General features: G+C 39.2%; 41 protein-coding genes, 1 pseudogene and 1 riboswitch. Of the genes and pseudogenes, 26 read left to right on the top strand and 16 right to left on the bottom strand.

The window, feature by feature from the left end; all coding sequences use genetic code 11:
* Positions 1-151: 151 nt before the first annotated feature.
* From hpaB to M3210_RS15235, 3 genes are all read right to left on the bottom strand, one after another.
* On the bottom strand, positions 152-1,600 hold the full coding sequence (gene hpaB, locus M3210_RS15245) for a 4-hydroxyphenylacetate 3-monooxygenase, oxygenase component (protein WP_251516030.1): 1,449 nt from the start codon (positions 1,598-1,600) through the stop codon (positions 152-154).
* A 197-nt stretch (positions 1,601-1,797) separates the two neighbouring features.
* Positions 1,798-2,328: a tubby C-terminal domain-like protein gene (locus tag M3210_RS15240; RefSeq protein ID WP_251516027.1), complete on the bottom strand. Its 531-nt coding sequence runs from the start codon at positions 2,326-2,328 to the stop codon at positions 1,798-1,800.
* Positions 2,329-2,345: 17 nt separating this feature from the next.
* Positions 2,346-2,600, bottom strand: coding sequence for a hypothetical protein (locus tag M3210_RS15235; RefSeq protein ID WP_251516024.1), 255 nt, complete (start codon positions 2,598-2,600; stop codon positions 2,346-2,348).
* A gap of 190 nt (positions 2,601-2,790) precedes the next feature.
* Here M3210_RS15235 and M3210_RS15230 point away from each other — a divergent pair, with 190 nt between their 5' ends.
* From M3210_RS15230 to M3210_RS15205, 6 genes are all read left to right on the top strand, one after another.
* Positions 2,791-3,969, top strand: coding sequence for a DUF6612 family protein (locus tag M3210_RS15230; RefSeq protein WP_251516021.1), 1,179 nt, complete (start codon positions 2,791-2,793; stop codon positions 3,967-3,969).
* Positions 3,970-4,143: 174 nt separating this feature from the next.
* Entirely contained in the window at positions 4,144-5,712 is a 1,569-nt protein-coding gene (locus M3210_RS15225; protein ID WP_251516018.1) for a spore germination protein, read from the top strand.
* A gap of 43 nt (positions 5,713-5,755) precedes the next feature.
* Positions 5,756-6,865, top strand: coding sequence for a GerAB/ArcD/ProY family transporter (locus M3210_RS15220; RefSeq protein WP_251516016.1), 1,110 nt, complete (start codon positions 5,756-5,758; stop codon positions 6,863-6,865).
* Entirely contained in the window at positions 6,855-8,030 is a 1,176-nt protein-coding gene (locus tag M3210_RS15215) for a Ger(x)C family spore germination protein (protein ID WP_251516014.1), read from the top strand. Before M3210_RS15220 ends, M3210_RS15215 begins: the two co-directional genes overlap by 11 nt.
* A 5-nt stretch (positions 8,031-8,035) precedes the next feature.
* Positions 8,036-8,218 (top strand): hypothetical protein, encoded by a 183-nt coding sequence (locus M3210_RS15210; protein ID WP_251516012.1) that lies wholly within the window; start codon positions 8,036-8,038, stop codon positions 8,216-8,218.
* 392 nt (positions 8,219-8,610) lie between these two features.
* Positions 8,611-11,967 carry a S8 family serine peptidase gene (locus tag M3210_RS15205; protein ID WP_349774370.1) on the top strand — a complete coding sequence of 1,119 codons (3,357 nt, stop codon included), beginning with the start codon at positions 8,611-8,613 and terminating at the stop codon, positions 11,965-11,967.
* Between the two features lie 60 nt (positions 11,968-12,027).
* Here the strand turns inward: M3210_RS15205 and M3210_RS15200 are convergent, their stop codons facing one another.
* The gene (locus M3210_RS15200; protein ID WP_251516010.1) at positions 12,028-12,447 is read right to left on the bottom strand and encodes a universal stress protein; all 420 of its coding nucleotides are present in this window, start codon (positions 12,445-12,447) and stop codon (positions 12,028-12,030) included.
* Between the two features lie 16 nt (positions 12,448-12,463).
* The gene (locus tag M3210_RS15195; RefSeq protein ID WP_285853827.1) at positions 12,464-13,897 is read right to left on the bottom strand and encodes a SulP family inorganic anion transporter; all 1,434 of its coding nucleotides are present in this window, start codon (positions 13,895-13,897) and stop codon (positions 12,464-12,466) included.
* 95 nt (positions 13,898-13,992) lie between these two features.
* On the opposite strand from M3210_RS15195, the gene M3210_RS15190 reads away from it, so the two are divergent.
* The gene (locus M3210_RS15190) at positions 13,993-14,541 is read left to right on the top strand and encodes a recombinase family protein (protein WP_251516008.1); all 549 of its coding nucleotides are present in this window, start codon (positions 13,993-13,995) and stop codon (positions 14,539-14,541) included.
* A gap of 125 nt (positions 14,542-14,666) precedes the next feature.
* Here the strand turns inward: M3210_RS15190 and M3210_RS15185 are convergent, their stop codons facing one another.
* Together M3210_RS15185 and M3210_RS15180 are read right to left on the bottom strand one after the other, a co-directional pair.
* Complete coding sequence (locus tag M3210_RS15185) at positions 14,667-15,263, bottom strand: class I SAM-dependent methyltransferase (protein ID WP_251516006.1); 597 nt, start codon at positions 15,261-15,263, stop codon at positions 14,667-14,669.
* Positions 15,264-15,847: 584 nt separating this feature from the next.
* A pseudogene (locus tag M3210_RS15180) lies at positions 15,848-16,938 on the bottom strand (IS3 family transposase).
* 465 nt (positions 16,939-17,403) lie between these two features.
* Between M3210_RS15180 and M3210_RS15175 the strand changes: the two are divergent.
* The 4 genes from M3210_RS15175 (at position 17,404) to M3210_RS15160 (ending at position 20,627) form a co-directional block, all read left to right on the top strand.
* Positions 17,404-17,817, top strand: a complete 414-nt coding sequence (locus tag M3210_RS15175) for a hypothetical protein (RefSeq protein WP_251516004.1) — start codon at positions 17,404-17,406, stop codon at positions 17,815-17,817.
* A 137-nt stretch (positions 17,818-17,954) separates the two neighbouring features.
* On the top strand, positions 17,955-18,887 hold the full coding sequence (locus M3210_RS15170) for a hypothetical protein (protein ID WP_251516003.1): 933 nt from the start codon (positions 17,955-17,957) through the stop codon (positions 18,885-18,887).
* Between the two features lies 1 nt (position 18,888).
* Positions 18,889-19,932, top strand: a complete 1,044-nt coding sequence (locus tag M3210_RS15165) for a hypothetical protein (RefSeq protein ID WP_251516002.1) — start codon at positions 18,889-18,891, stop codon at positions 19,930-19,932.
* A gap of 2 nt (positions 19,933-19,934) precedes the next feature.
* Positions 19,935-20,627, top strand: coding sequence for an ABC transporter ATP-binding protein (locus M3210_RS15160; protein WP_251516001.1), 693 nt, complete (start codon positions 19,935-19,937; stop codon positions 20,625-20,627).
* A 495-nt stretch (positions 20,628-21,122) separates the two neighbouring features.
* Here the strand turns inward: M3210_RS15160 and M3210_RS15155 are convergent, their stop codons facing one another.
* Together M3210_RS15155 and M3210_RS15150 are read right to left on the bottom strand one after the other, a co-directional pair.
* Positions 21,123-22,451 carry a sensor histidine kinase gene (locus tag M3210_RS15155; protein ID WP_251516000.1) on the bottom strand — a complete coding sequence of 443 codons (1,329 nt, stop codon included), beginning with the start codon at positions 22,449-22,451 and terminating at the stop codon, positions 21,123-21,125.
* Between the two features lies 1 nt (position 22,452).
* Complete coding sequence (locus M3210_RS15150) at positions 22,453-23,139, bottom strand: response regulator transcription factor (protein ID WP_251515999.1); 687 nt, start codon at positions 23,137-23,139, stop codon at positions 22,453-22,455.
* 187 nt (positions 23,140-23,326) lie between these two features.
* Between M3210_RS15150 and M3210_RS15145 the strand changes: the two genes are divergently transcribed.
* The 6 genes from M3210_RS15145 to M3210_RS15120 all read left to right on the top strand — a co-directional run bounded on the left by M3210_RS15145 (position 23,327) and on the right by M3210_RS15120 (position 29,002).
* Complete coding sequence (locus M3210_RS15145) at positions 23,327-23,761, top strand: hypothetical protein (protein WP_251515998.1); 435 nt, start codon at positions 23,327-23,329, stop codon at positions 23,759-23,761.
* 13 nt (positions 23,762-23,774) lie between these two features.
* The gene (locus M3210_RS15140) at positions 23,775-24,389 is read left to right on the top strand and encodes a DUF2306 domain-containing protein (protein WP_251515997.1); all 615 of its coding nucleotides are present in this window, start codon (positions 23,775-23,777) and stop codon (positions 24,387-24,389) included.
* Between the two features lie 99 nt (positions 24,390-24,488).
* A riboswitch (cobalamin riboswitch) is annotated at positions 24,489-24,682 on the top strand.
* A 134-nt stretch (positions 24,683-24,816) separates the two neighbouring features.
* On the top strand, positions 24,817-27,051 hold the full coding sequence (locus M3210_RS15135; protein WP_251515996.1) for a ribonucleoside-diphosphate reductase subunit alpha: 2,235 nt from the start codon (positions 24,817-24,819) through the stop codon (positions 27,049-27,051).
* Positions 27,036-27,482 carry a flavodoxin gene (locus tag M3210_RS15130; RefSeq protein ID WP_251515995.1) on the top strand — a complete coding sequence of 149 codons (447 nt, stop codon included), beginning with the start codon at positions 27,036-27,038 and terminating at the stop codon, positions 27,480-27,482. Before M3210_RS15135 ends, M3210_RS15130 begins: the two co-directional genes overlap by 16 nt.
* Positions 27,463-28,506: a ribonucleotide-diphosphate reductase subunit beta gene (locus tag M3210_RS15125; RefSeq protein ID WP_251515994.1), complete on the top strand. Its 1,044-nt coding sequence runs from the start codon at positions 27,463-27,465 to the stop codon at positions 28,504-28,506. Before M3210_RS15130 ends, M3210_RS15125 begins: the two co-directional genes overlap by 20 nt.
* Positions 28,507-28,537: 31 nt before the next feature.
* On the top strand, positions 28,538-29,002 hold the full coding sequence (locus M3210_RS15120) for an acyl-CoA thioesterase (RefSeq protein WP_251515993.1): 465 nt from the start codon (positions 28,538-28,540) through the stop codon (positions 29,000-29,002).
* Positions 29,003-29,068: 66 nt separating this feature from the next.
* Here the strand turns inward: M3210_RS15120 and crcB (M3210_RS15115) are convergent, their stop codons facing one another.
* The 4 genes from crcB (M3210_RS15115) to M3210_RS15100 all read right to left on the bottom strand — a co-directional run bounded on the left by crcB (M3210_RS15115) (position 29,069) and on the right by M3210_RS15100 (position 32,754).
* Complete coding sequence (crcB, locus tag M3210_RS15115; protein ID WP_251515992.1) at positions 29,069-29,428, bottom strand: fluoride efflux transporter CrcB; 360 nt, start codon at positions 29,426-29,428, stop codon at positions 29,069-29,071.
* 1 nt (position 29,429) lies between these two features.
* Positions 29,430-29,810, bottom strand: coding sequence for a fluoride efflux transporter CrcB (crcB, locus tag M3210_RS15110; protein ID WP_251515991.1), 381 nt, complete (start codon positions 29,808-29,810; stop codon positions 29,430-29,432).
* A 147-nt stretch (positions 29,811-29,957) separates the two neighbouring features.
* The gene (locus M3210_RS15105; RefSeq protein WP_251515989.1) at positions 29,958-31,361 is read right to left on the bottom strand and encodes a M28 family peptidase; all 1,404 of its coding nucleotides are present in this window, start codon (positions 31,359-31,361) and stop codon (positions 29,958-29,960) included.
* A 349-nt stretch (positions 31,362-31,710) separates the two neighbouring features.
* Positions 31,711-32,754 carry a M14 family zinc carboxypeptidase gene (locus tag M3210_RS15100; RefSeq protein WP_251515988.1) on the bottom strand — a complete coding sequence of 348 codons (1,044 nt, stop codon included), beginning with the start codon at positions 32,752-32,754 and terminating at the stop codon, positions 31,711-31,713.
* A gap of 391 nt (positions 32,755-33,145) precedes the next feature.
* Between M3210_RS15100 and M3210_RS15095 the strand changes: the two genes are divergently transcribed.
* Genes M3210_RS15095 through M3210_RS15085 form a run of 3 tightly spaced genes read left to right on the top strand, consistent with a single transcriptional unit; the run spans position 33,146 to position 34,825 of the window.
* Positions 33,146-33,586, top strand: coding sequence for a MarR family winged helix-turn-helix transcriptional regulator (locus M3210_RS15095; protein ID WP_251515987.1), 441 nt, complete (start codon positions 33,146-33,148; stop codon positions 33,584-33,586).
* A gap of 55 nt (positions 33,587-33,641) precedes the next feature.
* Positions 33,642-34,583: a ring-cleaving dioxygenase gene (locus M3210_RS15090; RefSeq protein ID WP_251515986.1), complete on the top strand. Its 942-nt coding sequence runs from the start codon at positions 33,642-33,644 to the stop codon at positions 34,581-34,583.
* A gap of 20 nt (positions 34,584-34,603) precedes the next feature.
* Entirely contained in the window at positions 34,604-34,825 is a 222-nt protein-coding gene (locus tag M3210_RS15085; protein WP_251515985.1) for a DUF896 domain-containing protein, read from the top strand.
* Positions 34,826-34,878: 53 nt separating this feature from the next.
* Here the strand turns inward: M3210_RS15085 and M3210_RS15080 are convergent, their stop codons facing one another.
* Both M3210_RS15080 and M3210_RS15075 read right to left on the bottom strand, forming a co-directional pair.
* Positions 34,879-35,337: a DUF1648 domain-containing protein gene (locus tag M3210_RS15080; RefSeq protein WP_251515984.1), complete on the bottom strand. Its 459-nt coding sequence runs from the start codon at positions 35,335-35,337 to the stop codon at positions 34,879-34,881.
* 274 nt (positions 35,338-35,611) lie between these two features.
* A complete protein-coding gene (locus M3210_RS15075) occupies positions 35,612-36,076 on the bottom strand; it encodes a VOC family protein (RefSeq protein WP_251515983.1) in 465 nt (154 codons plus the stop codon).
* 535 nt (positions 36,077-36,611) lie between these two features.
* Between M3210_RS15075 and M3210_RS15070 the strand changes: the two genes are divergently transcribed.
* Positions 36,612-37,706 (top strand): glycerol dehydrogenase, encoded by a 1,095-nt coding sequence (locus M3210_RS15070; RefSeq protein WP_251515982.1) that lies wholly within the window; start codon positions 36,612-36,614, stop codon positions 37,704-37,706.
* A 10-nt stretch (positions 37,707-37,716) separates the two neighbouring features.
* Here the strand turns inward: M3210_RS15070 and M3210_RS15065 are convergent, their stop codons facing one another.
* Complete coding sequence (locus M3210_RS15065; RefSeq protein ID WP_251515981.1) at positions 37,717-39,564, bottom strand: heavy metal translocating P-type ATPase; 1,848 nt, start codon at positions 39,562-39,564, stop codon at positions 37,717-37,719.
* A 291-nt stretch (positions 39,565-39,855) separates the two neighbouring features.
* Between M3210_RS15065 and M3210_RS15060 the strand changes: the two genes are divergently transcribed.
* The 5 genes from M3210_RS15060 (at position 39,856) to M3210_RS15040 (ending at position 42,861) form a co-directional block, all read left to right on the top strand.
* Positions 39,856-40,638 (top strand): MerR family transcriptional regulator, encoded by a 783-nt coding sequence (locus tag M3210_RS15060; RefSeq protein ID WP_251515979.1) that lies wholly within the window; start codon positions 39,856-39,858, stop codon positions 40,636-40,638.
* Positions 40,622-41,287, top strand: a complete 666-nt coding sequence (locus M3210_RS15055; protein ID WP_349774369.1) for a DMT family transporter — start codon at positions 40,622-40,624, stop codon at positions 41,285-41,287. The genes M3210_RS15060 and M3210_RS15055 overlap by 17 nt, the downstream gene beginning before the upstream one ends.
* Positions 41,284-41,598, top strand: a complete 315-nt coding sequence (locus tag M3210_RS15050) for a DMT family transporter (RefSeq protein WP_251515978.1) — start codon at positions 41,284-41,286, stop codon at positions 41,596-41,598. The genes M3210_RS15055 and M3210_RS15050 overlap by 4 nt, the downstream gene beginning before the upstream one ends.
* Before the next feature lie 89 nt (positions 41,599-41,687).
* Complete coding sequence (locus M3210_RS15045) at positions 41,688-42,197, top strand: type 1 glutamine amidotransferase domain-containing protein (RefSeq protein WP_251515977.1); 510 nt, start codon at positions 41,688-41,690, stop codon at positions 42,195-42,197.
* 163 nt (positions 42,198-42,360) lie between these two features.
* Positions 42,361-42,861: a hypothetical protein gene (locus M3210_RS15040; RefSeq protein ID WP_251515976.1), complete on the top strand. Its 501-nt coding sequence runs from the start codon at positions 42,361-42,363 to the stop codon at positions 42,859-42,861.
* Positions 42,862-42,984 lie beyond the last annotated feature (123 nt).

Here is a 42,984-nt window from a genome sequence, read left to right as displayed (position 1 = left end):
AGGGCTCAGAGGTCTACACGACCGTTATAAATTCTTGCGTTATCAATCTTGATTGAACCGCCGTATACGGAACCGTACGTACGGTGGTGTGAGAGGACGGAGGTTAATCGCCTCCTCCTACTCGATTATCACAACATAAGTAGATATTAACCTAGTGATCTAATTCTAGAAACTCACTAACCTCTTTAACATAATCACTACGTGGATAGTTTTTGTACAGGCGTCCTGACAAGCGAACAGGGTCACCGAAAAAATACCTTTCATATTGTGTTTGCCTCGTTCCAAATGAGCTCATCGTCATATCCCAGGCTAACCTGAATATTTTCACTCGATCTTCTGCGTTCTTCGTTGCCGCTTGAAGGTACTGGTCAAGATCTGCACGGATAGGAGAATGGAATGCAGCTTCCGTAGGCAAACCAACCAATCCGCTAGCCCCAATCAATTGAATGATTTCTGTAAAGCGTGGGTAAATTTTAGGGAAAATGTTGGTGGCAACCTGAAGTGGCACAATATGTGGCCGCAAAATCCCGCATTGGTCCAATGTCGCATCGTTTTCCGATTTCTCCAATAGAGCTTTCATTGTTTCCAGTCCTATAATGATTTCTGACAGTTTATCTTGGATATGCTGATATTCACTCACGTTAATCGTTTCTACCAAAAGTTCGGCCATACCTAATAGGAATTCTAATTTCACGATTTGTCTTGTCAAAACTTGATGGGTTGTGAAGTTGTGAAAGGAACTTTTGAAAGAGAATTCAGCCGCTGCGAGTGGGTTATCATAATAGAAAACCCGATTCCATGGTACGAGCACATTGTCGAATACAAGGATCGTATCCATTTCTTCCAGTCGAGAGCTTAATGGATGATTAAACGTAGAGTCTCCACCAACAAATGATTCTCTGCAGATGAATTTCAATCCTTTTGCATCGGAAGGAATGGAAAAGCCAAATGCTTCATCTACATCAAGGAGAAATTTAGGGATACTAAAAACTAATACCTCGTCTGTCAATCCGCCTTGAGTCGCTAATAGGCGTGCCCCTTTAATGACAATTCCGTCTTCATTTCTATCTACTACGCGAGCACCAATTGGTTCTTCTTTCGCTGATTCTAAGTAGGACTCGGAACGGTTTACTTGGGGTGGTACAAATGTATGGGTAAATGAAAGATCTTTTTTCATAGCTAATTCATATAAGGATTGAATATTCTCAGGAAAACAGTTTTCTTGGTCTTTTAATATGGAGGAAGAAGTTGCAAAACTCATCATCGCCGTGTTAAGGTAATCCGGACTTCTTCCCATAAATCCGCCCGTTTTTCTAGCCCAGTGCTCACTTGCTTTTCGCCGCCTGATTAGGTCTTCTTTCGTTTTGGGCTGTAAAAAGGAGAGCCCGACCTCGTCTCCTGTTTCTTTTGAGGTAAAAGTCATCTCATCTTTGAATTTAGGATCATGCTGCATATCATACAGGGCGGCTTTTGACTGAATAATTCCTTTGAATGCAGGGTGTTCAGAGATTTTTCCTTCCACCTTTTCTCCATCCAACCAAATCTCGGTATCCAATTTGTTTAACCGATTAATAAAATCCGTCCCATTCATTGCTCCCATAATTACACTCCTATATCGGTTTACTTTTATACCGAATAATCTTGACTGTACTATTTTATTAGTCTCGTTGTTCGCCCGTTCCAATATTTTTGAAAAAATTATTTTAGTGCAACATGAAAAGGAGAGCAGAATAGTAGGTAGGCAGAATAAAAAAAGAATAGCGAATGCTATTCTTTATTTTATGTTATCTTCCAATCTTAATAAACAAGATGTATGACATAATACATGCCCAATACTTCAATTGCCTTTAAATCATGGGTGTTTAAAGTGATTTTAATCTGGTTGGGAACTTGTTTCAGCACCTTAATCTCCGCGCAAATGAATGGACTGTCTTCTATTGATATTAGCCAATTTCCGCTTAAACCATCTTTTTTTAAAAGGTAGCGATGTTCTTTTTTATGGTAAGCTAGCTCGGAATCTGTAGATATTTTCGTTAAATCCTCCATTAAAAAGCTTTCCTTATTTCCATCTCTTTCTAAATAGACATCCCATTTTAATTTCAATAAGTTTGCTTTAAAAGATTGTTCCTGTATTTCTAAGGTATAACCGTCCTGTTCACCGATGATATTTGTATTTTCCAAGATGGAAATAGGCAGGTGATTGGCTACTCGATTTAATCTGCTTGTATAGTTTCGTTGGACATAACCAATTTCTTCATGATTCGAGTCATAAATATAAATTGCTTTATCTGATGGTTTATAAAAGGGTAAAGCAGCAAATAGTTCCATAGTCTTTCTCCTTAGATTTAATTACTTTTTTTGGCAAATTTCCTTGAAATAATATAAGCAATCGATGCTGAAAGAAAAGCAATGATAAAGGTAGGCAGGATGGCACTGTCGTAACTAAAGATCGTTGTCTCTTCTTGAGCCTGCCCAGCTGTGGTGAGCCAAGCATTCGTTACATCCGGAGTATAAAAAAATGTGAGAGCCATTCCCCACAGAATTTGAAATAAGCCGAATAAAACAATAAAACTAGCAGAAAACAGGAGATAATTCTTCATATTCTTCCCCCCACGTTCAATTTCGTTTCATATTATATCTACGAATTAGCTGTTTAAAAGTTTCATTGTGAAGTTTATACATTTAAAGATTGTTGGTTTTCATAAAAATTATATGCCCAATTCTTTCCTCTTAGGCTATAATACTCTTATGCCTTATAAAATAACAGAATAATTAGAGGGAGAAACAGGGATGAAAAAATCAATTGCACTACTTATGATGGCAGTTCTTTTGCTGCTGGCTGCATGTGGGGGAGAAGCAAAAACTGCAGGGGAAGTTATGGAAGAGTCGATTAAAGCGACAGAGGAATTAGAAAGCTATTCCGCTGATATGAAAGTCGATACAGAAGTCATGGGAATGGATATGAATATCGAAGCTGTAAGCGATATTACCCATAATCCAGACACGCTTTATATGGATATGTCGATGGGGATGACAGGTTTCACGATGGATGTGGAAGTTTATGTCGTTGGTGAAGAGGCATATATGAAAATGTTTGGTGAATGGGTCATGATGGATGCAGAAGAAATCGTCGGTTTGGAAGGCTTTGATCAATTGAATCAAACAGAGCTGGAAAAGCTCAATGATTTCATCGACCATTTTGAAATGACGGAAGAAGATGGCATGTATGTCTTGACGTTAACCGGTGAGGGAGAAGAGTTCCAAACGTTGATTGACACTTATCTAGAGGCATCTATGGGTGACTTAGCTATGGATCCAAGCATTGAAGAAGATTTATATACAGATCTAGTCGTCAACAGTCTAAAAATGGAATTGAAAATCGATAAAAAGTCGATGATCATCCAAGAACAAAGTGTAGATGCAGATCTTAGTTTAGATGGGGAATCGTACGCCATCAAAGCAGATACAATCATCTCAAACGTGAATGAAGTGGAGCCAGTAGCAATACCAGATGAAGTAAAGGATAATGCAGTCACTGAAGATTCATTATTGGACTTCGGTTTTACAGAGGAATCCTTGCCACTGGAAGAAATTCGTGAGATTGTTGATTACACGGTTCCTGAAGCAACATTCGTACCTGAAGGATTTGAATTGACAGATTCCTCCTATTACGAGGATGAAATGATAGAAATGGTTTATCTTTCGTATGATAAAGACGGGGATAATTATTTTGGGTTGACTGTTTATCCTTCAAAGGAAGCATATGTTGAAGCTTTTGGGGAAGTTTATGAAGACGAATCGACTGAGACAATCTCTATCAACGGAAGTGAAGGTGTTCTGGAAGTGCTCGACGAGAGTTTCTTGTTTCTGACTTGGGAGCATGAAGATGGAGCATTTTTGGAATTGATTAGTGAAGGTACAGATATCACGAGAGAAATACTTATGGAGATCGCGGAAGGCATTCAATAAATCATGACATGAAAGCAATAGCTCGTAATGAGCTGTTGCTTTTTTATTTATTCTGGAAGCAGGCCGCGATTCCATGAGTTCGAAACATGGGAATAACGTGGAGAAGTTTGTATAAAAAGGAAGGTTTGGGGCAAAAGAAGGATAGAATTTAATTTACCTAAATGAGGGAATAAAATGGCGAGACGTTCCATCTTTAACCGGCTGATGAAGAGTACTAGTAATAGGAATGAAAAAAACGAACAACAAGGGGCATCCCATCCTGTTATAACGAAAAGTTTGGATGACAATATTCAAACAATCAAGCATACGCTTGGAAATCCAACTGATTTAGTTGTCCGTGAACTGATGATTGGCGGAATCGAAAAGCGTGCAGCAATCATTTATATTAGCGGAATTACGGACGAGAAAATGATAAATAGTAATATCTTACAGGCGATTCAGCTTAATCTAAAGAAGTTTGAGACAAATATTTTAGAGCATATACATAATGAAGTTGTGGCGATTACAGATATCGAGAGAGCAGAAACGTTTGACGATGTATCGGTCGGTATCTTAAACGGGAGTTCAGCTTTTTATTTAGATGGGCATAAAGAGGTATTGCTGATGGGGACGAGCGGTGGAGAAGACCGCAGTATAGGAGAACCGGAGTCTGAAACATTGATTCGTGGTCCGAGGGATGGTTTTGTAGAGAATATCCATACGAATATGGCACTGGTACGCCGCGATATTAAAGATACTAATTTGCGCTTTAAACAACATGTGGTAGGAAAAAGATCTAAACAAAAAGTGGTCGTCTGTTATGTTGAAGGTATCGTCAACCCTGAACTGGTGGATGAAATCAATCGGAGAATAGAATCCATTAATATCGGATATATTTCCGATTCGTCGTTTGTGGAGCAGTGGATAGAAGACAACATTTATTCCCCATTTCCCCAATTTATTGATACAGAAAGACCAGATATGGTTTCGGCAGCGGTGACGCAAGGAAAAATAGGGATTATTGTCGATGGGTCGCCCTTTGCACTAATTGCACCGATGACGTTCAGTGATGGTTTAGCTTCACCCGAAGATTATACCCAGCGCTGGATGTCTGCGACTCTTATTCGCATACTCCGTTACTTGGCCGCTCTCATTGCGGTGTTTTTGCCGGGGCTTTATGTGGCATTGGCATCCTTTCATCCAGGGATGATACCGAGTACACTGGCCTATTCCATTGCAGCTTCAAGAGAAGGGGTTCCTTTTCCGAGTGCCATCGAAGCGATCCTGATGGCGGTCACATTTGAACTGTTGCATGAGGCTGGAATCCGGCTTCCTAATGTAATTGGACAAACAATTGGTATAGTTGGTGGCTTAGTCATTGGTGAAGCAGCGGTCAGTGCGGGGATTGTCAGCCCGGTTATGGTAATTGTAACCGCACTAACTGCCATCGCTTCTTTCAGTATACCTTCCTATAGCATGAGCATTGCTTTTCGTTCCTTACGATTTGCTGTGTTGCTGGCAGGCGGATTTTTAGGGTTATACGGTATTATTCTCGTATTTATGATGATTACGATACATCTTGTCAACTTGAAAAGTATTGGTATGCCTTATTCCACTCCATTAGGACCGACGTTTTTAAAGGATTTGAGAGATGTTCTTATCCGGGCTCCTATTACAAGACTGAAGAATCGGCCAGCTTACATGAAAACACTTGATAAAGTTTCCAAGGATACATCGGTGAAACAGAAAAAAGCGGATAAATGAACCCATTTAGACATGCCCCCTCCAAGGAAGGAGAAAGTGAATCATGTCCACCTTTAAATATGCAGATGAAAAGATCAAATCACAAGATATTATGATTGCTGTACCCTCTATGGTGATCGCGGTCGGTATTTTTAATTTTCCAGCCACTTTAGCAGAGTCGACGAGATATGCTGATGGATGGGTTGGCGTTCTCATAGGTGGCATCATTGTGATTTTATTTACATGGGTCGTCGCAAAACTCGCTTCTTTGTTTCCTAATCAGTCATTTCTATCTTACTCATCTTCCCTTGTCTCCAAACCTGTCGCTTCTGTATTGACCATACTGTTTGTCCTGCAAGGGATATTAATTGCTGCTTTTGAAGTTTCGACCATCAGTATTGTGTCTCATCTCTATTTATATGAGCGGACTCCTTATGAGGTTGTGGCAATCACCTTTTTACTGGTGGTTGTATATGCTGTTTCTGGCTCCCGGGCAGGAATCTTCCGCATTAATGTATTGTTCTTACCGCTCATTTTTCTCATATCGGGATTGTTGATGTTGTTCTCTATAAACTTTATGGAAATCAAAAATGTCTTACCAGTATTCACCACAGATATAAGAGGTTATGTTAGAGGGACGTTTGATAGTGCTTTAGCGTATTCGGGAGTTGGAATATTATTTTTCTATGTCTCTTTAGTAAGGGACGTTGAAAAAGTACCAAGTCGGGCAGTATTTGGAATGTCCTGGGTAGTTGTTTTATATCTCTTTGTCTATTTAACCTGCATCGCAGTTTTTGGTCAGGAAACGACAGAGGTGATTCACTTTCCATTCATTGAATTGGCGCAATCGGTGGAAATCCCTGGAGGATTCTTTGAAAGAATGGAATCCATCTTCTTTGTCATTTGGATCACTGCGATCTTCACCACGGCGATGATGTCGTTTGATGTATCGATTATGGCATTGCAATCGCTTTTTCCGAAGTTAAATAAACACACCGCCGTCTTTATTCTGTCACCTATCATCTACTTCATTGCCATGGTCCCCAATAATTACCTCGATCAAATAAAATTCGGGAAGTTGTTGTCTTATGCTACTTGGATTTTACCGGGGTTTGTAGCTATCCTGTTATGGGTCATGTACGCAGTAAAAGGAGGGAATAGGCTTGAAAAATAAGTGTCTGCCACTCGTTGTTATTCTCTCCATCTCATTGTTTATTTTACCTGGCTGTTGGGATGAGGTAGAAATTGAGGATAGAGCATTTATAGCAGCTGTTGCAATTGACTTGGCTGAGGATACGGGAGATGAAACGATTATCGAAATGACGGAACAAATTGTAGTGCCTGCTGGTCTTGGTACATCTACCCATCCTGGAACCGGTAAAGCATATCGGAATATAACGAGATCGGGTAAAAGTATCTATGAAATAAATCGGGATATATCCAGGCAAGAAAGCAGGATATCGAATGTCGAGCATTTAGGATTGATTATCTTGTCTAAAGAATTTGCAGAGCAGGAAGGAATGCTTGCAAATATCCTTGATGTGTTTATTCGTCAGCAATATATGCGCAGAGGCGTTATGGTGGCAGTGACAGATACGAAAGCAAAAGACCTTTTAAGTGTTGAAGTGGAACATATGAAGCTGCCTTCGATAAATATTATCGACATGTTGGAGAAAGACCAGACTGCTGTAACGAAAGAGCCGGCACGGTCTGGGGACGTTCAGGAAAAGCTGTTGTCAAAAAGAAGCTATGCGTTACCCCTGCTTACCATCTTACCCGATCATACCGTAGAATATGAAGGAATTGGCGTCATGGCGGAGGAGCCAAGTAAATTAGTAGGAACATTAACAGATGGTGATGCGAAAGGGCGCCATTTTATTATTGGGAAAAGTCAGCGAGGTAGCGTAATTGCTGAAGTCGATGGAGAGCTCGTCACTTTTGATATTATACTGGGTAATAGTAAATATACGCTCACCAATTCCGATAAAAATTCACTGGCCTTTACCGTGGATATTGAGCTGACTGTTTCCATCAGGGAATATTTTGGCACGAAGAATTTATACAAGGAAGAAGTCAAGAAGGAATTCCAGAATGAATTGGAAAAAGAAGTGAAAAAGGTGACTCATCGGGCTCTCGTTAAAATAAAAGATGAATTCCAAGTGGATGTGTTGGAGTTCGATCGCTATCTCCAAATCCATCACAATAAACTATGGACAGAAATAAAAGATAACTGGGACTATGGGGAAAATTACTTTTCACAAAGCGAGGTAACCATTAACGTAAAAACGAACGTTAGGGAACCGGGAGCCTCTGTAAAAATAAAAGCGAAAGGAGAATGATGGTGATGTGGGGTACATTTGCGGAATGGTTGCCGTCAGGGTTGGGATTGTTCTGTACCTTTTTAGCATTTTTCATTCCATTTATCATCCACAAGATCTACCGTAAATTATATCAAAACTCCAACCCTCCATGGAAAAAGGAAGAACAACAGAAAGCATCTCCTTCGTATCCGGGAAAAAGTGAGTGATAAAGATAATGAGATATACGTTGAGTCAGTACGATACAATTCAATAGTAAAGAAGCCCTTGTTTTTCTTCGTTGGAGAAAAACAAGGGCTTCTTTATTTTTTTCTGTAGGTCTAATGGTTTATTTTAAAGATTTATTCCGTTTGTTTAACTAAATGAAATATCCATGTACATATTGACAAGAAGGATTTCTACATAAGAGAATGTGTTTTCATAGGTTTTTAACCTATGAAGGAACATAGGAAAAATTCATACAAATCTATCAAAATACATATCTGCAAGTTTATTCGACAATATTCGACATAAATCTACGGTATTGTCTACTATACTATCAAGTACAGCAGATGATATTTTGTAGCTTTAACGTTGAGAAATAAGAAAAGGGGGAGTAGATTTGCGGAAACATATCACAAACTTCTGGAGTCTAATGTTGGCGGTGCTGCTTGTTTTTTCACTGATCACACCAGGATTAGCACAAGGGACAGAAGAACAGAATGTGTTGCATGAAAAGAGCATCAACCCCATGACCAAGATGAGCAATCGACTCGTCGAACAATGGGATGATGAGGAGGAAAAAGTGACTTTCCTCGTTAAGTTTAAAGAAAAAGCGGATACGGAGAAAGCTGTTAAAAAGGCATTAAATAATGCCCAGACTAATCTGTTGTCAGCTCAAAAAGCGGAACTTCAACAACGTTCAGCTGTTGTTCATGCATTAAAAGAAACAGCAACAACAGAGCAGAAACATATGCTTGCTTTATTGGATAAAGAAGAAGCTAACGGGAACGTGGAAGTTGTCCGTTCTTACTTTATTGTAAATACGATGGCAGTAACTGCAACAAAGGAAGTGGCTGAGAAGATTGCCAGCTTCCCAGAAGTAGAGAAGCTGCTTCCGAATGAAACGAGGTATTTGATTACACCTGCAACCAATACGGAGGAACGAACAACTTCTGAAAATGCCCCAAGCTATGTATTGGAAGATATCGAGTGGAATGTGGACAGGGTGAATGCACCGGATGTATGGGAAAGGGGCTATGATGGTTCAGGAACCGTGGTAGCAAGCATCGATACGGGAGTCGAGTGGGACCACCCTGCTTTAAAAGCAAAGTATCGTGGGTACAATGAAACAACGGGTGAGGTGGATCATGATTTCAACTGGTTTGATGCAACCGAAGGAATTGCGGAGCCATTTGATGACCAAGGACATGGCACGCATGTGACAGGAACGATGGTAGGAAGTGAAAGCGATGGAACCAACCAGATCGGTGTGGCCCCGGGAGCGAAATGGATTGGAGTAAAAGCATTTGCACCTGATGGTACAGCAACAGATGCTGATTTGCTGGCTGCTGCGGAATGGATTTTAGCTCCGCAAGATCAAGAAGGAAATATTCGTGTCGATCTGACCCCGGATATTGTAAATAACTCCTGGGGAGGAGGACCTGGACTAAACGAATGGTATCGGGATGTCGTCACCGAATGGCGTCATGCGAATATTTTTCCGGTATTTGCCGCGGGTAATATAGATAATGATAATCGCGGTGGTCCTGGATCGATTGCGACTCCAGCCAATTACCCAGAGTCATTCGCAGTCGGAGCGTTGGACGTTGGCGATGACTTGGCTAACTTTTCGTTACGAGGTCCGTCCCCATATGAGGAAATCAAGCCGGATATATCTGCACCAGGCCAAGGAATTCGTTCTTCCATACCAGATGGCGGTTATGTAGGAAATAGCGGTACGTCCATGGCAGCACCTGTAGTGGCTGGTGCAATTGCTTTATTGCTGCAAGCAAACAGTAATCTTACTGTGAATGAGATTGAAGAAATTTTAACAAGTACAGCGAAGCCTTTGACAGATCACGCGTATCCAGACAGCCCGAACAATGGGTATGGATACGGATTGATTGATGCGGAAAATGCAGTACTGGCTATAGAGCAAGGTGTCGCAACGGTTGAAGGCAACGTTGTCGAGGAAGGGACAGAGACTCCCCTCCAAGCGGAAATAAGTGTTCTCGGAACAAAGCGTTCGGTAAAAACAGACCCGGAGTATGGAAGCTATTTTCTTAGGTATGCTGCAGGTGAACATGTGCTGCGAGCGGAGTCCTATGGCTACTATCCAGTTGAGAAAAAAGTGGAACTTGATGAGGATGATATAACGGAAATAGACTTTTCCATGGAAAAAATTCCACAGACGCTCATTACCGGTGAGGTGGTCGATGCAAGGAATGGGAATCCGATAGAAGGGGCATACGTTTTATTGGCAGAGGATGCGAATATTGCTCCAGTTCAAACGAATGGGGACGGTTCATATGAACTTACAGCCCATGAAGGAGAATATACGCTGCGAATCTCTGCATCAGGCTTTAAAACGAAAGAATTAGCAGTAACTGTGTCCGAAGATAATCATACATTTCATGTCGATATGGAACCGTTTTTCAGCTATCCTGGCGGTGAGCTGGCTTATGATGATGGCGATGGTGAAGGGGGAAGCTGGTTCCTCGAAGCAGGAAATGGCTGGGGAGTAAGAATGTCTCTTGAAGACAGAAAGGAAAAGGCACTCGTAACGGAAGGGAAATTCCTTTTTGCTGCTGGTGGGGGTGACCAATTCCAAGTCGCGGTAATGGATGCAAACGGTCCAAACGGTGGACCAGGAAACTTGATAGCCGGGCCGTATGATGCCACCGCCGTAAAAGACGGTGGTTGGACAACCGTTGATTTGAGAGACTATGGGATTTTTGTCGAAGAGGAATTTTATATGGTATACATTCAGTCGGAAGGCAGGGAGACAGCGCCAAGACTGCAAAATGATAAAGATGAATTCACGTATCGAAGCTGGGAGTTGTATAAAGATTTCTGGTACCCGCTGGAGCCAAACTTTCTGACAGGAAATAAAATGATTCGTGCGGTAGTCGAGTATGAGATAGAAGAAGCGATCATCACCTCACCGGAAGATGGGTCACTTACAAATAAAGCCGAAGTAACCGTAAATGGGACGGCTGCACCTGGTACGACTATTAAATTACTGCAAAATGGAGAAGAAGTCGGCTCTGCTGATATTGATGATGATGGAAATTTTGCAATCGAAGCGGAACTGGCTGAAGGGAAAAATGAATTTGTCGCAGTAACGTATGTAAGTGGGGAGGAGGCAAGTGAATCTAATAAGGTAACGGTAAATCTGGATACCGAGGCCCCGGAATTAGAGATTATCAGTCCGAAAGATGGTGAACGGACAAACCGGGAAACAGCGACAATTAAAGGAACGGTGCAAGATGAGCATCTTGATACAGTTACTGTAAACGGGAAAAAGACTGCTCTTGAAGATGGTGCGTTTTCACAACGAGTTCTGCTCCAAGAAGGTGAAAACATAATGGAAATTGTAGCTACGGATCTTACTGGAAATGAGACAACAGAAACCATCACGATTTATGCAGATTATACCGCACCGGAAATTTTGAATGTAACACCGATGGAAGATCGATATGTGAAAACCGGACAGTCCGTGAAAATTGAGTTTCATAGTGAGCCGGGACTGCGTGCTAGTTATGTCGTGCATCTGCCTTTAACAAATTTGGGAGTGCAGACAACGAATGTAACGGAACTGCCTCTGATGGAGATCACACGAGGCAAATATGTAGGCTATTACACTGTAACGGACAATGTATATGCCGAAGGAGCAATAATTGAAGTGAAGGCTGTTGATGGATTCGGAAATGAAACCCGCAAGCAGGCGGAAGGACGGCTGTTTATCAATAATTGATGAAAGAAAAAAGTAAGGCTTTCCACTTTCTGGAGGGCCTTACTTTTTGATAAATCCATATTATTTAACAATCAATGCAGGGCAGTTTACTCTTTTCATTACTTTATGGCTTACACTGCCTAAGACCATTTCCTGCAAAGCATTTAATCCTCGGCTGCCAATTACTACAATATCAACACCCTGCTCGTTCGCATATTTTACGATCTCCGGACCGGGCTCCCCTCGTAAAATCGTTGTTTTGTACGTCACATTTGCTTCATTCAAAAATTGAAGTACTTTTGAATTTTTCTTGCGACGGGCAAGATCGGCTGCTTCCTTTGAATTGGAATGGAGCACGTCATATTTGGATTTTTCTATATCAACGACATAAACGACATCAATCACGGCTTCTTGGTTATAGGAAGCTAATTTAACAGCTTCCTTAGCTGCCCGCACCGCGTTTTCAGAGCCATCTGAAGCTAATAAAATATGTTTATACATACATATACATCCTCCTTTAGCTTGATGAATAGAGACTATTCAGCTGTTCAACCAGTTTTTTACTGGATTGATCAATTTCTACAATCTCTACGTCAATTCCTCTTTCTTTCAGGAGATCCATAACCTTGACTAATGCGCCTACACTCGATTCATCCCACACCTTCGCTTGAGATAAATCGATTTGAATATTGTTCTGCTTGATATCCGCTTTTTTAAAGTAGTCTACAAATCCATCAATCGAAGCAAAGAAAAGCTGACCGTGTACGGTATAACAGTTGCCTTCTTGTGTAATTTTAACCGTCGATATTTTTACGACAAAGAAAATCGCACTTAATAATACCCCGATGAGTACACCTTTCGATAGGTCATTTGTGTACACGACAATCGCAACTGTAGCTATCATGACAAATGCATCGGTACGGGGAGCTCTCACGATATACTTGAATGAACTCCAGTCAAACGTACTAACACTTACCGAAATCATAATACCTACAAGAACAGGCATTGGAATTTGAACGACCAAATCTCCAAGGACGATAATAAGGAACATTAAAAAGATACCCGCAATGAGGGTGGATAATCTTCCACGCCCACCTGATTTCACATTAATGACAGACTGGCCGATCATGGCGCATCCCGCCATACCTCCGAAGAACCCTGTAATGACGTTCGCGATTCCTTGACCGCGGGACTCTCTATTTTTATTACTTTCTGTCGCTGTCATATCATCGACAATTTGTGAAGTGAGCAATGACTCTAATAAACCGACAATTGCTAATGACAAGGAATAAGGAAAAATAATTTGCAACGTTTCAAAAGTAAAGGGGACATCGGGAATAAAGAATGATGGCAAAGACTGTGTAATTGCACCTAGATCTCCCACCGTTCTCAATTCCGCTCCGCTGAATATCGCTACTGTTGTTAAAGCAATAATTGCAATTAGGGGTGCTGGAACTACCTTGATGAACCGTGGTAGAGTATATAATAGGATTAAAGTAATGGCAACAAACACATAAGTCAGTGTAGATATACCGATAAAGTGTTCCAGTTGTGCCGCGAAAATGAGGATTGCTAAAGCGTTGACGAAGCCTATCATGACAGCATTAGGAACAAACTTCATGACTTTCGCCACTTTAAATATCCCAAATAAAATCTGAATGATACCTGTTAAAATAGTTGCTGCCAATAAATAGTCGAGTCCATATTCACGAACTAACGGAACCATGAGTAAAGCCATTGCGCCAGTGGCAGCAGAAATCATTCCAGGTCTTCCGCCGGCAAATGCAATGACAACGGCGATGATAAATGAAGCGTATAGACCAACCATCGGATCCACGCCAGCTATAATGGAAAAGGCGATTGCCTCGGGAATTAAAGCAAGAGCTACGACAATTCCTGATAAAATGTCGCCGCGTATGTTGCCAAACCATTGTTGTTTTAATGTTTGCATGATAATCTCCTTTTCTAAATGCTGATAACATGGTAGATTGTAACATGATTCTTCCTAAAATGGAACCATTTCGGGAAGGAAAGGGAGGAATAAATATGATTTATGGCTATGTTAGACCTTTATATAATGATTTGAAATCCGAAGCACAATTGAAGGCATTACCGGATTCGTGTGATGTCATTTTTAAAGAAGAGCACGGCTCGCCTAAGAAGCGTCTACAGTTAGAGAATTTATTAATGGAATTACAACCTGGTGATTCTATTCTTGTTGAAAAAATGGTAGCTCTAGCTGATACGTTTCATCATCTCATGGAGCTACTAAAAGTATGTGAAAAAGATAGGGTAACCATTCATTTTTTGAGTGAGGGAATCCGAAGTGATGAATTACTGCAAATGACGCTGCAAGACATCTTGGTCCATGTTATTCAATTCCAATCGGATGCAATCAGGCAATCAACCTCGATTGGCATGGATCAAGCGAGGAAAAGCGGTAAATCAATCGGTCGTCCGAAAAAGTCCGATGAAAATGTGAAAAAAGCCATCGCAATGTATCATGATGGCTTTAAGCTGATTGATATTAAAAATGAAACGGGCATAAGTAAGTCCACGCTTTATCGATATTTGGAGTCTATGGAGAGCGAATAATTGGCCCAGGCCCAACCGTGGTTCTCTATTAATGAAGTAACCTTCAAAACATAACCTAAACTTAGTAAAGTAAAGGACGGTATTTGCTAAGAATAAGGCCAAAGGTACATTTTTACTTTTTATTATTACTTAATGCTACTGGAAATAAACATAGAGGCATCCTGCTTCATGAAAATTTGTTTCCCATGGTAGAATGTCTTTATTTCAGTTGATTTAAATCCAGCTTCAGTTAATTTATTTTTCAGATCGTCGTGTATAAACCCACTATGTACCTTTGGGTGGCTTGCTTTATCGTTTTTGTCAAAATCTACAATAATGAGCTTTCCACCGACGTTCAATAATTTATATAATTCGTTTAATATTTTTTCCGTATCCGGAATATGCAGAAGAACTAAAGACATAAAAATGATATCTGCCTGTAGTTCAGGAGTCTCTTTCGTAAAATCAGAATACAGTACCTTTGCATTCGTAATTCCTGATTGAGTTATTTTAGCATCTGCCACGTCCAGCATTTGTTTCGCAGCATCCACCAACAAAACAGAATCCACTAAATCCGTTAATTCTAAACTAACTAGTCCTGTCCCACTCCCGTAGTCGAGAAGAGATTTTGATTTACTGTTTTGCAATTCTTTCCGAACTTCTTCGATGATAACCTTAGCCGATTCTTTTCTATCATCTGTATCATATCTTTTCGCCATTTGTTCAAACACGTTCTTTTCCATGTGTCATCTCCTAAAATCTTCTTTTATGCAACAGAATCGTATTCCTTGTTATATCAAATTGAAAATAATATTTCAACGTTGCTGCCTTAGTATAAAGAACATGTACAAACTAAAATACGAGAGTAATATTACAAACTAGAAAAAGGTCTTGTAATTACAAAAAACTTTTTTATTAGATCAGCGAATGAATTAGCGGTTTCTAATGATATTATCTTATGGGATCGAAACTTATTTAAAAGAGAAAATCGAAGAATTGTTTTAAATTTAAGATGAATTTATTCCAAATCCAAAGAGGGTTTTAACCTTTACTGGATATATTTTATTGATTTAAGATAACACGCGTACAAAGAACGTTGATTATGGTATGTCAACACTAAACTGAACAATTTTTTTAAGGAAAACTAACTTGTTTATAGTGTTTAAAGTTTAACTCTTTTTGAAAATAGTGCGTGTTTTTTTAACTTGACTATGAGCCTCTGTCGATATATTCTCCAAGCTACCCTGCCAACTAATCAAAAAACTTGCTGGCATACCGAAAAAGGCAATCACACCCAATTCCCTAAGTAAAGTGAACGCTTTAGATGCTAGTTCGCACTGGCTTCCACCTTGAACTTTCGCTTGTATTCTAACGGTGTTAAATAATTCAATGATCCGTGAATACGGATATTATTACACCAGTTTACGTAATCAAATAATTCCAAATCTAGTTCCTCTTGGCTAGAGAAGACTCTACCATCAACGAACTCTGTTTTAATCGTTTTAAAGGTTGCTTCAGCTACTGCGTTGTCATATGGTATTCCTTTTTCACTCAATGATCTTTCAATACTGAATGCATCTAATCCATCATTGATAAACTGGTTATTAAATTCACCTCCACGATCAGTATGGAGTAATTGTAAACGGTTCAGATTGTATTTTACGGATGCAAAAGCTTGTTGAACTAGCTCCGCATCTTTACGTGGACCAGCACTGTGACCAATAATCTCTCGATTATATAAATCTACCAGGACACAAATATAATGCCATTATGTTGTACTCGTACGTATGTTAAGTCACTCACAATCACCTTTAATTCTTCATCTTGGTTGGATTCACGATTCAATGTGTTTCCTATTGCTGATTCATTTACAGTGGTTTTCTTTGGTTTATATTGTGCTACAGTGTACTTGGAAACAAGTCCCTGCTCTTTCATAATTCGTCCGATCCGACGACGGGAGATTTGCCATCCCAACTTTTCTAGCACTTTTTTTATTTTTCCCTGACCATAAATATTTCTACTTTTTTAAAAACTTTAACGATTAACGAAGTTAATTCATCGTCTTGATTATCTCGTATTTTCGCTTCATAGTAGTAAGTACTTCTAGGGAGGTCAAGGACCTCGCACATTGCTGATATCGAGTATTTGTGTTGGTTATTACGAATCACATCTACTTTCGTCCCATTGTCTTTGATTCTCTTTACGGAGTCTGATTAATTCCTCCTGTTCCGGAGTTCTATTATCTTTTTCTTCAAACGACCCACTTGTTTTATGTTGGTTGATCCATCTATCAAAGGTTGACGGGGTCAGCTCATATTATTTAATAATTTCAGCCCTTGGTTTACCGGATATATGAAGCTGGACGATTTGTTCTTTGATTTCTTTTGTAAACGATCTTCTTGGTTTTCTGGCCGTTATTGAATCTCCTCTGAATTGTATTAGATTCAAGTTTAGATGACCTTAACGAATCTGTCTAATTAAGCGTAACCTATCCAACTCGAGAATTTAAAGACTAGGGCCCAGCTAATAAGGCCAGTGAGAACTTCGCACTAGAATTTATCATCTATGTGAAGGAGCAGCGACTTGATCCTTTTTATTTTAACGCTAAGACTAGGTGGAATATTGTTTTAATGAGTGTGTTTTCCAATAAGCTTAATAATATTTTACAAGATCCTCTCTTGCAGAGGATAGTGTCCATTACTAAGAATGAATACTAGTTTTTTTATGAAGTTAAAAATTATCATTCACATATAACGACATTAATTAACAGAATTTAAATAAAGTTGATAAAGTTACCTATATTATGTTTACATTATTTAATTCACATGGTAATATTAACCATAAAAAAAAGCCACTTTAATTAAAAAAGGGGAGAAGGGGAAAATGAAAGGAAAGCTATTTAGGACAATAGTTCTTTCACTCTGTTTACTTGCGCTGTTTGTAACTAGCGTCAGTGCAAGTACGACCACGCTATGGCGTCACTCTTCAAACACCTATGTAACCAGCTATCATCCAGATAATTACTTCTCAGATTATTATAAGGGGACAGCTTCTGTAATTGGAACTGATAGAATATCACAAGGTAATCACACCTACTCATTTGCATGGACAAGGATTACTTATGACGTGCAAGGAGATGTTTCTTCAAAAACAGCCAATTCAAGAAGTAGTACAGATAATGTTCGCCGTTCAACCATTTTAGAAGTTTACGACAAATGGAATAATGGCTCAAAAACAAAAGCGTACTATAATTATGGTTTGCGGCTATATGGTAGTATGTCAGTCGTCGAGGAATAATGGATAATTAAGAAATTAATGTGGCTTTGTTACTCTTTCATTTACCCTTTATAATGAAAATCTTAAAAAACAATTGGTTGATTATCTTACTATCTCTACTAACTAATATTTGTATCTTGTTTGCGGTAAACTATGCAATGGGAAATATAATAAATGGAGATTTGAAACCATACAATCTTAGTGAAAATTTTGTGGAATTTAACAGAAGTCAACAATCCTCAGCTCAAGCAAATGAAATAATTAATTTTAACGAATATGACAATTTAATTGTCATTGCTGAAGTTGGGGAGTCAGGCACAGTGGGTTTACTAGATCTTCAAATGAAATATTACAAAGAAGCAACTAAAGCTACTGCTCCGACTGTTTATAGATATTTTTCTGAACTAGATTATCTAAACCAAACTAAGGTTGGTATTATAGTCAATAATTGCGATTTTATGAATGTCGAAGAGGTAAAGGCTAGTAATATCGAATACCAGTTAGATGAAGTAATTAACTGTATCGAAACGGAAGTCTGGGAATATGGTTCAATATATAAAGTCCAAAATATCTATTCAGTAGACTTCACTGAAGTCACTAGAGTGTTTGTTGATTCAACCGAACTTCAAGAAATAAGCAGTATAAGCAATAAGCTATTGGAACATGGGTTTATAAATATTGATAAGAACTATAATATCCCTATTCTTAAAACAGTATTAGATGCTTTTTCTGGTAGAAAACATGAGCAATTTCTTGTTTCTGCAAGCGTTTCTGTACTTGCAATTTTTATTTTTATGGCATTTATATTTTTCCAAAAGTATAAAAAGCACGTGAAAGTTAGTAGGATTGTTGGTGGAAATTTTAAAACGATGATGAAGTTTACTTTAATATCAGTAGGAATGATTAGTCTTATGCTTTCCTGTATAGCATATTTGGTCCTTCTTTATTTTGAGGGTATAGGCTCTAATTACTTAAGTCTGATGAATTTTTTTAAGATCCAAGGGGTTATGCTTTTATGTAATTCAATTCTTGCAATAGTCAATCTCTCTATAATTTATAAGAATGCTGAAAATCTAACGAGGAGATCCTGATATGGTAGAATCAATAATATTTGGTTTCCGTGACATGTTAAAATATAAACGGTTATTTATACTATTTTTAATATCTCTTCTTCTCATATGTATGATTGTTATTTCTGCATCAACTTCTTTATGGAGAGAAATAAACAAAAGTACTATTGTCGGAGAATCTTCAGAACGAAATATTGTAGTTCCAATCTCAAATGATATGTCTTCCAATTCTACATTTGTAAATAAAATAAACCAGACTTTAAATAAAGGTGGGAAATCATTCTTCTTTTCAGAACAATTATCTGTTCAAACTGGTCATCCTACAATAGTTGTAATCGACAAGGCATTAAATGAATCGCTAGACAAAGCAAGTCAGGGTAATACGATTTACGTAAGCGCTGATATTAAAGAAGAGATGAATCTTGAAAATATAGATTTTCCGGAACCTGCTACATTTGGAACAGAGAATATTAATGGATTTGATGAGAGGATATTTGAGTTTTTTTACAGGGATGAGCTCGTTATTATTTTACTAAATACGAGCAGTTTGGCTGAATGGATCGATACAGAATATGGTTTAGAAATTACTGAGTTAATAGAGAACATAAATTTCAGCGAATCTGAGGAAAAAGATGGATTAGTTGCTGAGTTTGAAGCAGTTGTTGAAGATAGTTTCTTAAGTTTTCATTCAGACAATTATCAAAGTGAAGAAGTAAAATTCATCTTACAATATGTATACCCAACCGTTGGGTTTCTGATTTTATCATTAATTGTAGCTTTAACTATCATGTATGTCGGTCTATTCAAGAAACTATATCGAGTGTATACCATACACTTAATTTCTGGTGCTACCCTAAAACACATCTATATTCGTAGTTCAGTTTTTCTAATAATGATTGTTTTAATCTGCTCCGTGATTTTATTATTCTTAAATGGATTCCAATTCAATCTTACATTAGGAATCGGTCTGGCTACCTTATCTTTTGTATTAGCTATTTTCGAATTGATACTATATCTGGTCCTTAAAAGAAAAAACGTGTCGATGACCCTGAAAGGAGATTATTGAAAATGACTTTACTTCATTTAGAAAATGTATCAAAGATCTACAATAAAGATACAGTGTTAGAAAATCAAATATTACAAGATTGTTCTTTTATACTAAATGAAGGAGATTTTCTTGCCATTTCAGGGGAATCTGGTTCTGGTAAAACGACTTTCTTGAATATTGCCGGATTGTTGGATAAAGACTATGATGGAAAATATATGCTTAGAGACCAAGATGTTAGAAAACTCAATAGCAACCAGCTTGCATTGTTACGGAATGAAATGTTTGGAATAGTTTTTCAGGACTACATTCTAATTGAAGAAGCATCAGCATATGAAAATATTATCATACCCCTTTATTACTCTAGAAAATATAAGCGGAAAGAAAGAAAGAGCAGAGTAAATGAAGTAGCAAAAATGCTTAAAATTGATAGTATTCTAGACAAAAAAGTAAGCATTTTATCGGGTGGACAAAGACAGCGAGTCGCAATCGCGAGAGCTTTAATTAACGACCCTAGTGTTCTACTAATGGATGAACCTACTTCTTCTTTGAATCAAGATTTAGCACAGGGTATTATGCTTAATATTTTAGAGTTTGCAAATAAATTTAATAAAACTATTGTACTGGTTACTCATGATACCCAAAATATATTATTGAGGAATTTCAACAAGAAGTATAAATTGGTGGATCAAAAAATGAAAATAACAGAGTTCTAAAGCAGAATTGTCAGATTCAGACAGTAAAAAATTTAACCATGCAGCTTCACTTTTTATATCGAACAATCAAAATATAATGGATTTATTCACCGTTGGAGATTTTATAAATATAGGTGAGAAATATTGGGCAGAAAATGTTATAAATGAAAACAAGACCGAGTATTTATTTGAGGGAAAAGCTAAAGTGATATCGATATTTAGTTAGTCGATAGACAGGTGTAATAGGACAAGAAACTCTAAACTGATTTAAAGTCGCTAATCGCTATGAATTAGCCATTTCTCTTGATTTAGTTCGGACTTTCTTGTCCAGATAAAGACAAGAAAGTCCGAACTACTTAAACGTGAGACAAGAAACTCTAAACTACTTTTACAATTACTTGTTTACATCATACAGGTTAAAGGCTCTCTTATAACAATAGGGCAGTCGTTTAGGAATTCTTGTCAAAAACCAATGATCGAGGGCACGCGAGATCATCTAGTTTACATAAAATCGTCTCACATTTTCTTAGCAACCGGTATCCATCCTGATAATAATGCCCCACCTTCCAAATAATTTCCTGCTACTAATTCACCACCGTGTAACCTAATGATCCGTTGAGATATGGTCAACCCTAATCCGGCCCCACCGGTCGAACGGTTTCTTGATTCTTCCCCTCGGAATAATGGTTCAAAGACACGTGGCAGTTTTTCAGAAGTGAAGCCAGGTCCTGTATCTTGTACGGAAAAAGTGACTCTATCATTGTCCTTACTGCAAGATACGAGGACTTTTCCATAAGTTGGGGTATGTCTAATCGCATTTTCTAATAAATTACTCATGGCGCGCTCGAATAGATGAGCATTACCTAAAACAATACAATCCTTTTCATGTTCGGCCAGGATGGAAATATGCTTTTGTTCTGCTTGAGGACGTGAGCTGTCCATTGCTCGCCTAAGAACCTCAGTGAAATCTAGGAGTTCGTTAAGTTCTGTCTGTACGTTTTCCGTTCTCGTAAAGGTGAATAAATCCTCAACTAATCGGTCTAATTGGGCCGACTTTTCTTTGCAGACAGCTATATACTTTGCTCTTTTTTCCGGGGTATCTGCAATTCCTTGCTCTAATCCGTCTAGATAGCCACGTAATGCGAAAAGTGGGGTCCGTAAATCATGGGCTACTGCAGCAATCACAAATCTTCGCTCAGCTTCCAGTTCTCTTTGTTTCTGAAATGCTTCTTTCAGGCCATCTACCATGGTTTGAAATCCGTCACGTACTTCAATTATTTCAGCAATCTGAGATGTGGGCAACTGAACGTCCAGGTCTTCTTCAGCGATTTGCCTCGCACTTTGACCAAGCTTTTCCAGAGGTTTGATAATCATGTAGCGGACTAAATATCCGACAACGATAAAGGCAAGCAGCAGACCTATTGAAGTCGCAACTACACGGGAAATGGCTGGTGACGGTGCTGGATAAATAATAACCCTTCCATAAATCTCACCGTCCTGAATAATCGTGACCTTTTGCTTTTCCGTGAAGGAAGAGGGTGGATCAGAATAGCTTTGATATATCGTCTGATTAGACGGGGATAGAATTTCAATGTCAATATCCATTTCCATTTCCTTAACTTGATTGCTGACACGATTTTGCCAGACGGGATCTGCCCAACTATCGGTGTTCGTTTCAATTGAATGCAAGACGATATCTAATACTTCTTCATCGACGTCGTCTGAAACTATCCGAAAGTTGTTCGTTTCCAAAAAGTGAGCGGCTACATAAAATACCCACGGCATCAGGAGGATGAAAAATAAACTGAGAATCATAAATTTGCGAATACGAATGCCTTTTTTCATGTTATTCTCCCACGAAGCGATATCCTACACCCCAAACATTCACAATAATTTGCGGGTCATTTGGATCAGCTTCAATTTTTTCTCTAAGTCGACTGAGGTGGACACGAACGGTATGTTTATCGCCAACACCATTCCAAAATTTATCAAGTAACTGTTCATATGAAAAAACATGTTTTGGATGCTTTGCAAACAAACATAATAAATCATATTCCTTTGGAGTAAGTGATACTGCAATACCATCAATAAACACTTCTCTCGTAGACAAGTCCAATTGGAGTCGCCCATAACTTAAAACCTTTTGCTTCGGTTCTTGATGCGAATTGGTCCGTCTTAAAACCGCTTTGACCCTAGCGACAACTTCCCCTGGTGAAGCTGTTTTTACGATATAATCATCGCCTCCAAGAGCGAGTCCCCGGATTTTGTTCACATCATCACTCCGCGCGCTCAAAAATAATATAGGAACGTTGCTTATTTCCCGCAGTTGCCGAGCTAATTCAAACCCATCCTGCCCCGGCATCATAATATCAAGAATCAAACAATCGATAGGATGACGTTGAAAAATGTCGAGAGCTTGGATAGCGTCTGAAGCTGTTTCTACTTGAAAGCCATCCATCTCTAAAAAATCTTGTAATAGTTCAACGATCGCTTGATCATCATCGACAACAAGGATTGTCTGTATGTCTTTCATAGGGAATTCCGCCCTTCCGTCAACAACTTACTGTTCATAATAGATATATTTTACCATCATTGCAATGCGGTACAAGGCATGGTGAGGGATTGTGATGGTTTTGTGATTCTTTTATTACTTATTTCGAGATATTTAGCCGGTATAGTTGAGGGAGTTCGAGATGTTATGACAAAGAGGAGGTAACAAAATGTATTGGTTTTTAGTATTTTTACACGTAATCAGTGCGGTTTTTCTCGGCAGTTTTCTTGCACTGCCTTTTACAATTCAATCACTAGCTGCAAGAACGGAAGATAAATTGAAAATGTCAGTAAACACTATCTTGTATTTTACACGGTTTGGCCACTATGCACTCATTCTATTATTTCTCTCAGGAGGAGGCATGGTGATAGGATACGGAAGCTACCCTTCGATGCTATGGGTAACGTTGTCGACGATTATTCTTATTGTTATTGGCGGTCTAATGGGAGTCATCAGTAAGCGGATGAAGCTTATGAAGCATAGGGAAAGCTTAGAGGAGGCCCTACAGGAAAATCTGCCGAAACTAAAAATACTGAGCTGGGTGACGTTTGTCCTGATTATTATTGCAGTTTTCATCATGACAAATCGCCAACTATTTTCTTGATAGGAGAAGTAGAATGAAAAAGTTTTATGCAGTGTCTATCCTATTTATCACAACGATGTGGGTACTCCACACATGGTCAAAGAATTTCATCGTAGACCCGAACTTTACAACTTTTCTTGCTAAAAAAGATCAAATTCTAGCAAATGAATCACTTTGGGTAATTATGATTCAAATTCACATTATCCTCGCTATCATTTCTCTGCTTACTGGTCCTTTAGGCATTATCAAGCCAATACGCAAGAGGTCCAGAAGGTTTCACCGCTGGAACGGTCGTTTGTATGTTTTATCCATCGTGTTGAATTTCATTCCTGGGATCTATGTCTCCTTCTTTGCTTCAGGTGGATGGCCAAGTACGATAGGGTTCCTAGTGTTAAATATATTATGGTTTGGAACTACATTTTTAGGATACCTATCTATCAAGAAGAAAAACGTGATCCTACACAGTCAGTGGATGACCCGAAGTTTCTTTCTCTGCTTTGCTAATATGACGATTTATGTCATTGTTGCAATCACGCATAGTGCAATGAATCTATCCTATGGTATTTCTTACACTATTGCCGTTTGGTTATGTTGGATGTTGAATTTAGGTATTGCTGAGTTCGTGATCAGGAAGAAAGTGTTTCTCTAATAGTTTTCTAGAGTCTTTCGATTTCCCGCTTGTATTTCATTCTAATATATGCTAGTCTGAACACAACATATTGATAGACTAATATATTTTAAAACTATATATAGTATTTTGGATTAAGGTGACAATATTTTGTCTTAAAAGGGAATCCAGTTGAAAGCTGGAACTGCCCCCGCAACTGTAAGTGTGTAGAGTTGGAAGTCCACTGTATCGTTTGCTTCACGGCGACTTTATGGGAAGGATTCCAACAGATGATCAGCACGAGTCAGGAGACCTGCCTTAACTCTGAAGTTTCATTTCTCCGGGGTGAGAGATTATGAAACGATAGAAAAACATAGATTCATGGGATATTTCTGTCGTTTTATAGTCGTTCAGCTCGAATAGGAGGGACGGCTTTTTTTGTTGTACATAAAAAAGGGAGGGATTTTCCATGATTACAGAGCTAACAGAGAATCAGAAATCAATCATGCGATTCATAGATGAAGTGACGACAGGACTTCGAGTGGATACCGAAAACTATAAGGAAAAGTTCTTAAAAACACTTCAACCCGAAATGGAAAGAGAAAAAATAACAGATATCTTGATTAAGCATGCTCTGGAAAATATCGATGAAGCAAATCCAGATTGGAAGTACGTTGCAGCAAGACTGTATTTACAGGAGCTTTACGAGCAAGCTGGGGAGAATAGAAAATATAATCCAGCTGATCGCTACGGTTCTTTTTATAAATTAATTCAAACGTTGACGGAGAAGGGAATTTATACACCGATATTATTAGAAAAGTATACGAAAGAGGAAATCGACTATTTTCAGGAAGTGATGGATCCGGAGAGGGATTTACTATTTGATTACTTAGCGTTGTATACACTGGCAACACGCTACCTTGCAACCGATCATGATAAAAATGTGTATGAATTACCGCAGGAACGTTGGATGGTCATCGCGATGTATCTGATGCAGGACGAGGATACAGAAAAGCGTAAAGAGCTCGTTAAAGAGGCGTATTGGGCATTAAGTAATCTCTACATGACGGTAGCTACGCCAACATTAAATAATGCGGGAAAAACACATGGTCAACTGTCCAGCTGCTTCATCGACACGGTAGAAGATAGCTTGCAAGGAATTTATGACAGTAATACCGATATCGCAAACTTGTCGAAAAACGGCGGGGGAATTGGTGTGTACATGGGGAAAGTGAGAGCCCGTGGAAGTTCGATAAAAGGTTTTAAAGGCATGTCCAGCGGTGTCGTGCCATGGATCAAGCAGTTGAATAATACGGCGGTCAGTGTCGATCAGCTTGGTACTAGGAAGGGAGCCATCGCGGTTTATTTGGATGTTTGGCATCAGGACATTGAGGCCTTCCTCGACTTGAAATTGAACAATGGGGATGACCGGATGCGAGCACATGATATTTTCCCGGGTGTCACATTACCAGATTTATTTATGGAAGCTGTCGAAAGGCGCGAAGACTGGTATTTATTCGATCCTCATGAAGTGAAACAAGTGATGGGCTTTGCGCTAGAGGACTTTTATGACGAAGAAAAAGGGAGCGGCTCCTTTAGAACCAAATATGAAGCTTGTGTCCAGAATGAAAATTTGAGTAAGAAGAAAGTAAAAGCAATCGATATCATGAAACGCATTATGCGTTCACAACTTGAATCTGGAACGCCATTCATGTTTTACCGGGACGAAGTAAACCGCCAAAACGTCAATACACATACGGGTATCATTTATTGTTCTAATCTTTGTACAGAGATCACCCAAAACCAATCACCAACACAATTAATCGAAGAATATATCGAAGATGAAGACGTGATTGTGAAAAAATATAAATCGGGAGACTTTGTTGTTTGTAACCTTAGCTCCATTAATTTGGGACGGGCAGTGACAGACAATGTGTTGGAACGTCTGATTACCATCCAAGTCCGCATGCTTGATAATGTCATTGATATTAACAATCTTCCGGTGAAACAAGCGCAAATCACAAATCAAAAGTATCGTGCAATCGGTCTTGGCACATTTGGTTGGCATCACTTGCTTGCACTGAAAAATATTAAATGGGAAACAGACGAAGCCGTTCAATATGCCGATGAATTATATGAAGAAATTGCGTATTACACGATTAAAACAAGTGCGGATTTGGCGAAGGAAAAAGGGAGTTATCCTTATTTCGAAGGCAGCAAGTGGAGCACAGGAAAATACTTTGACCAAAAAGGATATCACGATGAGAAGTGGACAGCTCTGAAAGAGGATATCAAGCAACATGGCATTAGAAACAGTTATCTTATGGCTGTGGCACCTAATTCATCCACGTCCATGATTGCTGGTTCCACTGCAAGCATTGATCCGGTGTTTAAGCCGTTTTACAGTGAAGAGAAAAAGGATTTCCGTATCCCGGTGACAGCACCAGATCTAGATCACAACACGTATCATATTTATCGCCGTTCTGCGTATATTGTCGATCAGCGTTGGTCGGTACGACAAAATGCGGCAAGACAAAAGCATATCGATCAAAGTATCTCCTTTAACTTTTATGTCCCAAATACGATTCGAGCATCGATCTTGCTTGATCTGCATCTTCAAGCTTGGAGAGAGGGCTTGAAGACAACGTATTATGTGAGGTCGACTTCCAATGACGTCGAAGAATGTGAGTGGTGTCAAAGTTGAAAGCGATCATCCCTTATTTATCTTATAGCGGAAATACGAAAGAGGTAGCAGAACTGATTGAGGAGCAGCTTTTAGAACATCGTATTGAGGTAGATATGCATCGCATTGGAATTAGTCCCCCTTTTCATCCTGAGGAATACGATGTCGTTTTTCTTGGAACATTCACTTGGGATTATGGACGGGTACCCGAAGAAACGAAAGAATTGATATGGGAAATCGGATATAAGCCGGATAACATCGCAGTCTTCGGTACAGGTGACACACAATTCGGTGGTGATGATTTATACTGTGCGGCAGTGGACAAGCTGACGAAATTTTATCAAAGCAAATGGCCTGGGTTGAAGATTGAACAATCCCCGCGTGGCAGTCAGGAAGAAAAAGTGAAAGCATGGGTGGAAGGAGTAGTGCAACATGACAAAGTCTTTGCTTGAAAAAGCGAAAACATTAGAGCCGCTGAATCCTAATAAATCGACGGCACTGTTTGGCGGAAAATCGAGCGGTATTTTAAACTGGAACGACATTGCTTATCCGCATTGGTATAAAATGTATAAGCGGTTATTAGGGAATTACTGGCAAGCCGATGAGGTGAATATGTCCAGTGATGTGAAGCAGTTTCCTGGATTGACAGCCGCTGAACAAGAGGCGTATTTAAAAATAATTGGACTGTTATCGACATTAGATGCACCACAGACAAGAACTGCGCTGCTTATCTCTTTATATGCAACCGATGCTTCGGTGCAATCGATTATGGCCGTCATTGCCCAGCAAGAGGCCGTTCATAATGAAAGTTATTCCTATGTGCTCTCGTCCGTTGTCTCTTTGGATGAGCAGAATGAAGCTTTTCAGCACGGAAGAAAGGACCCTGTGCTCTTAAAGCGTAATGAAAAGATTATGAAGCAATATAATGAATTTGTCGAAGAGCCGACCATAGATAATATCTTGAAGACATTATTCTATACATCATTATTGGAAGGAATGTTCTTTTATTCGGGATTCGCATTCTTTTATAATTTGGCGAGGCAAAATAAAATGGTCGGTACGTCTACGATGATCAGCTATATCAATCGGGATGAATTGGAGCATGGCCGTTTTATTTCGGAGCTGTTCCGGGCAACCTTGGAAGAAAATCCAGAATATAATACGAAAGCATTCACCGATTGGGTTTATACGCATTTTCAAAAGTCTGTTGACTCGGAAATCGAATGGTCTCATTATGTGCTGGAAAATGTAGATGGGATTGATTTGGATGAAATGACAGGCTATATCAAATATCGGGCGAATAAAATGCTGCGGATGATGGGCCTCAGTGAAATTTATCCAGAACATATCGAAAACCCTATGAAATGGATTCGAGCTTATGTCGACAATTTTGATGGGACGAAAACAGATTTCTTTGAACAGAAGTCGAGACAATATACAAAAACTAGTGACTTGAATGGGTTTGATGATTTATAAGTGCAACTAATTTAGGAAACGAGGGGTCATCATGGGAGAAAAGATACCTGCAAGCATTTCCAGAACGATTCAAACGAAACTTGTTTTACCGCCCGATACGAATCATATGGGGACCATATTCGGTGGTACCGTTTTAGCTTATATTGATGAAATAGCCGCCATTACAGCAATGAAACATAGTGGAAAGATTGTTGTGACAGCTTCGATAGACACCGTGACTTTTTTATCTTCAGCTAAAGTGGGAGATATCTTAACTTTAGAAGGCGTGGTCATATCTACTGGCAGGACATCTATGGAAGTTTATGTGAAAGTGAAATGTCAACATTCCGAGACAGGTGTAGAAACACTTACTACTACAGCTATTTTAACGATGGTTGCGGTGGATAGTGAAGGGCTTCCGACAAAAGTTAATGGCGTTATCCCTGAAACCGAAGAAGAAAAAGTGCTTTTTAAGGATGCGCAGGCAAGAAGAGAAAGAAGATTAATGATTCGTTAGCATTGGAGACCCCGCTGTATATGACGTGATTTCGTTTATATGGTGGGGTTCTTTTAGACATTTGGTCTAACTCATAAGAGAAAAACCAATCATTGCCGAGATTAGCCCTACCGTAATTGAAGTGAAAACATAAATCACAGCTAATTTCACTTTGTTGGCTTGAAGTAGAGTCACCGTTTCATGTCCGAAGGTGGAGAAGGTCGTAAATGCTCCACAAAAACCAACTCCAACAAACAGCCATAACAATTCGCTGATATGATTAGTGAGGTGAAGTTGAGTCAGCAAACCCAATAAAAATGAACCTGTGATATTTACTATCCAAGTAGCTAATGGGAAAGGTGTTTGTGTAGTTCCACTAATCCACTTTCCTATGATAAATCGTGCTGCTGCACCTAAAGCTCCGCCTATCCCGACAATCCAAATCATGCTACATCACTTCTCTTCTTCTAGTTAAAGCTAATTTATGACCTATATATACGAAAATAAATCCAATTAACGTTGATGCCAATATATAGATTACACCCAAGAAAACAAGACCATCTTGAAACAAGTCTAGAATTTCTACGGAAAACGTGGAGAAGGTTGTAAAGGAACCGATAAATCCAGTTCCAATGAGCAGTGTATATTCCGCTTTAAATTTTTTCTTCCTGTTGATGAATGTCAAAAACCATCCTAAACTAAAACAGCCAATGAGGTTGATTATAAAGGTGTCTAATGGGAATCCATAACTAGTTTGAATCCATTCCCCCATAGCAAATCTGCAAATTGCCCCAAAGAAACCGCCGATCATTACGAGTAATAAGCTCAATTCATTCACCTCATGTTCCGCAATGTAAATATATCCTCTTTACCTTTGACAGAAGTCATTAGCATTAGTCAGATAGCGAAGACTCAACAACCATATCATATCAGTGTACAAAAAGAAGAACCAGCTACTGTAGCTGGTTCTTATGTTTTAGTTAATGCTTTCTTCATAATAGAATTGTTCTGGTAGCTGCTGTTTCTTAAGCTGTTGCTTTGGTTTTGGATTTTGGTTGTCAAAGCGTGCATAGTCATAGATTGCTGTTGAAACGATTTGAGCTACATCTTTAAGCTTTTCTTTACTGATTTTATCGATCGTATCTTCTGATGTGTGGTACCAAGGCTCCAATGGGCTATGGATGAACAGTGCTGCTGGAATACCAGCTTCCGCAAATGGGACGTGGTCACTGCTTCCACTACGTCCAAGTCTAGTAGGTTCGCCATTTAGACGTAGGCTGGATGCTTGTGTCAGATCTGTTACTAAGTTAGGTTCTCCATCTACTGAATTCACAACTAAATCTCCCGCATCACGGCTTCCGACCATGTCGAGGTTGAAATTCGCAACAATGCGGTCCCGTTCTGCTTGTGGTAAGTTGGCGACATAGTGTCTGGAACCAATCAAGCCTAACTCCTCTGCACCGAAAGTGATGAAGCGGAGTTCTGTATCAGTTGGTAGATTTTTAAATACACGTGCCAATTCTAGTACCATTGCCGTTCCTGAAGCATTATCATTCGCTCCTGGTGCCCCTGGCACAGAGTCATGGTGAGACGTTACGGTGATGACTTTACCGGTGTCTTTCTTTTTATTGGTCGGTTTCTTAGAAGCAATGACGTTATGAGATGTACGCAGTCCGGCAGATGCTCCTACAACTTGTAAGGAAGCTTGCACAGCTTCACCATTCTCAAGCTTGGTGACAAGTTCTTCCCCTTGGGCTTGCGTAATGGAAACGACAGGAACGTAACGATCGTCCGTAGTACCGAGGGTTCCATTAATGACACCAGATGTATTATTGAAAATAATAACACCTACTGCTCCTTTTTCAGAAGCATTGACAACTTTTTCTGCAAAAGAATTGGAACCACGTTGAACGAGAGCGATTTTACCGCTTAGGTCTACCCCTTCCAACTCCTCTTCCGTTGCAAACCCAACATATTCCAACTCCGCCTGAACGTCTCCACTAGGAGTGTACGTAAATGGGAGGGTATCTACATTGGTACCGTCTATTGCCAGTTCGACTGTATGAGGCGCTGTATACCCGAAGTATTCAAACTCTTGGATTTCAGCATCATAGCCATAGGATTCAAATTGTTCCTTCACATACTGAACGGCCGCATACTCTTCCGGTGTAGAAGCAACCCTTGGCGTTTGTTGCAAATGGTCGATGTTGTCATAGATATTATCGACATTGATTTTATTGATGACCTTATTGTCGATCGGGTCTTTCAAAATTTGCTGTGGAGGTGTGATTGTTTGGTGTGCAAAGGCTGGTGCACTAAATCCTCCTACTACTAATAAAATGGCAAGAACGATGGATAATAGCTTGCTATTCTTCTTCAAATTAGTAACCTCCTAGTAAATTTTGGTAGTTTAGAATATTACTATAAATTCTATAATAGTTTAAATAGTATTACTAGGTGATTTCTTCCTAATGTTTATAGGCGTTAATTCCTATTTTTTGTGAAAATAACGATTAATTGTAATGTTGGTGGGTCTAACTGATTACTAGATTGTATATTTGTTATTATTGATGAATCCATATTCACAAGGGTGAGTTGGCTCCTTCATCCTTAAAAGAATATAGTATAAATTATTAGCTTCCTGACCGGAATCTCCTTATCTTTTAACAGAAAAAAATGACACCTTCTTCAAGTGTCATTTTTCTAATTTAGTAGTTACACTGTCCATATTATTCGTTGGTTTTAGTAGTTTGCTCTGGTAATGTATCCCAGAAAGACACGTCTTGATTGTTTATAGATCCGTCTGCAACAGCTCTTAGTGTTGCATCTAGCGTATTAACAGTCTGTTTAATTAGATAACCATTACTCTTTTGCCCGATGACTCGCGATGGGTCGTTATGGTCAGACATCCCGCGCATTTCAAATAAAAGGGTAGCAATATCATATTGTACAGCAACTCCATTACGAGCAATTGTTTCCGCGCTTCCACCAGGGTATTTTCCTAAGAGAGCCCAACCTTTTGGACTCAGTTCATTGTAGACGACAGCACCCAATTGTTTGGACTTTTCCACTACATCTTCTTTGACATTAGGTGTGGTCGGGTAAAGAATGGACCCGGAGACTAATTCATCCCCATTGATTACTCTGTCAGCTCCTTGATGATGGAGGTCAATCATGTAATCAATATCATATTTCTGTAAAACATTTTCATGCAAAGCTTGTGTTTCAGGTTCTATTTTGTCAATATGGTCGCGATTTATATCTACACCATTCGCATTATATCTAGTTAGATGACGATCACCACTAGCGATATAATCCTCTAATGAAAAATTCACGTCCCCCATCGCACCATCCGCATTTAACATAGGTAATATTAGCACGTTAACATGATCCAATACTCCCTTTGTTTTTCCTGTTCCTAAATGCTTAATGAATTCTAGTGTTCCTTCTGTAGTTAATTGTTCATTTCCGTGTTGTTGAGTTAAGTATAGAATAGTTGGATTTTCTGGATTGGATATATATTTTACAAGGTGAATATCTCGTCCTTTTACGGTTTGGCCAATGACTTCTATTTCCATTCTTTCTTGTTTTGCTTCTTGTTTCTCTAGGAAATCAACCATTTCTTGGTAAGTAGAAAGAATAGAGGTGTTTATCGTTTCATTCCCTCCATAGTTAGGACCATTCCCAGCCGCATTGACAAGCGGGGAAGTGATAGATGTTCCACCGATTACTAGAGTTCCAGCAAGACAGAGTGTTAATAGTTTCTTTTTCATGAAAGTCCCTCCAAGTATGTAATTTAGTGCATATAATGCATTATAATTCAAAATATTTGGATTAACATGATTAACTAAGACTATTTATGTAAAAGATTTAGAACTTTTGGAACTGGCCGAATGGGATGGGTGAGTAAACGTTTGATAGAAGATTAACGGGACCTAAAATTCCCATGCAAGCCCCCATGATGACGAATGTTTTGCTGTTCATTATCAAGTGCTCCACGAAATGTTGCATTGTATTCCGGTGTTACTCAAAAAACTGGATCGCTTCTTTCACTTTTGCTTTGAAAAAAATAAGTTGAGTTAGGAATACTGAATTCAAAACTTATTAATTGCAAATTTATCAATTGAGTGGTAAAGTGATAGTAACGAAAGGAAGTGAGCATATATGAAGAAAAATACACTTGGCTCATTAATTTGGCTGAGGATTACCCGTTTCACACATCAAAGTAATAAACTATCAAATGAATATTTAAAGCCATTTGGCATCACTGTAGCCCAGTTTGATGTATTGAATCAGGTTGCGAGTTACCAACCGATTACGCAAAGAGAGCTTGCTGAGAAAGTTACCGTTTCAGAGGGGGGAATATCCCGTATGCTCACTCGGCTCGATCAGGAAGGTTATATTCAACGCAAGAAAGATTGGAAAACAAATTGGGTATCCCTTACACAAAAAGGACAGGAGAAGGTGGAGGAAGTATTTGGCCATCAGTTAGCCTTCCAAACGTCTTTGCTGGATGACTGTTTAACAGAAGCAGAACAGAAAACATTGTACCAATTAATGTCGAAACTTCAGAAACATACACAAAGCAAATTGGAATCTCTATAAATTTATTTTTTTCAATTTCACTTGATTAGTAAAATGATAAAAAAGGAGAATCAATATGTATAATATTCCAGGACACCATCATATTTCGATGATAACTAAAAACGCCAATGATAATAACCATTTCTATAAAAATATTCTCGGTTTACGCCGAGTAAAGATGACGGTCAACCAAGATGATCCATCGATGTATCACTTGTTTTATGGAGATAAAACCGGAAGTCCCGGCACGGAGCTGACATTTTTCGAAATTCCTCTGGCAGGCTATACGTATCGCGGTACAAACGCCATTACGAGAATTGGATTGCTCGTTCCGTCAGAAGAAAGTCTTCATTACTGGAAAGCGAGATTTGAAGAGCATGAGGTATATCATGCAGAAATCGGAACGTATGCAAATCGTCCTGCCCTGAAATTTGAGGATCCGGATGGACTTCGACTAGTGTTACTTGTCGGCGAAGGGGAGAGACTCGATTTCTGGGAAACATGGGAAAAATCAAATGTCCCTGAGGAGCATCAAATACAGGGTATGGGACCTGTGGAAATGACTGTAAAAAGGCTTGATAAGTTGGCAAGAACTTTGACTGATATGTTTGGTTATACCGAAGTGAGCCGTAATGAAAGTGAAGCAATTTTTCAATCGATCGAGGGAGAGGTTTTTGGAGAAATCGTAGTGAAATATCAAGACGGACCATCCGAAAGACCAGGCCGAGGCAGTGTACATCATTTGGCAATTCGGGTTAAAACAGATGAGGAACTCGAATATTGGGCGGAACAGGTGAAACAAAGAGGATTCCATTCTTCTGGTATTGTTGACCGCCATTATTTCAAGAGTCTCTACTTCCTTGAGTCGAATGGAATACTGTTTGAAATTGCTACCGACGAACCGGGATTTTTAGTTGATGAGGATATAGAAACACTAGGCGAAAAACTTGATTTACCACCGTTTTTAGAAGAGCGTCGTAAAGAGATTGAAGCAAAACTTGCACCTATAAAAGATTAGAAATGAGAGAGGTGGAAAAGATGATAAATATCTTACCGAGAATTAACGAGTTAGCAAAAAAGCAACGTGAAATAGGATTAACAGTGACGGAAAAAGTGGAACAAAAAAGACTTAGAGAAGAGTATCTAGGTGCCATCCGTGGACAAGTACTCGGTACTTTTTCTGGAATGAAGGTGGTAGACCCGCTCGGAAATGATGTCACACCTGATAAAGTACGTAAGTTGGAAATAAAAGATTCATAATCGGTTAGAACCCACTACGTTGGTTGAGCGTAGTGGGTTTATTAATTTGTTAACTAGTAGGACCATATCAAAAGGTAAAAAGGAGCAACTACACAAATGGCAAGAAGAATAAGGGCGAGGTAAAAGGGAAGCTCAGAGGCCATTCCAACTGCATTTCTCAACATCGCTTCATTAATCAGTATAAAAGCGATAAAACTGACATTTTGCAGGAGCAGCATGACGATTTCCATTCGTTTGTACTGAATTTCTTTATTCGCCTCTGTTAGATTAATGTAGTTCATCTTTTCTGGGCGCTTTACTAGAAAACCAATAAATAGCCAAATGAAAATACTAAGTACTGGGATGGCTAATAGAAAGTATTTAGATCCCCAATTATCCGCTGTTCCACTACCGGTAAAATGAATTGCAATCCTCTCCGGGATATTAGGCCAAAGATAAAATAAGTGGAACATATGATAACCAAAGATTGCGATGGAGATAGTGAAGAGAGTGATTTTCAGACGATTATTCATCTAAATCTCCTCCTGATTTATCTTGTTGAACCAAGATAATATTCTTGTGTTACCTCTTTCAGTAAAAAACTTGTATATAGGTTACGAGAGACCATCTCGCGTTCTCTCTTACTCTCGAAATGGAGCCACAAGGTAACGTGAGACTGTCTCGCGTTCCTTCTTACTCTCGAAATCAAGTTACAATGTAACGTGAGAACTAAACTAGGCTTAACAACGTGCATCCTCAATTTGTAAAACCTTAATTTCCACGCTTCCACCTCTGTTCCAGGAGCACCTATTTTAACTCATCTAATAATTTTTCCCATTCATCAAAGGACAACTTATCCTCAATATGTTTCAATTCATCCGGAACATCGACATGACACATCAGCTCTAAGCTATTCCCATCCGGATCATCAAAATAGACGGAGGCATTGCCTTGATGTGGTCTGATGAATGGATCGACGGATGTTTGACTTCCAAATGGAACAGCTTCGATTTGGATTGATTCCAGCCATTTTAAGGATTCTTTCAAATCATCATATGTAACTCGGAAAGCGACATGTCTTAGTGCCGGGTGATAAGGGGTTTGGACCTCTTCGCCTTCCCATAATCCTAACCAACTTTTCCCTTCCTCTATCCAATAGAAGGCCGTATCTTCATCACGCCAAGCAAATTTCAATCCTAACTTTTCGTAAAATTTCATGGAAACTTCTAGGTCTTTTACTGGTAAATGTGCTTCATATAATCCTTGTATCATTACTATCACTCCTAGAATATCATTATTTTTTTGTAATAAATAAGTGTTGCCCGATTGTTCAACTTCTCATTAAAGCCTGTTAACTAGATGGTTCTTGCAATCATCCTTATGTTGATAGAAGCATACTAAATCTTTAAAGCCATAAAGTGTGTAGGGTCCAATTACTCACTCTCAAGTAATACAATAGCAGTTAACTGACCCCTTTTTGTCTCAAGCCATTCTCCGTTACCCCAAAATATGGGACCACTAGCTCCACCTCCATCGTTTCCTATTTTGGTTGCTGTTAAATTATTATTCAATGTTGTTATAGCTTTACCCTGCTTTATAGAAAATCTAGAAGAACATGTTGAGCATCATACTTTGGAGTATATTCAGAGGAAAAACTGAAGAAAAACTTCCCCATAAAAGGGTAGTAAAAAGGAAAAAATAGGGTATAGATAAGTTGAACTTAAAAAAGGGCAGTCGAGCAAACAACTTAAGTGCGAATGGTTTATTTGATCGACAAAATTCATTTGAGTGAAGGGAGCAAGTCAACATGCAAAAGAGGGTATTTATTTCACCGAAAAAGTATATTCAAGGTGCTGGTGTTATTAGCCAACTTGGAGAAGAGGTCGGAAAAATAGGAACGACACCGCTTGTCCTATCTGACAGTGTTGTTTGGGGAATCACTGGCGACGCAGTGGAAGAAAGTTTTAAGGCGGCGGATATTTCCTACACATTCGAAGAATTCTCTGGCGAAGCCTCCAATACAGAAATCGATCGTCTTACCGGTGTAGGCAAAGATAAAAATACAGATGTCATTATTGGTCTAGGTGGCGGGAAAACAATTGACACGGCTAAAGCAGTAGCAGATGCACTCGATGTACCGGTTGTCATTGCACCGACTACAGCTTCAACCGACGCGCCAACGAGTGCACTGTCCGTCATTTATTCTGATGAAGGGGTTTTTGAAAGTTACAAGTTTTATAATAAGAACCCGGATTTAGTGTTGGTCGATTCCAAAGTTGTCGTTGGCGCACCGGTCCTCTTTTTAGCTTCAGGTATGGGAGATGCGATGGCGACCCTTGTGGAGGCCAGAGCTTCACAAAAAAGAAATTCGAACACGATGGCAGGTGGAAAGGCTACGCTTGCTGCACAGGCAATTGCTGAAAAGGCGGAAGAAATTTTATTTGAACAAGGTCCTGCAGCATATAAAGCGGCTAAACAAGGGTTAGTGACTCCGCAAGTTGAAGCAGTTATTGAAGCGAATACATTGTTATCCGGATTAGGTTTTGAAAATGGTGGATTAGCAGCTGCCCACGCCGTCCATAATGGATTCACGGCATTGGAGGGAGAAGTCCACAATCTGACTCATGGCCAGAAAGTAGCCTATGGTATCCTGACTCAATTAGTATTGGAAGGGTATCCGGATACAGAAATTCTCCGCTATGCCCACTTCTTCCAAGCAATTGAACTGCCAACTACATTGAAAGAGCTTCATTTGGAAGATGCTTCCTATGAAGATTTATTGAAAATCGGTGAGTTGGCAACTGCGGAAGGTGAAACAGCTCGAAATATGGATTCAGATCTGACACCAGAACAAGTTGCAGATGCCATTTTGGCAGTAAATGAACTTACCAAAAACGGATAAGGAGTCAGCCTCAAACGCGGGGGGCCTGCTCCCCCGCTAATAATAAACGGAGGCCGTTCAAGATAACTAAAATAGTAGAGCCTTCATGAAATACAACTGCCATCGGTAAATTCAATAAGCCAAACAGGTTCAGGATAATTAATGTAATAATAACAGCAATAGAAAATACAACATTTCCTAGAATGATCCGGTTCAGTTTATGGCTCAGTTTAAAACTATAAAACAACTTTGCAAGGTTATTCTTGACGATGACGACATCAGCTGACTCCATTGCGACAGAAGAACCGCTACCCATTGCGATTCCTATATCTGCGTTCGCAAGTGCGGGAGCATCGTTAATGCCGTCTCCAATCATGCCAACTACTTTACCTTTTTTCTGACTATCATTAACATAGCTGATTTTGTCTTCTGGCAGACAAGAAGCGACATACTCATCTATGCCTACTTCTTCAGCAACTTTTTTCGCAACCAATTCATTATCCCCGGTTAATAGGGAAACATGAATTCCTTCCTTTTGGAAACCATCAATCGCTTGCTTCGATTCTTCGCGTACTTGGTCTGCGAGAGAGAAGTATCCGACAATCTCATTACCTTTCCCTACGAAAACCATCGTATTTCCTTCCATCACTTTACTGCGATAACCATTCACATCTTCAAAGGAATCGAACGCGGAAGGTTTGCCGACCATGATATCGCCTTTCTGTACTCCCGAGCCGGCTACTTCCTCTACGGCCTCCGTCTGATCAACTTTATCCAAGTCCAACTCTGGAAATGTATTTACAATCGCGTCCGCAATCGGATGGCTGGATTGTTGTTCCATGTATACCACTTCTTTTAAAATATCTTCATCTACTTCATAATCAGTAACCTGGAACTCTCCATAGGTCAACGTTCCAGTTTTATCGCTGTACAATACATCCATCGTGCTCAGTGCTTCCATCGCTGCCCCGCCTTTGAATAGAACCCCATTCTTTGCTCCATTACTAATCGCACTTAATGTGGCCGGGGTTGCTGAAGCGACTAAGGCACAGGGACTTGCTACGGTCAGTAATACCATTCCTCGATAAAACGATTCTTGGAAAGTGAAATCTTGAAAAGCATAGAGGATGAAAATAAAAATCGGAACGGCAACTAATACACCAATAACGTATTTCGCTTCAATCCGATCAATGAATTTAGAAATTTTTGATGGCCGGTTTTGAGCTTCTTCCACCATCCGGATAATATTTGAAAAGACAGTTTCACTACTTAATTTATTTACTGTAAGATGAACGACATTTCCCTCATTGATGGTTCCGGCAAAAATCTCATCACCCGTATCTTTTTCTACAGGGACGGATTCTCCCGTTAACGCAGCTTCATTAACCAATGTTTTCCGGTCTGTGTAGCCGTCGATAGGGATTTGTTCTCCTTTTGTCACTACAACGGTATCGCCTACTCTCAATTCCTTCGTAGGCACTTCATGGATTTCTCCATTTTCTTTTAGTACTTGTGCTGTCGCTGGCACTTGAGCCATAAGCTCGGATATGGCGCTCGTTGATTTGTCAGATGCATAATCTTCCAGTACCTCGGCTCCGGCAAAGATGAGTAGCAATAAAGCCCCTTCGGATTCATAATCAATTAAAACTGCGCCTAATGCTGCCAATATCATCAGTAAATCCACATTGGGGGACTTGGATTGAATTGTATCCACTACAGCATCTTTTGCGGCATAAAATCCTAAAAAGAAGATGGCTACATAAAATGCGTATGTACTATACGTTTCGTTAATTTGTGTAAAGATGAACCCTAAAACAATAAATATAATACCAGTAAGTAAAAATTGACCAGGTCGTGTCTTCATTAAGTAAGTTAACATTTCACTCTCCCCTTTGACTTTTAATTATTAAATCAAATAACCATCTATAACTATTACTATTTTATAATTATTATCGTTATGTAATGATTATAAAATAAGTGATGGGTTATGTCAAAGGGAGTGAATTCCTTTCTTTTCCAGATTTGAAAGATGATTTTAATCAAAAAAATACCCTTTTTATTTTTATGTGTACCTTTCCATTATTATTTCCAAAAAAACCTTGACCCTAACGTTTGCGTTAGAGTTTAATATAGGACTATACAAATTACCTTTAATAAAGGAGTGTAAGGAATGTACTTAGTCGGACAGCTTTCTAAAATAACAGATGTGAGTGTAAGAACGCTTCATTATTACGATGAAATAGGTTTGCTTACCCCTTCTAAAAAGTCGGATACAGGATACCGTTATTACACGAAGGACGATCTCATCAAGCTTCAACAAATCATCGTGTTGAAAAAGCTTGGCTTTAAACTATCCCAAATCAAACCGATGATACTCGAAAACACAAAAACGACCAAAGTCGAAACATGGAAACAAGTTTTTGAAATGGAGATTGGAAAAATACAAGAAGAAAAACAGAGGTTGGATGCACTGGAACAAAGTCTGCACGGTGTCTTGCATGCTCTGGAATTGACGGGGGACGTGTCGACACAGTTTATATTAGATATTATTCAATCCGTTCAATCCGACCATATCGATAGCTTCCTTCACCGTAATTTTACAGAAGAAGAACAAACCATTCTCATCAAACAAATGCCTAATCTAACGACACATGATGAAAAAACGAAAAAGTGGATGAATCTTTTGAAGAAAGTACATCAAACAAAAAGGGAGCCTGTTGACTCCAAGCCTTCGCAAGAGCTTGCCAAGGAAATGATGGAATTTATCCAGCAAGAGTTGCAGATTGATGACGCGATCATTGATAAATATTGGGAAAAAATTAAACCGGAAAATAGCGGACAATCGGAGAAAGTATTAGGTTTGGATAAAGAAACGATGGAATATATCGAACAGATTTTGGATCGATACGAGCAAAACGGGAAGGAGGCTGAGGGACGTGGCGAGGCAAACTAGAAAAAAAGGTGCAAAATGGGATGTTTTCCTGTACCATCTCATTCTGTTTGTCGTAGTGCATATCGTGTTTGTGCTGATTGTTGGTGTTCTGCCGCTCTCAGAGTTAGGCAGCGATTCTTATATAGTTTTTATAAAAGAAAACTTCCTTAACAAAGGTGTAAATATTTATAAGATCCATACGGTAAATGTCATTAGTGGAATATGGAAAACCGTCTTAATCATTCATCTCATCATTGAGCTCATTGAAACATTATTTCCGAGCAAGAAAAAAGAGAGTATAGAAAAAACAAAGGAAAAACGTACGAAAGAGAAAAAGGAAAGTCCGAATCGTGCCTGGTTTTATTTAATCGTAGCTGGTTTACTGGAAATAATTTGGGCTACTGCCTTAAAAGTCGATATGCTTGCAGGGCCGTTATTGATTACGCTCATTGTCAGTTTTGATTTACTCATTCGGGCGGTGAAACAGTTGGGAGTTGGGACTGCTTATGCTGTGTTCACTGGAATAGGTACAGCTGGCTTAGTCATCGTTGACACATTCGTTTTTCAAGAACCGTTAAGTTTTCTAAAAATATTTTTCATCATACTGCTTGTCATTTTTATTGTCGGTCTGAAATGGACGTCAGAAGCTGAAGGGGATGTGAGTAAATGAGTTGGCTCTATTTGATTCTTGCAGGCTCCACAGAAATTATAGGAGTCGTCGGTTTGAAAAAAGTATCAGAGAAAAGCAGTTGGTTCGGCTATTTACTTGTCATTGGTGGTTTTATCATCAGTCTTATGCTATTGCGTCTCGCCTTGGAAGAAATCCCTTTATCCATTGCCTATGCGGTATGGATGGGTATTGGGACTGTAGGTGCAACGCTGGTCGGTATCCTGTTTTTTAACGAGTCGAGAAGTCCTTGGCGCGTGGTCTGTATGATAGGGATTATTGTAAGTGTAATTGGCTTGAGGGTAGTCGCCTGATGATACTCGTTCATCAAGCACTTGTTTTGCTATTTTGTCAGACGTAAATTATAATTATTCTGAATACATTTAGTACTGGAGGTATTTAAATGGCGAAAGTAGCATTTCTTTTAGCAAGTGGATTTGAAGATTCTGAGATGAAAAATCCTTATGAAGCGGTGAAAGAAGCAGGACATGAAACAGTTATTATCGGTTTGGAAAAAGGAGCAACATGTGACGGGAAAAAGGGCACGGTCTCCTATACAGCTGACATCGGAGCGGCTGAAGCGAAGGCTGAGGACTTCGATGCTGTCATCATCCCTGGTGGAGGAGCTCCAGAAGCTTTACGTGTGAATGATGACGTCGTTCGCTTCGTAAAAGAAATCAACCAAGAAGATAAATTAGTCGCTGGAATTTGTCATGGACCACAGGTAATGATCAGTGCGGATATCTTAAAAGGAAAGCAAGCAACATGCTATATCGGTATCCGTGATGACGTGAAATTGGCAGGTGCAGAATACAAAGATGAAGAAGTAATAGTCAGTGAAAATGTGATCACTTCACGCACACCGAAAGACGAACCTGCATTTATCCGTGAAATCCTTGCTAAATTAGCATAAATACGTATTCAAAAATCGGTTTCCACACGTGGGGACCGGTTTTTTTGTCGTTATATGTAAATTTGAGATGTTAATTGGGGTTCTAAAGATACAACCCTCCTACCCTTTATTCTGCATCAGACGAGCCAAGGTTGCATGTAATGTAAAGGGGAGGAGGTTCACAGTGAAAAAAATAATATACGCTGTCATTGCGTTATCTTCTATATGGCTCCTTACAGCGTGCAGTTCAGCGGAAGCGGATGAAGTGCTGGAGTTCCATAATGATATGGTTGATTATGTGAATCCTAGGATGGATGATTTGCTTGAATTGAATGATGAAATACTCTGGATGACATCGGAAGAGGATGCATTGGAGTTGCAAAAAAATGAGATCATTCCAGCTCTGAAGGAAATCCAAGATTACATCCATTCCAAAGATCCGAAATATGAAATAACTAAAGAATATCATGAATTAATCCGTAATTGGATGGATGCATTAAGTGAAGCGGTACATTTAGAAACGGAAGCCGTCGAAGGACTCTTAGCTGGCACATTGACAGAAGATGAAGCATGGGAGCTTATTCGGCTTTCTGAAGAAGCAGTGGATGAATCTTTGAAATATGATAAACAAGTTTATGATAAGTGGGAGGAGATTAAAGAAGAGTATAATTTTGAGGATGTGTAAACGTCAAATAATCCACACCTAGTTTTAGATGTGGACTATTGTTATGATTTATTTAGTTTTATTTGGTACACGACATTCCGCTGGAATGGACGGTGACCAAGGTAGTAGTTGATCCAATTTCGG

The organism is Oceanobacillus luteolus (assembly GCF_023715655.1).
GTDB classification, from domain to species: Bacteria; Bacillota; Bacilli; order Bacillales; family Amphibacillaceae; genus Oceanobacillus; species Oceanobacillus luteolus.
The sequence above is the reverse complement of the archived record's forward strand: the minus strand, read 5'-3'. Positions and strand labels throughout refer to the sequence as shown.

Excerpts from the sequence above, each read along its gene's own strand:
- hpaB (WP_251516030.1), bottom strand. The coding sequence starts at position 1,600 with ATGGGAGCAATGAATGGGACGGATTTTATTAATCGGTTAAACAAATTG.
- M3210_RS15240 (WP_251516027.1), bottom strand. The coding sequence starts at position 2,328 with ATGGAACTATTTGCTGCTTTACCCTTTTATAAACCATCAGATAAAGCA.
- M3210_RS15235 (WP_251516024.1), bottom strand. The coding sequence starts at position 2,600 with ATGAAGAATTATCTCCTGTTTTCTGCTAGTTTTATTGTTTTATTCGGC.
- M3210_RS15230 (WP_251516021.1), top strand. The coding sequence starts at position 2,791 with ATGAAAAAATCAATTGCACTACTTATGATGGCAGTTCTTTTGCTGCTG.
- M3210_RS15225 (WP_251516018.1), top strand. The coding sequence starts at position 4,144 with ATGGCGAGACGTTCCATCTTTAACCGGCTGATGAAGAGTACTAGTAAT.
- M3210_RS15220 (WP_251516016.1), top strand. The coding sequence starts at position 5,756 with ATGTCCACCTTTAAATATGCAGATGAAAAGATCAAATCACAAGATATT.
- M3210_RS15210 (WP_251516012.1), top strand. The coding sequence starts at position 8,036 with ATGTGGGGTACATTTGCGGAATGGTTGCCGTCAGGGTTGGGATTGTTC.
- M3210_RS15200 (WP_251516010.1), bottom strand. The coding sequence starts at position 12,447 with ATGTATAAACATATTTTATTAGCTTCAGATGGCTCTGAAAACGCGGTG.
- M3210_RS15195 (WP_285853827.1), bottom strand. The coding sequence starts at position 13,897 with ATGCAAACATTAAAACAACAATGGTTTGGCAACATACGCGGCGACATT.
- M3210_RS15190 (WP_251516008.1), top strand. The coding sequence starts at position 13,993 with ATGATTTATGGCTATGTTAGACCTTTATATAATGATTTGAAATCCGAA.
- M3210_RS15185 (WP_251516006.1), bottom strand. The coding sequence starts at position 15,263 with ATGGAAAAGAACGTGTTTGAACAAATGGCGAAAAGATATGATACAGAT.
- M3210_RS15175 (WP_251516004.1), top strand. The coding sequence starts at position 17,404 with ATGAAAGGAAAGCTATTTAGGACAATAGTTCTTTCACTCTGTTTACTT.
- M3210_RS15170 (WP_251516003.1), top strand. The coding sequence starts at position 17,955 with ATGGGAAATATAATAAATGGAGATTTGAAACCATACAATCTTAGTGAA.
- M3210_RS15165 (WP_251516002.1), top strand. The coding sequence starts at position 18,889 with ATGGTAGAATCAATAATATTTGGTTTCCGTGACATGTTAAAATATAAA.
- M3210_RS15160 (WP_251516001.1), top strand. The coding sequence starts at position 19,935 with ATGACTTTACTTCATTTAGAAAATGTATCAAAGATCTACAATAAAGAT.
- M3210_RS15155 (WP_251516000.1), bottom strand. The coding sequence starts at position 22,451 with ATGAAAAAAGGCATTCGTATTCGCAAATTTATGATTCTCAGTTTATTT.
- M3210_RS15150 (WP_251515999.1), bottom strand. The coding sequence starts at position 23,139 with ATGAAAGACATACAGACAATCCTTGTTGTCGATGATGATCAAGCGATC.
- M3210_RS15145 (WP_251515998.1), top strand. The coding sequence starts at position 23,327 with ATGTATTGGTTTTTAGTATTTTTACACGTAATCAGTGCGGTTTTTCTC.
- M3210_RS15140 (WP_251515997.1), top strand. The coding sequence starts at position 23,775 with ATGAAAAAGTTTTATGCAGTGTCTATCCTATTTATCACAACGATGTGG.
- M3210_RS15135 (WP_251515996.1), top strand. The coding sequence starts at position 24,817 with ATGATTACAGAGCTAACAGAGAATCAGAAATCAATCATGCGATTCATA.
- M3210_RS15125 (WP_251515994.1), top strand. The coding sequence starts at position 27,463 with ATGACAAAGTCTTTGCTTGAAAAAGCGAAAACATTAGAGCCGCTGAAT.
- M3210_RS15120 (WP_251515993.1), top strand. The coding sequence starts at position 28,538 with ATGGGAGAAAAGATACCTGCAAGCATTTCCAGAACGATTCAAACGAAA.
- crcB (WP_251515992.1), bottom strand. The coding sequence starts at position 29,428 with ATGATTTGGATTGTCGGGATAGGCGGAGCTTTAGGTGCAGCAGCACGA.
- M3210_RS15100 (WP_251515988.1), bottom strand. The coding sequence starts at position 32,754 with ATGAAAAAGAAACTATTAACACTCTGTCTTGCTGGAACTCTAGTAATC.
- M3210_RS15095 (WP_251515987.1), top strand. The coding sequence starts at position 33,146 with ATGAAGAAAAATACACTTGGCTCATTAATTTGGCTGAGGATTACCCGT.
- M3210_RS15090 (WP_251515986.1), top strand. The coding sequence starts at position 33,642 with ATGTATAATATTCCAGGACACCATCATATTTCGATGATAACTAAAAAC.
- M3210_RS15085 (WP_251515985.1), top strand. The coding sequence starts at position 34,604 with ATGATAAATATCTTACCGAGAATTAACGAGTTAGCAAAAAAGCAACGT.
- M3210_RS15080 (WP_251515984.1), bottom strand. The coding sequence starts at position 35,337 with ATGAATAATCGTCTGAAAATCACTCTCTTCACTATCTCCATCGCAATC.
- M3210_RS15075 (WP_251515983.1), bottom strand. The coding sequence starts at position 36,076 with ATGATACAAGGATTATATGAAGCACATTTACCAGTAAAAGACCTAGAA.
- M3210_RS15070 (WP_251515982.1), top strand. The coding sequence starts at position 36,612 with ATGCAAAAGAGGGTATTTATTTCACCGAAAAAGTATATTCAAGGTGCT.
- M3210_RS15065 (WP_251515981.1), bottom strand. The coding sequence starts at position 39,564 with ATGTTAACTTACTTAATGAAGACACGACCTGGTCAATTTTTACTTACT.
- M3210_RS15060 (WP_251515979.1), top strand. The coding sequence starts at position 39,856 with ATGTACTTAGTCGGACAGCTTTCTAAAATAACAGATGTGAGTGTAAGA.
- M3210_RS15050 (WP_251515978.1), top strand. The coding sequence starts at position 41,284 with ATGAGTTGGCTCTATTTGATTCTTGCAGGCTCCACAGAAATTATAGGA.
- M3210_RS15045 (WP_251515977.1), top strand. The coding sequence starts at position 41,688 with ATGGCGAAAGTAGCATTTCTTTTAGCAAGTGGATTTGAAGATTCTGAG.